Origin of the sequence: Mycolicibacterium septicum DSM 44393 (assembly GCF_000455325.1) — a bacterium.
GTDB lineage: Bacteria > Actinomycetota > Actinomycetes > Mycobacteriales > Mycobacteriaceae > Mycobacterium > Mycobacterium septicum.
Genome location: NZ_HG322951.1, coordinates 1,963,695 through 2,021,365, shown reverse-complemented (window position 1 = coordinate 2,021,365; position 57,671 = coordinate 1,963,695). Strand labels below are relative to the sequence as shown.

The window sequence follows — 57,671 nt, the reverse complement described above, 5'->3', positions numbered from 1 at the left end:
CCAGGTCGGTGTCGAGGTCGAGCGCGTCGAGTTCTCCCAGCAGATCGACACCGGGATGGTCGAGCAAGCGGTACATGTCCACGTGCACCATCGACGGCCGGCCGGCCTGGCGGGCGCGATGCACGCGAGCCAGCACGTACGCCGGCGAGACCACCGGTCCGTCCACATCCATGGCCTGGGCGATGCCCTTGGCCATCACCGTCTTGCCCGCCCCCAACGGGCCCGACAACACCACCACGTCACCGGCCTTGAGCCCTGCACCCAGCGTCGCCCCCAGGGCAATGGTGTCCTCGGTGGTGGCCAACTGGGCCGTGCCCGCGCTGCGTTCAGCCACGGAACCGGACCCGGTCGCGGACCCGGCGGGTCAGGCTGACCAGTTTGGAGGGGGTGGCCCGCTCCACCAGACGGACCAGTGCGTCGTCGATCACCACGGGCTCCTCAAGCTGGACCAGATGACCCGCTCCCCCGACGATCACCAGTTCGGAGCGGGGTAGCTGTGCGGCCATGGCCTTTGAGTATTCCATTGGGGTGAGCAGGTCACGGTCACCGCAGGCGATCAGTGTCGGCACTTTCGCCAGCACCCGCAGGGCCCCGGCCTCGTCGTGGACCTCGAGGGCATGCAGGAATTCGGCCAGCGTGGTGATCGAGGTGCCGTGCATCATCCGCTGGGAGAACTCGACCACGCTGGGGCTGACCGCCTCGTCGCCGTAGGACGCCGCACGCAGGACCGGCCCGATCACCGATCGGGCCGCACCGCGGGTGCGATGCACCGCGCCGGGGGCATAGCGGGCCAGGAACCGCGCCGCCTCCAGCGCCGGGTTACGCAGAATCTCGCCCAGCGGCGAACGGGCCACACCCTCGACTGCCGAGGAGATCACCGCGGCACCGACGATCTGTTTCGGATAGCGGTGCGGGAACTGCCGCGCATGCGAGAGCACCGTCATACCGCCCATCGAATGGCCGACCAGTACCGCCGGCCCACGCGGAACCGTCACAGCCAGAACGGCTTCCAGGTCGCGTCCGAGTTGCTCGACGGTGTAGGTGTCCGGCGACGCGGCCCCGGACTGACCGTGGCCCCGCTGGTCGTAGAACACCATCCGCACCTGCGGACCCCACTGTTCGGCCAGCCGGGTGCGCTGAAAGTAGAAGGCTCCCATGCGCAGACAGAAACCGTGCGCGAACACCACCGTCAGCGGTGCGTCGTTGGGGCCGACCTCTCGAACCGCCAGCGGCACCCCGTCCTCGGTCGTCACCACGGAACTGCGGTCGGCATCGAGGCGCTCGAAATCCTCACCCAGGTAAGGATCCTCACCGGCCCTGCGGCGGGTCAGCGACCGCGCCACCGACCGGCCCGCCACCGTGCCCACAGCGGTGAGCCCGGCGGCACCGGCCAGCCACTGAGCATTGCGACTCAACGCCCGCGACCTGCCTGCAGATAGGTGCGGGTGATCCGCCCGCGCGGACTGGTGACCACCTCGTAGTTGATGGTGCCGAGCAGTTCGGCCCAGTCCTGGGCGGTCTGTTCGCCCTGGGAGCCGGGGCCGAAAAGGATCGCTTCATCACCTTCGGTGACGTCGGTGCCGCCCGGCCCGAGGTCGACGACGAACTGGTCCATACAGATCCGTCCGACGGCCGGGCGGCGCCTGCCGTTGATCAGCACCTCGATCTTGCCGCTCAACGAGCGGAAGATGCCGTCGGCGTAGCCCACCGGAAGCAGTGCCAGGGTGGTGTCCCGGTCGGCGATCCACCGGTGGCCGTAGGACACCCCGTCGCCGGCGTGCACCGAACGCACCAGCGCGACAGGGCATTTCAGCGTCATAGCCGGAATCAGCCCCATGTCGCCACGCTCGGGGATGGGGCTAAGGCCGTAGACCGCGATGCCGGGCCGCACCATGTCGAAGGCCAGATCCGGACGGGTCATCGCCGCAGGCGAATTGGACAGGTGGGCCAGCTCGAACACCACGCCCTGGGCGGCGGCCTGCTCGCGCATCGTGGTGAGCCGCTTGCCCTGCAGGTCGTTGAACGGGTTGTCCGGCTCGTCGCCGTGCACCAGGTGGCTCATGATGCCGCGCACCTGGACGGCACCGTCGGCCTGGGCGCGGCCCAACGCGGCGATCACATCGGGGAAATCGGCGGGGCTGACGCCGTTGCGGCTCAGCCCGGTGTCGACCTTCACGGTCACGGTCGCGGTGCGACCGGTCTGCTGCGCGGCCGCCACGACATCGCCGAGCTGGCGCACCGAGGACACCGCGACCTGCACATCGGCCTCGAGCGCCGGGGCGAAGTCGGTGCCCGGTGGGTGCAGCCAGCACAGCACGGGAGCGGTGATCCCGCCGGCCCGCAGCGCCACCGCCTCGGCGATGGTCACCACCCCGAGTTCGGCCGCACCGGCGGCCAGGGCGGCCCGGCCCACCTGGACGGCGCCGTGCCCGTAGCCGTCGGCCTTGACCACGGCCATCACCCGGGCGCCGCCGGCATGTTCGCGCAGCAGGCGGACGTTGTGGTCGATCGCGCCGAGATCCACCATCGCCTGTGGCGATGCGTGCGGGTTCAGCGATGTCTCGAGTTCGGTCGTCTGCATGTCATATCACCGCCGACCATTGTCCCAGAGCCAGGTATCGGGGCAGATCAGCGGACCGGTAGCCCCTTTTTTAGTGCGCAAACGGCTGCAGGTCGTCGAACGCTCCGCTCGGTTTCAGCTTGTCGAGACGCCCGAGCACGGTGATCGTGTCCTCCTTGAGCGCGCGGGCCAGATCGGCCGAGAACCCCTCGCGCACGACGACCCGCAGCACCACGACGTCGGTGGCGCCCTCGGGCATGGTGTAGGCCGGCACCTGCCAGCCGAAGGAGCGCAACCCCTCCGATACGTCGAACTCGGTGTAGCCCGGCTTGCCCTTGAGCCGGAAGCTGACGACGGGGATGGCCGAACCATCGGTGATCAGCTCGAAGTGCTCACTGTCGCGCAGCTCGTCCCCCAGCCAGCGCGCGGTCTGCGACAGGCACTGCATCACCTGGGTGTATCCGGCCCGGCCCAGCCGAAGGAAGTTGTAGTACTGGCCCACGACCTGGTTGCCGGGCCGCGAGAAGTTGAGGGTGAACGTCGGCATGTCCCCGCCGAGGTAGTTGACCCGGAACACCAGGTCTTCGGGCAGGTATTCCTTGCTGCGCCACACCACGAACCCGATGCCCGGGTAGGTCAGCCCGTACTTGTGGCCGCTGACGTTGATCGACACCACGCGGGGCAACCGGAAATCCCACTCCAGGTCGGGGTGCAGGAACGGGACGACGAATCCGCCGCTGGCGGCGTCGACGTGGACGGGGATGTCCAGGTTTTTGTCCTGCGCGAGCTGATCCAGCGCCGCGCAGATCTCCGCGATCGGCTCCAGCTCCCCGGTGTAGGTGGTGCCCAGGATCGCGACGACGCCGATGGTGTCCTCGTCGACCGCGTCGAGCACCTGCTCGGGGGTGATGACGTAGCGCCCCTCCTCCATCGGGAGGTAGCGCGGCTCGACATCGAAGTAGCGGCAGAACTTCTCCCACACCACCTGGACGTTGGAGCCCATCACGAGGTTGGGGGTCCGCCCCTTCCAGTCCTTACCGACCTTCTCCCGCCACCGCCATTTCATGGCCAGGCCGCCCAGCATCACTGCCTCGCTGGAGCCGATGGTCGAGACTCCGCAGGCCGCCGATGAATCCTCGTCGCTCAGGTCCTCGGCGTGGAACAGGTCGGCGACCATGCTGACGCAGCGCGCTTCGATCGCGGCGGTGGCCGGGTACTCGTCCTTGTCGATCATGTTCTTGTCGAACGTCTCGGCCATGAGCTTCTCGGCCTCGGGGTCCATCCACGTCGTGACGAACGTGGCGAGGTTCAACCGCGAGCTGCCGTCGAGCATCAACTCGTCGTGGATGAAGCGGTACGCCGCATCGGGATCCATCGACTTGTCAGGCAGGCGCAGCGACGGAACCGGGGACATCGCCAACCTGCCGGTGTAGGCCGGCGAGATGTGCGGGGTGCGAGGGTGCTTGTGCGGCATGGGGATCCTTTTCGTTACAGCGCGGCGATCGCGGCGCGGACATGGGCGAGGATGCGTGACGCCGAGGTCGGCGCCGGGTTGGGACCGGGATCGGCGGCTGACAGGTTGGCGGCGCGGGCATGGACGAAGGCTGCCGCCGCGGCGGCTTCCCCGGCGGGCAGTCCGGCCGCCAGCAGGGCACCGATGATCCCGGACAGCACATCGCCGGATCCGGCTGTGGCAGACCAGGATTGGCCGGCCGGGTTGAGATACGTGGTTCCGCCAGCGGAGGCGATGACGGTGACGTTGCCTTTGAGCAGCACGGTGGCGCCGAGTCGCTCGGCCAGGCCGCGGGTGGCGGCGACGCGGTCGGTACCTGGTGGATCACCGGCCAGCCGTTGGTATTCGCCAGCATGCGGGGTGAGCACGGTCGGTGCGTTGCGTCCACTGAGCAGCCCGGGGTCGGCGGCCAGCAGTGTGAGGGCGTCGGCGTCGACGATCACCGGCAGATCGGATTCGAGCGCGAACCGCAGTGCGGCCTTCGACGTCTCGTCGGTGCCCAGTCCGGGCCCGACCACCCAGGCCTGGACCCGGCCGGCCTCCTGCGGGCTCGGCGCGGCGATCACCTCGGGCCAGTGTGAAAGCACCTGCGGTCCAGCACTTCCCGCATACCGGACCATGCCGGAGGTGGCGGCCACCGCGGCTCCGGTGCTCAACACGGCCGCACCGGGATAGGTCGCCGAACCGGACAGCACACCCGTCACGCCCTGGGTGTACTTGTCGTCGTGCGGGCCCGGGATCGGCCAGCGGGCCCGGGCATCGGCCACCTCGAACCCAGCCAGGTCGCTGGGCGCCAGGTCCAGGCCGATGTCGATGAGTTCGACGCGACCGCATTCGCCCAGTGCGTGTACGGGTTTCAGACCGCCGAACGTGACAGTCAGGGCCGCACGCACATGCGGGCCGTCGGCGGCCCCGGTCTGCACGTCGAGGCCGCTGGGGATGTCGACGGCGACGACGGGTGCGGTGTTGGCCTCGAAAACCGCCGCGGCGTTGGGACGCAGCGGGCCGCGCCCGGAGATACCGACGACTCCGTCGATCACCAGATCGGTTGCTGCGGCGATACCGGACACCACGCGGCCCCCGGCGCGGCGGAAGGCGGCCAGGCCCTTGGCGTGAGTCTTGTCCGGATTGAGCAGGACGGCGTCGGCGGCCGCTCCGCGGCGGCGCAGGAACGTCGCTGCCCACAGGGCGTCCCCGCCGTTGTCACCGGAACCCACCACCGCACAGATGCGCCGCCCTGCAACACCACCGGTACGCAGCTTCAGTTCGATGGCGATCGCCGTCGCCAGCCCATACGCGGCGCGGCTCATCAGCACACCGTCGGGCAGCGATGCCAGCAGTGGGGCCTCGGCGGCACGGATCGCATCGGCCGAGTAGTAGTACCGCATCAGCTCCCGTTCCACTCGAGATGTGTTCGACTTTGCCGCGCGCCAACAGGTTACGTGTGTTTGCTCGGGACGTCACCGAAAGTGACGCTATGGCTGCTACCGACGCGCGGGAACGACCACTGCGTCACTTTCGCGCGATCCGCGCGATGGTGGCTGCGGCTTCGCGCAACCGGTCGGGTGGGTGCGACGCGTACCCGAGGACCAGGCCGGGTGGTCCGGGTAGCCGCCGGTGCCACGACACGGGATGCACGAGGACGCCGGCGGCTCGCAGATCGTCGGCCAACGCGGCATCGTCGATTTCGTCGGGCAGCGTGACGAGCAGGTGCAGACCGGCGGCAACACCGCTCACCTTCGCCGCGGGCATCGCGACCGACAACACGTCCAGCAGCGCGTCGCGCCGGGCCCGGTGCCGGGTGCGCATCAGCCGGACATGCCGGTCGTACTCGCCCGACTCCAGCAACCGGGCGAGCACCAGCTGCGGCAGGGTCGGGCTGCCGAGGTCGGTGGCGTGCTTGGCTGCCACCAGGTCCGGGCGGCGCCGCGGCGGCGCGATCACCCAACCCAGGCGCAGCGCGGGCGCCAGGCTTTTCGAGGTGCTGCCGGCGTACGCGATCCGATCGGGCGCCGACGGGTGCAGGGCCGGGACGGGTGCCCGGTCATAGCGATATTCGGCGTCGTAGTCGTCTTCGATGATCAGCTCCCCGTCCCACTCGAGTAGCTCCCGGCGCCGGTGCGGACCGAGCACCACGCCCGTCGGGAACTGATGCGCCGGGGTCAGGAAGACCGTGGGTGCGCCGGTGGCGGCCAGCTCCGTGATGCGGATGCCGTCGTCGTCGACGGAGACCGGCACCGGGCGCAGACCCCAGTATTCGAGTTCGTCGACCGCCCCGCGCGAGCCGGGATCCTCGACGGCGATCGCGTCGAGGCCTTCGCCGCAGAGCTGCCGGGCGAGAAGGGCGACGGCCTGGGCGACGCCCGCGACCACCAGGATCTCGTCGGGTTCGATCCGCAGGCCGCGGGCCCGGGCCAGCCATGGCGCGAGTGCCGCCCGTAGCCGCGGATGACCGCGGGGGTCTCCGTAGCCGAGGTCTTCCGGCGAGGTCTCGGCCAGCACCGCGCGCTCGGCGCGCAGCCAGGTGCTGCGCGGGAACGCCGACAGATCGGGCACACCTGGCGAGAGATCGATTCCTTCACCGGCGGGCAGGCGGGGCCGCGGCAGACGCGACACCGTCGATGGCGGCGGCGTGGGTTCTGCCCGGGGCCGCCGGACCGGCTGCGCGAGAACGTGGGTGCCCCCTCCCGAGTGCCCGCTGACCAGACCCTCGTCGGCCAGGCGCCGATAGGCCTCGACGACCACACCGCGGGATACGGCGAGTTCGCCGGCCAGCGCCCGGGTCGGCGGAAAGCGGGTGCCCGGGGTGAGCCTCCCGTCGGCGATCGCGGTGCGCAGCGCATCCGCGAGCCAGTCGGTGAGTCCGCGCGCCGGGGCGGTCGCCGGGTCGAGCTGCAGAAAATCTGCACCCACAATTTGGTCCATGACAGTTGTCCAAACTTGGATCTACTTGTTGGACCATATTGGCGCCAGCCTGGGAGCATGTCCAGCCCCACCCGCGCCGGCCTGTCCGGCGCACTCGGCATGATGTTCGTCGGCGGCAGCGTGGCCGTCTCGGGTGTGCTCGCCGACGCGCCACTGCACACCGCCCAGGCCCTGCGCTACGCCATTGCGTGCGTGCTGCTGCTCGCGTGGGTCCGGCTGACCGGCCGGCACCTGCGTCGCCCGCAGGGCACGGAGTGGCTCTGGCTGCTGGGCGTCACCGTCACCGGCCTGGTGTTGTTCAACGTGGCCCTCGTGCACGGATCGCGCCACGCCGAGCCCGCGGTCCTGGCGGTCGCGGTGGCGTGCGTGCCGTTGGCACTGGCCGCCCTCGGCCCCCTACTCGAAGGGCACCGCGCCCGGACCCGGGTGCTGACCGCCGCTGTGGTCGTCAGCGTCGGGGCGGTCATCGTCGAGGGCCTGGGCCGCGCCGATGCCATCGGACTGCTCTGGGCAGTGGTCGTTTTCGGCTGCGAGGCCGGCTTCACGCTGCTGGCCGTGCCGGTGCTGTCCTCGCAGGGTCCGGCGGGTGTATCGGTGCACACCACCTGGATGGCCGCCGCGATGTTCGGCGTGCTCGCGCTGAGCACCGAGGGATGGAGGGCGGCAAGCTATTTTAACGCCGGCGAGATCCTGGCGATCGGCTATCTGGCGGTGTGCGTCACCGCCGTCGCGTTCGTCCTCTGGTACACGTGCGTGCGCACGCTGGGCGCCGGGCGGGCCGGGCTGCTCACGGGAGTGGCGCCGGTAGCCGCCGCCGTGATCGGCATACCCGTCACCGGCGCACTGCCCGCGGGAGCGGTGTGGGCGGGTATCGGATTGATTGCCGCAGGGCTCGCATGGGGCCTGGGCGACGGACCGCGCCGTCAGACCGACGCTGTGGCTGCGGCAGGCTCGACCGTCACCTTGATGGCCTCACCGTTCTGCACGATCGAGAACGCGTCGAGCACGTCGTCGAGCGGGATATGGCGCGTGATGAGGTCCTTCACCGGCACCTGACCGGTCGAGATGTACTGCAACGCACGCTTGTTGTGCTCCGGCGCGGAGCCGTTGGCCCCGTGGATGTGTAACTGCCGGTAGTGCACCACATTCGAATCGCACGTGATGGTCGGGTTGGTCTTGGGCAGTCCGCCGAAGAACGAGATGCGCCCGTTTCGGGCCGCCATGGCGATGGCCTGTTCCTGGGTGACGTTGGCCGCGGTGGCGGTGATGACGACGTCGGCGCCGCGGCCGCCGGTCAGTTCCATCACCTTCTCGACGACGTCGACCTCGGCGGCGTTGATCACCTCATCGGGATGCACCGCGTCGGCAGAGATCTTGAGCCGGCCGGCGTTCACGTCGACGAGATAGACCGGGCCGCAGTTGTGTACACCGCGCGCGATGCGGATGTGCATGCAGCCGATGGGGCCGGCGCCGAACACCACGACGGTGTCGCCCTCTTCGATACCGAGCAGATCCTGCGCGTTGATCGCGCACGCGAACGGTTCTGCCGCCGACGCCTCGTCGTAGCCGACATTGTCCGGAATCCGGTTCAGCCCGTCGACTTTGAGCACCTGACGCGGAACGATCATGTACTCGGCGAACCCGCCGTCGTACTGGTAGCCCATCGATGTCTGGTTCTGACACACGGCCATCCAGCCCTTGCGGCACTCGTGACATTCTCCGCAGGGGACCGCGGCGATCACCTGAACTCGGTCGCCCTCGGCCCAATCGGTGCCATAGGAGGAATTCACGTCGGCCCCCACCTCGACGATGTCACCGGCGATCTCGTGGCCGATGGTGCGCGGCGGCGTCAGGTTCTGGTGCCCGTTGTGCAGGATCTTGACGTCGGTGCCGCAGGTGGAACAGTTGCGCACCCGGATCTTCACCTCGTCGGGGCCGCACTGCGGCTCTGGCACATCCTCCAGGCGGACGTCCTCTGGGGCGTAGTAGCGCAGGGCTTTCATGGCGGTCCTCTCGACTCACAGGGACTAGGTCACCGGGTTGGTATCAGCACCCTAACGCCAATCCGGTCACAAAACCACATTTTCTGGCGCCCATTTAAGCCCGATTGCTTGCACTAGTGCCCACTTGTGCGGTGTACTGGGTGTACATGTGACCGGCGTCACCCAGCAGCCGGCAAGATCGGAGGTCGTCAGATGTCCACTGTCGAAGCGCCACGCACCGGGGTCCGGGTGCACGTGCAGAAGCTGGGCACCTCGCTGTCGAACATGGTGATGCCGAACATCGGCGCCTTCATCGCCTGGGGCCTGATCACGGCCCTGTTCATCGAGCAGGGCTGGCTGCAGGCCATCTTCTCCGGACTCAGGGACCCCGACGGCTGGGTGGCCAGGATCGGCGGCTGGGGCAGCTATGACGGCGCAGGCATCGTCGGCCCGATGATCACCTACCTGCTGCCCGTCCTGATCGGATACACCGGTGGCCGGATGATCCACGGCAACCGCGGCGCCGTCGTCGGCGCGATCGCCACCATGGGGGTGGTCGCCGGCGCCGACGTCCCGATGTTCATGGGCGCGATGATCATGGGGCCGCTGGGCGGCTGGGCGATGAAGAAGGCAGACGCGCTGTGGGAGGGCAAGATCCGGCCCGGTTTCGAGATGCTCGTCGACAACTTCTCCGCCGGCATCCTGGGCATGCTGCTGGCCATCTTCGGCTTCTTCGGTATCGGACCGATCGTGTCCTCGTTCACCCGTGCCGCCGGACACGCGGTGGACTTCCTGGTCAACAATGACCTGCTGCCCCTGACCTCGGTGCTCATCGAACCGGCGAAGGTGCTGTTCCTCAACAACGCCATCAACCACGGCGTGCTGACCCCGCTGGGCACCACCCAGGCACTGGACACCGGCAAGTCGATTCTGTTCCTGCTTGAGACCAATCCCGGTCCGGGCCTGGGAGTCCTGTTGGCGTTCATGGTGTTCGGCCGGGGCGCCGCCCGCGCCTCGGCACCGGGCGCCGCGATCATCCAGTTCTTCGGCGGCATCCACGAGATCTACTTCCCGTACGTGCTGATGAAGCCCAAGCTGATCGCCGCCACCATCCTCGGCGGCATGACCGGCGTCTTCGTCAACGTGCTGTTCGGTTCCGGTTTGCGCGCCCCGGCCGCACCCGGCTCGATCATCGCGATCTACGCGCAGACTGCCAGCGGCAGCTTCCTCGGCGTGACGTTGTCGGTGCTCGCGGCCACCGCCGTCTCGTTCGCCGTCGCCTCACTGCTGCTCAAGACCGATCGTGCCGACAGCGAAACCGATCTCGCCGCGGCGACCGCCGAGATGGAGGCGCTCAAGGGCAAGAAGTCCAGCGTGGCTTCCGCCCTGGTCGGTACGCCCCGCGGTCCGGTGCGCAACATCGTGTTCGCCTGTGACGCCGGCATGGGATCCTCGGCGATGGGAGCGTCCGTGCTGCGCAAGAAGATCCGGTCCGCGGGATTCGGCGACATCACCGTGACCAACCAGTCGATCGCCAATCTCACCGACACCTATGACCTGGTGGTCACCCACCGCGACCTGACCGACCGGGCCCGCCTGAAAACCGGTTCGGCCGTCCACGTCTCGGTGGAGGACTTCATGAGTTCACCCCGCTACGACGAGATCGTCGAGATGCTCGGTGACACGAACTCTGCCAGTGGTGCAGCGCCACCCGAGGAACCCGTGGACAAAGCAGACGACCTGCTGCCCCTCGATTCGATCGTGCTGGCCGGCACCGCCACCTCGGCGGACGCCGCCATCGACGAGGCGGGTGCCCTGTTGGTCGCTGCCGACGCCGTCGAGCCGGCCTACGTGGATGCCATGCACGAGCGGGAGAAGTCGGTGTCGACCTACATGGGCAACGGTCTGGCCATCCCGCACGGCACCAACGAGGCCAAGACCGCGATCCGCCGCACCGGGATCTCGTTCGTTCGCTACCCCGAACCGATCGACTGGAACGGCAAGCCCGCCGAGTTCGTCGTCGGCATTGCCGGACTGGGCAACGACCACATGGCACTGCTGACCAAGATCGCGCACGTGTTCCTCGACAAGGACGAGGTGGCCCGGCTGCGGGCGGCGACCAGCGCCGACGACGTGCGCGCGGTGCTTTCCGACAGCAAATAGCCGACGCCGCACCCGGGTGCCCCAGAATGGCAAGCGTGGATTCAGATACCCGCCAGAGTCGCATCGTCGAGTTCGCGCGCAGCCGGGGCCGCGTCGACGTGCTGACGCTGGCCGAGGAACTCGACGTCGCGGCCGAGACCATCCGCCGCGACCTCAAGGCACTGGCCGGGAGACGGCTGCTCAAACGTGTACACGGCGGAGCGATCCCACTGGAGACCGCGGCGTTCGAATCCACCGTCGAATACCGCAGCCAGGTAGACCTGGCCCAGAAGCACCGCATCGCTGCCGCGGCGGCACACCTGTTGCACGGCGCCGAAACCGTCTACCTGGACGAGGGTTTCACGCCACGGCTGATCGCCGAACAGCTCGCCGACGAGGAACTGACGGTGGTGACATCATCGCTGCTGGCCGCCGAGGCGCTGGCACACAGCGAGACCGTCACCGTCCTGATGATCGGTGGCCGCATGCGAGGACGCACCCTGGCCACCGTCGACCAGTGGGCGGTGGAGCGACTGAACAGCCTGGTGATCGACATCGCCTTTCTCGGCACCAACGGGATCACGGTCGAACACGGCCTCACCACACCGGATCCCGCAGTGGCAGCGGTGAAGCAGACAGCGGTCAAGGTTACGCAACGGTGTGTACTGGTGGCGGCGCATTCCAAGTTCGGGGAAACGAGTTTCTGCCGGTTCGCAGACGTCTCCGATTTCGAGTCGGTCGTCACCGGCACCGAGTTGCCCGCGGAGGAAGCACAGCGCTATGAAGCGCTGGGGCCATCGGTGATCCGCACCTGAAGACCGTCCCAGAACCGGCCCGCCCGTTGCGCAATCTCATCCGGGTATTCGCCGTTGATGGCGTGAGAAGCGTCGGACCAGAGCTCGATCTCACCACGCGCCAACATCTCTCGCGCCCGTGCGACGGCGCGTGTCGGGTTGAGCATGACGCTGCGGCCCGCGATCAACGCCAGCACCGGCACGTCGATCCCCCGCAATTGCTCATCGCTGAACAGCTTCGGCATCGGCGTGCGCAGCGTGAAATCCGTTGAACCCGCGGAGATCAGTGCGGCCACCACCTCGGCGGCATCCACATCGGCACCCCCGGCAATCCAGCTCTGCACGCGCCTGCGCCAACGCTCGGGCACGCCCGGCGCGAACAATGCCACCGAGGCCAGTATCGCCTTGACCGGAACACCGGAGAAGGTGAACACCGGGTCCAACAAGGTGAGCGACGCGATCCGGCCGGATCCGTGTACACCACCATTCACGGCCGTCCAGCCGCCCATCGACACCCCGAGCAGATGGGCCTTGTCCAGCCCGAGGCCGGCCAGCGCCTCATCCAGCCACTGTGCCTGGTCCCGGGCATCACGAATCGGCTTGTGCTGCACCGACAGACCGGCCTCACCGAGCAGATCGATGCCGTACACGGTGCGGCGTTCCAGCAACGGCCCGAGGTTGGTTTCATACATCGGCGTCGACGCGTTACGGCCCGGCAGCAGGACGACCGGGGTGCCATCCCCCGGCCCGGCGAAGCGGTAGGCCCGCACGGTCCCGAATGAGGTTGGCACGTCGAACAGTTCGAACGGCGGCAAGGCCGCCATCCCGGCCCGGTAGGCGCCCAGGAAATGCTCGAACGCGGCGTCGGAGACGAACGCTCCCAGCCCACTGCGGTCCCACCGCCCGGCGATGTTGACCGTGGGAACCCGCAGATCCATCAGACCTCCGCGTCGAGTGGCAGAACTACTCGACGGTGACGGACTTGGCCAGGTTGCGCGGCTTGTCGACGTCGTACCCGCGCGCCCGGGCCACCCCGGCCGCGAACACCTGCAGCGGGATGGTGGACAGCAACGGCTGGAAAAGCGTTGACACCGCCGGGATCTCGATCAGGTGATCGGCGTACGGCCGCACCGTGTCGTCACCCTCCTCGGCGATCACGATGGTCACCGCGCCGCGGGCCTGGATCTCTCGGATGTTGGACAGCAGCTTGGCGTGCAGCATCTGCGCGTTCTTGGGCGACGGCATCACCACGATGACCGGCAGGTCCTCGTCGATCAGGGCGATCGGACCGTGCTTGAGCTCACCGGCGGCGAAGCCCTCGGCGTGCATGTAGGCCAGCTCCTTGAGCTTGAGCGCGCCTTCCAGCGCCACCGGGTAGCCGACGTGCCGCCCCAGGAACAGGATCGTGGGCGACGTCGCGAACCGCTGCGCCAACTGCCCCACCGGCTCGATGCCGGCCAGGACCCGGCTGACCATGTCCGGCATGGCCTCCAGCTCGTGGTACTCGCGCTCGACCTCGTCGGGGTACTTGGTTCCGCGGGCCTGTGCCAGCGCCAGCCCGACCAGGTAGTTCGCGGCGATCTGCGCCAGGAACGTCTTGGTGGCGGCCACACCGATCTCCGGCCCGGCCCGGGTGTAGAGCACCGCGTCGGCCTCGCGCGGGATCTGGCTGCCGTTGGTGTTGCAGATCGCCAGCACCTTGGCCTTCTGGGTCTTGGCGTGCCGCACCGCTTCCAGCGTGTCGGCGGTCTCGCCCGACTGCGAGATGGCGATCACCAAGGTGCTGCGGTCCAGAACCGGGTCGCGGTACCGGAACTCGCTGGCGAGTTCGACCTCGACCGGCAGCCGGGTCCAGTGCTCGATGGCGTACTTGGCCAGCAGGCCCGAGTGGTAGGCGGTGCCGCAGGCGACGATGAACACCTTGTCGATCTCGCGCAGTTCCTGATCGGACAGGCGCTGCTCGTCGAGCACGATGCGGCCGTCGACGAAATGCCCCAGCAGGGTGTCGGCGACCGCGGCGGGCTGCTCGGCGATCTCCTTGAGCATGAAGTAGTCGTAGCCACCCTTTTCGGCAGCGTCGAGGTCCCAGTCGATATGGAATTCCCGGTAGTCCCGGCCGGCCTGCAGGTCGTCGCGGCCGAAGAAGTCGGTGATCCGGTAGCCGTCGGCGGTCAGCACCACCGCCTGGTCCTGGCCGAGCTCCACGGCGTGCCGGGTGTGCTCGATGAACGCCGCCACGTCGGACCCGACGAACATCTCGTTCTCACCGATGCCGACGACGAGCGGGGTGGACCGGCGAGCCGCCACGATCGTGCCCGGATCGTCGGCGCTGGCGAACACCAGGGTGAAGTGGCCTTCCAGGCGCTGCAGTACGGCCAGGACGGACGCCGGAAAGTCGCCGGCGGTGTCGCCGTTGGCGTACTGACGGGCCACAAGGTGGACAGCCACCTCGGAGTCGGTGTCGCTGGCGAACTCGACTCCGTCGGCTTCCAGCTCCGCGCGCAGGACGGCGAAGTTCTCGATGATGCCGTTGTGGACGACGGCGATCTTGCCCGCGGCGTCGCGGTGCGGGTGTGCGTTGCGGTCGGTGGGCCGGCCGTGGGTGGCCCACCGGGTGTGGCCGAGGCCGGTCGTGCCGGTCAGCACGCCGTCGTCGGTCTCGGCGAGGGCGGTCTCCAGGTTGGCCAGGCGTCCGGCGCGGCGACGTACCGTCAACCCGCCGTTGTCGTCGATCAGCGCGATTCCCGCGGAGTCGTAACCCCGGTATTCCATCCGGCGCAGCGCGTCGACGACGATGCCGCGGGCCGGGCGCGCCCCGACGTAGCCGACGATTCCACACATAGGGTCCCAGGGTAGTGCAGTCGGAGCCCTGGCCCGATTCTGCGCGACGGCGTTTGACACATATCACCGCGAAAGCACCCAGGCGCAGATTCGGCCCGCTGCGCTACGGTCAACGCGTGGCCAGCACAAAGAAGCTCTTCGCAGGGTTGACCCGCCGCGGACCGCATCGCGTTCTGCGTGGTGACCTGGCGTTCGCCGGCATGCCGGGAGTGGTGTACACGCCGGAGTCCGGCCTGAACCTGCCCGGCGTGGTGTTCGGCCACGAGTGGATGACGCAGGCGGACAACTACACGCACACGCTGGAGCACCTGGCCTCCTGGGGCATCGTGGCGGCCGCCCCCAACACCGAGACGAGCCTGGCGCCGTCGGTGCTCAATTTCGCCTTCGACCTGGGCGCGGCCCTCGAGATCATCACCGGGGTGCGGCTGGGGACCGGCAAGATCAGCGTGCACCCGGGCAAGCGAGGTGTGGTCGGACACGGTTTCGGCGGGTCCGCCGCCGTGTTCGCCGCCGCGGGCATGGGCGGCGACGCGCACCGCCCCAAAGCCGTGGTGTCGCTGTTCCCGACGGTGACCAAGCCACCGGCCGAACAACCGGCGTCGACGCTGAAGGTGCCCGGGCTGGTGCTGACCGCCCCCGGCGACCCGATGACGCTGCGCTCGAATGCCGTGGAGCTGGCCCGGGCCTGGGAGGGCGCGACGCTGCGGACGGTGAGCAAGGCGCAGGCCGGTGGGCTGGTCGAGGGCCGTCGGCTGGCCCGATTCATCGGCTTGCCCGGCGCCGACCGGGACACCCAGAAGATCGTTCGCGGCCTGCTCACCGGGTATCTGCTGGCCACGCTGGCCGGCGACAAGACCTACCGCGATTTCGCCGACCCCGAGGGCGACCTGCCGCACACCGAGCCGGCCGACCCGAACGCCGATCCGGTCGCGCTCGAGGACAAGGTCGTCGCGCTTCTCAAGCCGTGATGCAGTCCGTGTGACACGGCCTGAGTCCGCCCGCCGGTCGATATGATCAACTGATCATTAATTCGGCACTTTCTGCGCGACCCTGACCTGTCACATAGATCGGAGACGGACGCCGATGAGAAGTCGAGCCGCCATCGTCTACGAATACGGCGGCCCATGGCAGGTGGAAGAGTTCGAACTCGACCCACCGCGGGCCGGCGAGGTACTGGTGCAGCTCGCCGCCGCCGGGCTGTGCCACTCCGACGACCACATCCGCCGGGGCATCATGGTTCCCCCGCAGAACGGCGGCCTCCGCCCACCGATGACCCCCAGCATTGGCGGCCACGAGGGCGCAGGCGTGGTCGTCGAGGTCGGCGACGGCGTCACCCGGTTCGCCCCGGGCGACCACGTGGTGACGTCGTTTGTCGCCGTTTGCGGCGAATGCCGATGGTGCACAACCGGCATGGAATACATCTGCGATGCCGGGGCCGGAACGCTGATGCCCGGCATGCCCACGGACGGGACCTTTCGGCACCACACCCTCGACGGCGGCAACCTCGCCCATGTGTCCAAGATCGGGGCTTTCGCCGAACACACAGTGGTTTCGGCGGCCTCCCTGGTCAAGATCGAGCCACACCTCCCCCTGGTCCCGGGTGCACTGCTCGCCTGTGCGGTGCCGACCGGTTACGGCTCGGCCGCCTATCGGGGCGGAGTGCGCGGCGGCGACACCGTCGTGGTGATCGGCGTCGGCGGGATCGGCACCGCGGCCGTACAGGCCGCCCGCATCAACGGTGCCGCGTCGATCGTCGCCGTCGATCCCGTTGAGTTCAAACGGAAGTCGGCCCTGACCTTCGGTGCCACCCACGTGGCGGCCGCCGCCGACGAGGCATTCGACCTGGTCCGCGAACTCACCCGTGGGGTGATGGCGGACAGCGTCGTCGTGTCCCCTTCGGAGATCGGCGAATCCGATGTCGTCGACGCGTTGAGTCTCACCCGCAAGGGCGGGACGTGCGTGCTCACCGCCATGTCGGCACCGGGCACCCGACCGTTGGACTTCAATCTTCAGGACGTCGTCCTGATGAACAAGAACCTGTGCGGCACCGTCTTCGGCTCCTGCAATCCGAAGGCGGACATCCCACGTCTGGCGGGTCTGTACGATTCCGGGCTGCTGCAGCTGGACGAGATGATCACCAGGCGTTATCGCCTCGACGACATCAACGACGCCTACGCCGACCTCGCCCAGGGTGAATTGATCAGGGGCGTCATCGATTTCGGGATCGCATAGCCGCACCGGCTATGTCGAGGCCATCCAGGTTTCCGTCAGTACGCCACGCAGCCAGGATGTCCGCGTATTCCATCGGACTGCCGAAGAAGAAACTGCCCTGACGCAATCGCACGTCGGCCTGGCCCTCGCGGTTGTAGTACCCCGGCGTGCACGACTCACGTCGGCCGGCGATGACATCGGAACGCTCCACCACGGTGTCGACCCATGCCGATTCGGCGTCGGCGGTCGCTTCGATCACGGCGGCGTCGTGCTGTAACGCCCAGGCGATCGTCCAGGCGATGTGACGGGACTGGGTGTCGATGAGGTAGGGAAAGTTCACCGTGAAGCCCGATTGGGCGATGCTCTCGATGAAACAGTTCGGGAAGCCGTTGACCTGTAAGCCGTGGAACGTGCGCACACCGTCGGCCCACTTCTCGGTGAGCGTCAGGCCGTCACGGCCGATGATCTCGAACCCGGTGCGGCGTGCGTACTCGGTGCCCACCTCGAAACCCGTCGCGAAAATCAAACAGTCCAAGGGATATTCGACGTCATCGACGACTACGCCGCGCTCGCCGATCTGCTGGACACCGCTGCCGCGGGTGTCGACGAGGCTGACGTTCTCGCGATTGAACGCCTGGAGGTACTCATCGTGGAAGCAGGGGCGTTTACAGAAGTAGCCGTACCACGGCTTGAGCGCCTGCGCGGTAGCCGAATCGGTCACGACGGCATCGATCCGGGCCCGGATCTCTTCCATCTTGGCGAAGTCCGCGAGCTCGGCGGTACTCGGGCCACCGTCCGCGTTGTGCCGCACAATCGGCAGCTTCTTGGTGAGGCTCGTCCACGCGTCGTCGACGAGGTCCTCGTCGGCTTGTCCACCGGCGGTGAGCATCTGAAAGTTCTCGATGCGGCGCCGTTGCCAACCGGGCTCCAGCGAGGCCGCCCACTCCGGATCGGTGGCCCGGTTGGCACGGACGTCGACCGTCGAGGGGGTGCGCTGGAAGACGTACAACTGCCCCACCGCGGCGGCCAGCCGCGGGACGCACTGGATCGCGGTCGCGCCCGTACCGACGATGCCGACCCGCTTGTCGGCCAGGTTCTCCAGATGCGCGCCGGTGTACCCGTAGTCCCACCGGCTGGTGTGGAATGTGTGCCCGCGGAACGACCCCATTCCCGGAATACCCGGCAGCTTGGGCTTCTGCAGGTAGCCGTTGGCCATCGCCACGAACCTGGCCCTGATCGCATCGCCATGGTTCGTGGTGATGAGCCACCGTGATTGCTCAGGCATCCAGCGGATTTCGCGCACCTCGGTCTGCAGGCACGCATTGCGGTACAGGTCGTAGTGCCGGGCGATGCGCTGGCAGTGCGCGAAGATCTCCGCGCCCTTCGAATACTTCTCGGTGGGAACGTAGCCGAGCTCCTCCAGCAGCGGCATGTACACGTACGACTCGACGTCGCAGGCGATACCCGGATACCGGTTCCAGTACCAGGTGCCGCCCACGTCGGCCGCCTTGTCGATCAGTCGCACGTTCTCGACTCCGAGCTCGCGCAGCCGCGCTCCGATCAACAGCCCACCGAATCCGGCGCCGATGATCGCCACGTCCACGTCGTCGGCGAGCGGTTCCCGACTGAAGTGCGGGTCTGCCCACGGGTCTTCACCGAAGCCGGCGAATCTGCCGGCTATCTCCACGTATTGGGCGATGCCATCGGGCCTCAGCCGTCGCTGGCGCTCGGCCGCGTACTTCCGGCGCAACTCATCGACGTCAATGTTCGAGCCGTCAACGTCGGTCACCGTGGCACCTTCTTCCAGACTGGTCACGCCCGCACGACTATATAATCAACCAATTGATCACATCAATGGTCGAGACGGCATTCCCGCAGGCTGCACGTGGGTCAGCGTTTTACGAACAGGGTTCCGCGGATCATCTGCTTGGCAGAGTTCAGTGCCCGCTGGTACGTCTGCGGCGACTGCGTCGCGGCCAGTTCCGTGAGGCCGTAGACCAGGGCATAGATCGCCTCGACCGTCGCATCGCCTTGCGCTCCCCCGGGGCTGTCCCGACAGGCATCGTTGACGATGCCTTTGACGATGCCACGCAAAGCCTGGAAACCACCGCCACCGGTGCCGTCCGGATAGACGGCGACGGCATTCTGACCGCGAACGGCCCACTCGAACGCAGCGAGCTCGGGATACTCCCGCATCAACCGACCGGACTCGTCGAGCACGGCATCGATCCGGTCGATGGCATCGCCAGGTGCTTGCGCTGCGCCCCGCAGCCGTGGAAGCGCGATGTCGGCCCGAGCCGCGATCGCGGCCTCCATCAACTCCGACTTGGTCGAAAAGTAGTTGTACAGGTTCGCACTCGTGATTCCCGCGCTGCGGGCGATCTCCCGAATCGTCGCCCTGGCGTAGCCGACCTCGGCCACGCAGTGCATGGTCGCAGCGATGATCCGCCGGCGCGTCTCTTCACCGTTCGCGCCGACTGGGCGACCCAATTGGGGTGTCGCCATCGCCGGCTCCCTCCGGTCTGGGCCCTGCGCACGCAGGCCCGATCGTCCTTCGGATGGTAGCGCGCAAACAGCACCGGAGCGGCGGTCGAACGGCCCGTCGGCTCGACAGCCGACATATGCTGGGCCCATGACGGCGCCTTCTCCGCAGCTCGGCCGCCCGGTGGGCGCCAGCGGCGAAGCGACCCGGGAGCGAATCATTGCCGCCGCCATGCGATGTGTCGCCGAGGTCGGCTACTCAAAGGCCACGATTCGCGAGATCGCGCGCACCGCAGAGATGACCAGCGGCAGTCTGTACCACTATTTTTCGAACAAGTCGGACTTGCTGGACGCCACGGTGACCAGAATCCAGGAGATCACCCTGCCCCGGTTGCGGGCCGCCGCCCAGAGCCGCACCGACGTCATCGATCGGCTCGATGCGGTCCTCGACGCATCCGAGGAATTGTCGCGTGAGTATCCCCACCTCGCCGCATTCGAGCAGGAAATGCGAGCGGAAGGTTCAGCGCTGCCCCGAGGTGACGCTCGTGCCGACGCCGGATTCGAGGCACTACACAACATCTTTCGCGAGATCATCGGCGACGCGCAGCGGGAGGGCGTGTTGGCCGACGACGCCGACGCTGCCGGGGCGACCGACGCGCTCTACGCACTCAGTCGCGGCTTGACCGCGCAGGCAGCCAATCTCTCACCTAGCGCCTACCGCGCCACCACCGATGCGGCCCGGCAACTGATCCGTGGGACGGTACTGCCCGCGCGCGGCGATTGAGACGCCGGCAGTCAATTCACCGCCTCGGCAACCGCTTTGGTCTCCAGGTACTCCTCGAAGCCGGCCAGGCCCATCTCACGGCCGATGCCCGACTGTTTGTAGCCCCCGAACGGCACATCGGGCGAATACCACTGGCCGCCATTGACATTGATCGTCCCGGTCCGCAGCCGCGCTACGACCCAGGCCACCCGCTCCGGGTCCGCACCGAAGACGGTGCCGGACAGCCCGTAGGGTGAATCGTTGGCGATGCGCACCGCGTCGGCGTCGCCGTCGTGGGCCAGCACCACCAGGACCGGTCCGAAGATCTCTTCCTGGGCCACCCGTGCATCGTTGGTCAACCCGCTGATCACGGTCGGCTCGATGAAGAAGCCTGCGCCGGAGGGCCGGCCGCCACCGCAGGCGAGCGTGCCGCCTTCTTCGAGCGCCAAGTCCAGATACCCTTGCACCCGGTCTCGCTGCCTGGCTGAAATAAGTGGTCCACAAAGGACATTCGGGTCCCGTGGATCCCCCACTGGAATCTGCGCCATCGCCTCAGTGGCGGCGGTGACCGCTTCGTCGTACCGGCTCCGGGGCACCACGAGGCGAGTGGTCAGCGCGCAACCTTGTCCGGCATGGGTCGTCACGGCGAAAGCGGCCCTCGTGCAGGCCGCAACCAGGTCGGCATCATCGAGTACGACGAACGCCGACTTGCCGCCGAGTTCGAGAAAGACCTTCTTGATGGTTTGCGAGGCCGCCGCCATCACCGAGCGGCCCGTCGCGGTGGATCCGGTGAACGAAACGACGTCGACACGCGGATCCTCGGCGAGCATGGCGCCCAGGCGATGATCCGACGACGTCACGATGTTGACGACACCCGGCGGAAAGTCGGTCTTGTCCGCGATGATCCGGCCGACCTCCGCCGCACACCACGGCGTATCGGGCGCCGGCTTGAGCACCACCGTGTTTCCGGCCGCGAGCGCCGGGCCGAGCTTGGCGAAGGTCACCTGATGCGGAAAGTTCCACGGCGTGATCGCCCCGACGACACCGAACGCCTCGCGCACGAGCGTGCGTCGCGTCGGCACTCCAAGCGGCTCCGCCACACCGAGATCGACGCGCCACGGGTAACTTTCGGCAGTGTCGGCGGGGAACGCCAGGTCGTTGATCGGGCCCTGCAGATGTCCGCTCTGGGTCAGCCGCAGCGGCGCGCCGGCCTCCGCGACGGTGATGTCGCGCAGCCTCTCGATGTCGGCGTTGAGCGCGTCGCGCAACTGCCGCAGGCAATGCACCCGCAGCGCGACGTCGCGTGACCAGTCCGTCTCGTCGAATGCGGCCCGCGCCGCATCGATGGCACGGTCCATGTCGGCGGCGTCGCCGTCAGCAGCCGTGCCGAGCAGCTCCTCGGTTGCCGGGTTGATGGTCGGGAACGCGCCGCCACCACCGGGCGCCAACCGGCCATCGATCAGTAGCTGGGTCACCGCGCCGGCGGTCACTGTCATGGCAGCAGCGTAGTGACGGGCCGCTCGGGTAATCAAGCAATTGATCACATAGTGCCGTCCGCCGCGCCTCCGTAAACTGAATTCGCGTGACCGACCCCGAGATCGAGATCACCGCAGATCTGGTCCGCGACCTGCTGCAGGACCAACATCCAGACCTCGCAGGGCTGACCATCCGCGAGGTGGCGGGCGGCTGGGGCAACCAAATGTGGCGCCTCGGCGATGAGTTGGCCGTGCGCATGCAGCGCATGGACCGAACCCCGGAACTCCAGCTCAAGGAGCGACGATGGCTACCCGTGTTGGCCCCGCGCCTGCCGCTCCCGGTGCCGACTCCGGTGCGGTTCGGTGAACCGTCCGTCCGCTTCCCCAAGCACTGGACCGTGATGACGTGGGTTCCTGGGGAGCCGCTGGACCACGGCGTGATCAGCCGCGGCGACCATGCGGCCGACACGCTGGCGGGCTTCCTGCGGGCGCTCCATGTGGAGGCACCCGCCGAGGCACCGATCGCCGCAGACCGCGGAGCCCATCCCAGGAACTGCGCGGACGGCTTCGAGAACTTCTTCCAGGCCGTTGTTCCCGACGACATCGCTGCCGACGTCCGGAACGTCTGGGATGAGGCCGTTGCGGCCCAGGCATGGGAGGGCCCGCCGGTGTGGGTGCACGGCGACCTCCATCCCGCGAACGCCATCGTCTCGGACGGAACGCTCTCGGGCATCGTCGATTTCGGCGACATGTTTTCCGGCGATCCCGCGTGGGATCTCGCGGCGGCATGGGTACTACTACCCGCGGGCACAGCCTCACGGTTCTTCGACCGGTACGCGCAAGCAGATGAGGCGGCGATCCGGCGCGCCCGCGGGCTGGCCGCCATGAAGTGCCTTTTCCTGATGCTCATGGGGCAGAACGGAGACCGGGGCGTCCCCGGTGGGAAGCCGAACTGGGGCCCGGTAGGCCGGGCCGCACTTGAGCGTGTTCTGACGGGCATTTGATACGCGCTGCTTCGAAGGGCCTGTGTCGGGCCCGGCGGCTACGTATCGTGACCACGATGGACACGCAGTCCAGCCGTGGACCAGGGACGCGGCTCGATGCACTGAGTCGTCGGCGGCTGATGCAGATCGGTGGCAGCCTCGGGTTGGCCGCGACGCTTGGTGCTTGCGCCGGTGAAATCGAACCGGCATCCGCGCCGACCGCCTCGTCAACCAACGCCACGCCGGCCCCGCCCCCGCAACCGGCTGCCGTGACTCCGCTGCCACTGGAGCCGGTCCCAGCCACCACGATGTCCAGTGAACAGCCCATGGCCCAGATCTGCCGGCAGGCGTGGGGTGCGGCACCCGCCCGGGCTGGTGGACGTCCGCACACCATCACGCGAATGACATTGCACCACAGCGCTGTTGTTCTCGGCGAGAATCGACTTGCCCCGAGCCGGCTACGTCAGCACCAGCGCTACCACCAGAATGACCATGGATGGATCGACATCGCCTACCACGTCGGCGTCGATCGGAACGGCAACATCTACGAACTACGCACCCCGGAACTCGCCGGCGACACCGCGACCAACTACGACCCGGCCGGGCACTTCCTCGTCCTATGCGAGGGCGACTTCGACCAAGAACCCGTCAGCGTCGCCCAACTCGCCGGTGTAGCAACGGCATTCGCCTGGGCCGTCCAACAATTCCATGTGGCCAGCGGCACCCTGGGCGGACACCGGGACTTCGCCGATACCTCCTGCCCCGGCGCCAACCTCTACGCCCATCTCACCTCCGGCGATCTGCACACGCGCATCGATGCGCTCCTCGCCGCCGGACCTGTCGACCTGCAACGTCTCTGCGGACAAGAGGCAGCCACCAAGGTGGCAGAGATCGAGGCCGGTCAGTGAGGTATTTCGCGAGAGTTCAGCGGTAGTCCGAGAGCTCGATTGCACGCATTCGCTACGGGCGCCACACAAGTAGGGTCGTAGCACGCCAACGACTTCACCCCACAGCGCGACTGAAGATCTCCACGACGCTGTGCGGCGCGTCGTCTCCGAAGAACAATTCGAGGTTGCGCGCACTTTCCCGGGCGAATTCCACGCTGCGCGAGAACAGGTCGCGTTCGTACGAGTCGAGCGCACCTTCGATGTCCCCGGCCTGGGCCGCGATCGCTTGGCCGAGTTCGGCCGCGTCGTACATGGCCAGGTTGGCACCTTGTCCCGCGAAAGGCGACATCAGATGGGCCGCGTCACCCAACAAAGTCAATCCCGGCAACCGGTTCCACCTGTGTTCGACCGGAAGCACGTAGATGGGACGCAGCACCGGCTCGGCGCGACTCACCTCAAGAAAGCCGGTCAGTCGAGGCGACCAACCGTCGAACTCCGTTGCCAAGTAGCGAGACAAATTCGTCGTGTCGCTGAAATCGATCGAAGTGAGCCGGTCCAGTGCCGTATTCACGACCGCGTAGCCGGTCAGCGTGCCATCGCGGTTGTGATGCACCAGGATGCCTCGCCCTGATGCGACCGCAATCAGAGTGCCGCGACCGACGATCTCGGCGCACGCGGCATGCTGCGGTCCGCCGTCGATGCGCAGCTCGATGAAGCACGTGCCCGTGTACGTGGGCTCTGCACCGGAAAGACGTCGCCGCACTACCGACCAGGCGCCGTCAGCCCCCACGATCAGATCAGCGCATAGCGAGGGCCCATCGCCGAACGTGATGATCTGCCGCCCATCATCATTCGGCGTCACGGCAACGGCCTTGTGGTTCCAACGGACGGTACCGGCCGGTAACGAGTCGAGCAGCATTCTTCGGAGTTCACCGCGGTCCACTTCGGGTCGGGTCCCTCGATCCGTACCGGGGCGGTCCAACAGGACGTTGGCGTCACGGTCGACGATGCGTTTGGCATCCTCACCGGGGCGAACCAGATGCAGGAAAGGGTCGAACAGACCCGCGGTCGCGAGAGCGACCTGCCCGGTGTCGAGATGCATGTCCAAGAGACCGCCCTGCCCCCTGGCGTCGGGGCCGGCCTCGGCTTCATAGACCGTCGCAGCCACACCATGGGTGTGTAGCACCCGGGCGAGCGTAAGCCCTCCCAGTCCGGCGCCGATGATCGCGATTGAATTCGTCACTCCTGCGCTCCTGTAAACAGCCTCACCGGTGGTGAGGACATACGTAGACCCGGGATGTAGTCGGGTCCGTATTCGGAGACGCTGGACATCCTTCAATCAAGCAGGAATGCCGTGCATGCGACCGCGCTGCCAATTCGATGTCAACAGGTCGTTTTTCGCGACGACCGCGAGAATAATTGCGGTTGCCGACTTTCGCAACGATGGTGCCGGCGCTGAACAGGTTCACCCAGTCGATGTCCGTGAACCAACCTCTCCGCCAATAGCGTTGCCCACATTGATATCTCGCGTGCGACGACGATCCCACGTAAGTCAGTCAACGAGCGGTCCGACCACCGCCGCTCGTCTTGTCACGAAAGTCCCATCCCAGAGCTGCAGTTGTGGGCTACTCGCCTCGTCGCTGAATGCGTACGGTTTGGTGACGGGTTGGGTGCCTGGTGACAGGGATTTGAACTTCATGCGGGTGTTCGACGCGGTGATGGACACCGGGGGTGTGTCGGACGTACAGCCACCCGAACCGGCCCACCTGCCTGCCACTCTCCCAACCAACTAGTTGGGTTGCTACACTCCTGCGATGCGCACTGGCATCTTCCTGAGTTATGCCGGCGGCTTCAAAGAGGCTGCCGACCAAGTCGTCGAACTGGAGAAGGTGGGCATCGACATCGCCCTGGTCGCCGAGGCGTACTCCTACGATGCGATCAGCCAGCTCGGCTACCTGGCCGCCAAGACCTCCACCATGGAGCTAGGCACCGGTGTGGTCCCGATCTACACCCGCACGCCGGCCCTGATGGCCATGAGCGCGGCCGGCGTCGACTACGTGTCCGACGGACGGTTCCGCCTTGGCATCGGCACCTCCGGCCCGCAGGTGATGGAGGGCTTCCACGGCGTGCCGTTCGACGCGCCGCTGGGCCGCACCCGCGAGGTCGTCGAGATCTGCCGCAAGGTGTGGCGCCGCGAGAACCTGGACTACGACGGCAAGTACTACCAGCTGCCGCTGCCCGCCGACCGCGGCACCGGCCTGGGTAAGTCACTGCACCTGATCAATCACCCTGTCCGTGAGCGCATTCCGATCACCATCGCCGCACTGGGACCGAAGAACGTCGAGCTGACCGCCGAGATCGCCGAGGGCTGGCAGCCGGTGTTCTACCTCCCGGAGAAGGCCGACGACGTGTGGGGCGACGCCCTGCGGGCCGGGGCCGCCAAGCGTGATCCGGAGCTGGGACCGCTGGACGTCATGGTCAGCGCCAGCCTGGCCATCGGCGACGACGTCGATGACCGGCTCGCCTGGGCGAAACCCCAACTGGCGCTGTACATCGGCGGCATGGGCGCACGCGGGCAGAACTTCTACCACAAGCTGGCCACCCGGTACGGCTACGGCGAGGTCGCCGACCACATCCAGGACCTGTTCCTGGCGGGCAAGAAGGCCGAGGCCATCGCGGCCGTCCCCGACGACCTGGTGCGCAACGTATCGCTCGTCGGACCGAAGGGGTTCGTCAAAGAGCGGCTCGCCGCCTACGCCGAAGCCGGCGTGACCACGATGCTGGTGCACCCGTTGGCCACCGATACCGCCGAGACGGTCAAGTTCTGCGAGGAGCTCGTCTCGCTCACCCAGTAGCACCCGTCAAAAATTTGACGGTTCGTACAATTGCAGTACCCGACTACTCACATCATCTCCCTTGGGACACGTGACCATCAACGGGTCACACCGCCCCAAGGGAGATGAGAGATGGTTCGTTCGTACCTCGGCACCAGTGGTGCTGTCGCAGGCGCAGGCATCCTCGCGTTGGGCCTGGTGGTCGCAACCCCGCCGGAAGCCCACGCCGCGAGCATCGACATGCGGGCCGTGCGCGTGGCGTCCGTCGCCTTTTCCTCGACGCCTCCCCCGGGTCTACAGGTGGTCACGATCCGCGCCGCCAACGAGACGGCCGCACCGACTGACCCGGTCACGTTCCTCACCGAGAACGCCCAGATCCTTGCTGACGGCATCGGGCAGTCGGCCAATCGCGCCACGGTGGCCGTGGTCGGTGAGGCAGTGCTTCCGTTCGTGACCGCGTTCTTGTCCGTGGCGTCTCCCGCCCGGATTCCCACGATTCTCCTTCTGGCACAGGAGTCCTCGGAATCCATCTGGACCGGGGCGCTGAACACCAAATTCGGGCTCGGTTACGACGAATTCGTCCCCGGCTTCTACATTCCGGCCGACGTGGAGCCCACCGGCAACCCCGGCGACGCCCATGACTACGCATTGCGCCGGATCGTCGACGGCGCCGTCCTGCCCGCGACGGTCGTAGCCGTCAACCAGGTGGTCGCCAACCTCACCGAGGCGGGCGCCCCCGAGGTCGTCGAGCAACTGCTGCTTTCGTCGGAAAGGCTTGGTGCCACGGCTTTTCAGGTAGGGGCATATGTCCGCGCCTCGGCGGTATCCGCCATCCAGGAACCCATCCTCGCGGCCACCGAGGGCGGTGACGTCGGTGCCGCCCTCCAGGAAGGGGCCACACAGGTTCAGAAGGCCGTGTTCGGCGACCCGGACGCCGCCGACGCCCACGTCGACCCGTACGACGCGACGAGTCCCACTCCGCCGTCGCTGGCGAAGCTGGGTGCGATCGGCTCGGTGACCACCGTCGCGCGGCAGGAAACCGAGAAGATCGCCGGTGCGCTCGTCCCCTCAAGCAATGTGCGTACTGCGGCCGACAATCAGGCGAGTTTCGGCAACGGACGCACCATCGTCCGATCCGCGGACACCGACGGTTCCACGACCAAGAGCACCGCGAACCCGACCAGGAAGAAGCCAGTACGCGATGCAATCACCAAGGTGCGCAAGGACATCAGCCACGCCGCCGCCCAGGTTCGCGACAATCTCAAGAAGGCGGTGGGCCAGTAGGGTCGCTGCCGTCAGCCAGGCCTGTTGGGAACCGCGCGCTTGCCGAGTGTCGCGTCGAGCACCAACGATTCGAAAAGCTGGTTCACGCCGGCCATCTCCCCCGGTTCGGTGACAGCCGCGGCGTGCGCGAAACCGTCGACAATCGCACCGATCACCCGCGCCACCTGGACCGGGTCATACTCTGCGGAGATCCGCCCGGCCCGCTGACCCGCGATGACAGAGCGGGCCAGCGCGTCGGTCATCCGAGCACCCTGCTTCGAGTAACCCGCGACCAGCTCCTGATGCCGACGGGCGTCGATCGGTGCAGTCGCGACGAAGCCGGCAAGTTCGGGAAACTCGCGGTTGATCCGCATCGATTCGGTCAATGCCGCGCGCAGCAGTTCGTCCATCGAGTGCGGCCCGGCCATGGCCGGTGCGGCACTGGCCAGGATCTTGCCGTAGACGTCATCGCAGACCGCCTCGAACAACTTGTTCTTCGTCCCGAAGTGGTAGTAGACCGAGCCCGCCGTCACACCGGCCATCTCAGCGATCAGATTGTTGGTCGCGGGTCCGTAGCCGAATTGCGCAAAGCATCGACACGCTGCATCGATGACCCGTTGCCGGGTGTCGCCGCTGTCGATACCGGCGGGCCGTCCCGGTCCGGTTCTGGCGGTCTTGGGCGCACTCATCGGACCATCTTGACGCAGAGATACGGGCTCCGGGGTGACCACGTCAGTTGTCAACAGCGCTGCCGACCAACCGTCGCGGCTACTGCCCGATCCATTCCCGGGCCCGCGCGAGGGTGCGCGCCCGATCAAACGTGTCGGCCTCCCACGTGGTCGACCGGACGTCGCCGCGGTCCCCGTAGCGGCGCATGATGTCGACGTGGTGCGGCAGCCCGATAAACCGCTGCAGTGCTTCGGCATCCGTCCAGACCGAGATCGACCCACTGAGGCCCGACGCGGGCAGGCTCCACAACCAGAGGCCGACCGCGCCCGGCATGGCATACCAGCCTTCCCGCATCCGCATCCCGTTGTAGGCGACGCCCGGCAGGTGCCGCAGAGAATGCGCGGCGTATTCGGTCACGCTGACGACGACTGGCCGCTCCCCGGCGGAGGCGGGCCCGGGCATCCAGGAGACGATCAGCGGTCGGACGACGGCTGAGGCGAGGTTGTTGATCGAAGACATGCCATCACGATCGCTCCTAGTATTGGTCTATGTCAGGGTCCAATCATGGAGGCAATCAGCAGACCAATTCTGCCGATGCCGGGTTTCCCCCGGATCTTCTGGTCGCCCTGGACCGGACGTCGCGCGACGGGCTGGCGATGCAGCTGCAACATCAACTCCGCGTGGGGATACAGCAGGGCCGGCTCGCGGCGGGTTCACTCCTACCGCCGTCCCGCGCGCTGGCAGCACAGCTCGGCGTGGCCCGCAGCGTCGTCGTCGCCGCCTACGAACATCTGGTCGCCGATGGCTACCTGACCGGACGCCAAGGTTCCGGAACCAGGGTCAAACAGGTTGCCCCACAACCCTCTCCGCGCGTACGTCGAGCGCGGGATCCGGCCGCGCCGTTGGGCGGCGGCCTGCCGGACGCCGCCTTGTTTCCGCGTACCGAATGGTTGCGGCACTACCGCAACGCTCTCACCGAGGTGCCCAACGCCCAGCTCGGCTACCCCGGCCCGCTCGGAACGCGCCCGCTGCGCGAAGCCCTCTCCGATTACCTGGCCCGGGTACGCGGAGTAGCGACCACACCCGACCGGATGATCGTCACATCGGGTCTCACACAGGGGATCGTGCTGCTGGCCCGGTCACTGCGGGCGCGGGGATGCCGCACCCTCGCCGTCGAGGACCCCTGTTTCGGATTTCACCGCGACGCCATCGCACGCGCCGGGCTTCGGGTGGTGCCGGTACCGGTCGACGAGAACGGGCTCGAGGTTGCGCGATTGGCCGAACTCGACGTCGACGGCGTGCTGGTGACTCCCGCCCACTCGTATCCGACCGGTGTCGTCCTCGCCGCGGACCGCAGGGCAGCGCTGATCGAATGGTCCCGCGACCGGAACACGCTGATCATCGAAGATGACTACGACGCCGAATTCCGTTATGACAGAAGCCCTGTCGGCGCCTTGCAAGGACTCGATCCAGATCGCGTAGCCTATGCGGGCTGCGTGAGCAAAACGCTGACTCCCGCCCTGCGACTCGGTTGGATGGCACTGCCGCCCTGGCTGGTGGACTCCGTCGCGGCCGAAAAACTGTACGACGACATGGGCAACTCCGCGCTCGAGCAACTGGCCCTGTCCCGGTTCATCGGCACCGGAGGGCTCACTCGCCACCTGCGGCGGGTGCGCCCGATGTATCGCCGGCGACGCGACGCCATGCTCGCGGCGATCAGCGCGTCGATGCCTCAGACACAGCCGACGGGAATCGATGCCGGCCTGCACGTCTACCTTCGGCTGCCGGGCAACTCGGACGAGGACACCGTCGTCGCCACCGCCCGGGACCAGGGACTGCGTCTGGACGGTGCCCGCTGGAATTGGGCCGACCCAGGTTCAGCGCCGCCGGCCCTGGTGATCGGATACGGCGCACTGGGCGAGGCCGCGATCCGCGACAGCATCAGCCGGCTCGCGTCGATCCTCGCCTGATCGACGGGGCGTCGGGCCTGCTATCAGCGTCGGCCAAGGGCAGCACGCCGTCGATGGTGGCCGCCACGACCGAGGCAGCCATCGCATCGCAGCCGAGGAACAGTCCGCGGCTGCCGTGACCGGCCAGCGCGTCGGCGTCGCGACGCTGAGGACACTGCCCGGAGGCTGCGGCATTCCATTGCACGCTGGTCTGCTGCCAACTGCTCTTGCGGGCCAATACAACTGCGCCGCAGCTTCGGCACGACACCGGCATCATCGGCAATTCTTCGAGACGAGGGTCGAGGCGGACGGTCATGGTACGGGTTGGGCGGTGGCGCGGGCAGCGATGTTGTCTTCGATCTCCTGCGCCCACGCGTGCCGAGCGCTCGTGGTGTCGACCTCGTATTCGAACCGGTCGACCATGTCGGCGGCCACATCGTCAGCGTCGACGTAGAACTGTTCGTACCAACGGCGCAGCTGGTACACCGGTCCGTCTTCCTCGCACAGCAACGGGTTGTCGATGCGTGCCTTGGTTTTCCAGATCGCCACATCTTGTTCGAAGCCGATCTTGACCCAGTCGCCCAGTGCCACGGCGTTCTGCATGGCCAGCTCGGCGGACAGCCCCTCGGCCTTCTTGACGATGATGCCGTATTGCAGGACAAACGAATTCGCGTCGATCGGATAGTGGCAGTTGATCAGCACGCTGTAGTGGTCGGCGTCGGGATAGTGGTAGGTCAGGTCGTCGATCATGAAGGCCGGTCCGTAGTACGACGCCACCGATGTGGTGCCCAGCATCGTGGAGCCGCCCACATCGTCACGGTCGGCACGGGTATCGGCGTTCATGTACTGGGTGGCGATGTGGCCCTCGAAGATGTTCTTGAAGTAGGTGGGCATCGATCCGTGCACGTAGAAGAAGTGCGCCATGTCCACCACGTTGTCCACCAACTCACGGCAGTTGGCGTTGACGACCGTTGTGTACCAATGCCAATCGGTCCACTCGTCGCTGGAGGCACCTTCGATGCGCGGAATCGTCGCATCGGCGGGCGGGGGTTTGCCCTCGGGATCGTTCCAGACGAACAGCATCCCGTCCTGCTCAAGGGTCGTCCAGGTGGCGGTCCGGGCCAGGCGTGGGGCGCGCTTGCCGTACGGCACGTTCTTGCAGCGCCCGTCGCCGCCCCACCGCCAGTCGTGGAAGGGGCATGCGATCTCATTGCCCTTGACCTGGCCTTGGGACAGGTCACCACCCATGTGCCGGCAGTATCCGTCCAGCACGTTGATCTTGCCGTCGCCGCTGCGGAACACGACGAGCTTCTGACCGAAGACGTTGATCGAGTGCGGTTCCCCGTCACCGAGGTCGCGAGTCAGTCCGAGACAGTGCCAGCCGCGGGCGAAACGCATCGGCGGCGCTTCGGCTTCGATCTCGCGCACCTCGCACTCGGATTCCATTGCCATCGAGAACCACCTCCGAAATCTCGCGGTGACTGTGCTTCACGTCACAACAAGGTCTAACACTCGGGTGTCCACTCCGAGGCCGAAAGTCCCACTGGCAGGGATCGAAATCCGATTCGGCGCGGATGTCTAGCCGCCGACCTGCGGTAGCTCGTCGGCAGCGATCTCACACGGTGTCTTGTCGGCAGGTGCCACCAACGGCGCGGCCGGCGGGGTCGGGGCGACCGGCGGCGGGACGACGGGCTGCGGTTCGACGGCGGCGGACGGGTCAACGGGCGCGGGCTCGTCGGGCAAATTCTCCTCGACCGTTTGGTCGCCGGCAGCCGTGTCGGTGTCCGCTTCGGTGGCAGCGTCTTCGGCTGTGGGCGCCTCGTCGTCCGACTCGCGGTCGTCCTCCTCGTCGTCCGGATCGTCGAGATTGTCGGCGTCATCCACGTCGTCGACCGTGTCAGATGTCGCCGGTGTGTCGAGTTGCCCAGGCAGCGCAGTGTCGGTGTCCGGACCCAGCGATCCGTCCGAGGCCGATCCGATCAACCCGCCGAACAAGTCTGCGAGTTGTTGACCGATCCCGGACAACCCGGATCCCGCGCCCGACAACCCGGCCCCGGACAGTCCACTGCCGAGCGGCGAACCCCATCCCGATGCGGGATCGGACGCGGCAGGATTGGTGGCCGGTGGAGCAGACGGCGGGATCGGATCGGCGGCCGCCGACGCGAAAGGCGGTGCTGCAGCGGCAGTCTGCGGGACCATCTGCGGCATGCCCGCCGAGGCGGCGGGGCCCGGCACCGGCGCCGCGCCGGAGGCGACGGGCGCTATGAATCCGGCGGGAACCGTTCTGGCACTGCTCACCGGCGGGTCCGCAGAAACCGCCGCACCGATACGGGGCGTCCACGACGGTCCGAGATCACCGGGGATCTCGAACACCGGAACCGGGCGATCCGTCAGCGCCATGATCGCGGCACGGTAGGCGTCGTCCACCGCGGTGGTCGCCGAACGCATCGCCGCCACCCAGTCCGCACCGATGTCGTTGTCGACGAACGGTTTCACCTGCGCATCGATCAGTTCGCTGGCGGCGGCGCGATCTCCGAGGCCGGTCCGCACGGTGCGGGCCGCGGCCAGCCAGGTATCGCGTTGTGCCGCACAGCGCGTCGCGATGCGTTCGGTGGCCGCGACCTTGGTGTCGACGGCCCGGTACAGCTGATCACGCAACGCGGCCATGGTGTCGGCCGCTCTCCGAACGGCGGCCGCGGCCTGCTGCGCCGCCCCACCGTGACGCAGCAGAAACTCACGCGCTGCCTGCGCGCCGCCTCCCTGCCAGGCCTGGGTGAGAGCCGTCAGCTGATCGTCCTGCAGTCGCAGCGCCTGCTCGGCCGAGCCCGCGGCCGCCGCCAGGGCCGCACAGTCGCTGTCCAACGTCGCGAGGTCCAGGCCGTCTTCGGTGGCGTACCAGTCATGCACCTGGCCGACATGTGTGGTCAGGTCCGGATGCTGGTAACCCAGCAGCCCACAGGCCCACACGAATTCGGCAAATGTCTCGACCGTGGGCTGCCCCTGATCCAAACGTGCTGCGACATCGACGGTTTGGGGCATGCGTCAACCCGCCCGGGCAGCCGCGTCGGCATCCGCGGCGATGTACCGGTCGGTGGTGCTCCGCAGCACCGCGGCGACCTCACCCGCAGCGCGGGCCCATTGCCGCAGGGGCGCGGTGCACTCGTCGAGCGCGGCCCGCACCGACTCACCCGAGGCGGTATGCGCCCGCCCGGCCGTCGCGCCGTCGAATCGCAGGCGCATTCGGATGCCGGAATCGACGATCCCGGCGACGGCATCGTACTGTCGTGCCGCCTGCTGCAACGCCGCAGCGTCGACGCGCGCGGTAGTTACCTCTCCCATGCCCGGTTTAGACGCAGCCGGGCGCGGTCCGGTTCCCTCAGGCTGACTGGCCGCTGACCGAATCGGCCACGCGTACCGCGACCAGTCGGGCCGTGTTCTCGTCGGCGGCCTCGACCATCACCCGGACCACCTGTTCGGTACCCGAGGGCCGCAACAGGATTCGCCCGGTGTCGCCGAGTTCAGCCTCGGCCTCGGCCACGGCGGACTGCACGGACGGCGCGGTGGCCACCGCGGCCTTGTCGTGGACCGCAACGTTGATCAGCACCTGCGGCAACGTGCGCATCGGCTCGGCAAGCGCAGCCAAGGTACTGCGGGTCTGGGCCATCCGCGACATCAGGCGCAGGCCGGTGACGATGCCGTCACCGGTGGTGCCGAGACCGGGCAACACGATGTGACCCGACTGCTCACCACCGAGCGAGAACTCGCCGGCCCGCAGTTCCTCCAGCACGTAGCGGTCCCCGACACCTGTGGTGCGGACCTCGATACCGGCCGCCCGCATCGCCAGGTGCAAACCGAGATTGCTCATCACGGTGGCCACCAACGTGTCGGAGGCCAACTCGCCGGCCTCCTGCATGGCCAGCGCCAGCACCACCATGATCGCGTCGCCGTCGATGAGCCGGCCCGCGGCGTCCACCGCCAGGCACCGGTCGGCATCGCCGTCGTGGGCGAGGCCCAGATCGGCGCCGTGCTCCAGAACCGCGGCCTGCAGGACATCCATGTGGGTGGATCCGCAGCCGTCGTTGATGTTGAGGCCGTTGGGCGCGGCGTTGATCGCGATGACGTTGGCTCCGGCGGCCCGGTAGGCCCGCGGAGCGGCCGCCCATGCCGCGCCGTGCGCGCAGTCGACGACGACCGTGAGGCCTTCGAGGCGGGTGGTGACGGCCTTGGAGGCGTGGCGCAGGTAGCGGTCCAACGCGTCCTCGGCGTCGAGAACCCGGCCGATGCCGGCACCGGTGGGCCTGCTCCCGGGACCCGCCTGCACGAGGTCCTCGATGCGGTCCTCGGCGGCGTCGTCCAGCTTGTGCCCGCCGGGACCGAAGATCTTGATGCCATTGTCGGGCATCGGGTTGTGCGACGCGGAGATCATCACTCCGAAGTTCGCGTCATAAGCGCTGGTCAGATACGCCACCGCAGGCGTCGGCAGGACACCGACGCGCAGGACGTCGACGCCCTCACTGGTGATACCGGCGATCACCGCGGCTTCCAGCATCTCGCCGCTGGCGCGCGGATCACGGCCCACCACGGCGACCCGCCGGCCAGGTCCCACGGAGTTGCCGAGACGCCGGGCGGCCGCCGAACCGAGTGCTACTGCCAGTTCAGCAGTCAGATCGCGATTGGCGACCCCGCGCACCCCATCGGTGCCGAACAGTCGACCCATGCCCTTAAACTTCTCATAATTGGCTGCCGGAAACACAACCGACGAGGTCAGCGACCATCCCGGGGCCAGATCGATACTCGTTCGTGATCCTCGGATGCACGATCACCGGATCCCTGCCCGCGGCTGATCCGCGGGCAGGGTCGGCGACGAGTCGCTAGCTGCCTTCGCTATCGGACGGGGAGTGGGCTGCTCCAGGCGCCTGAGGCGTCGTCGGCGCTGTCGGCGCGACGCTACGCGGCGCCATCCCCTCTGCGGCGTTGCCGGGCCGCTCGGTGGTGCCGTTCTGGCTGAAGGAGATGGTCCCCAGGTTGTTGGTGCACACGACGTGGTCGGCGCCGTTCGTGTCGACACCCTGCACAGCGGTGGTCAGCGACGACGTGTCGGTGTTATCGCACACCCCCGCCGCGATCTGTGCCGCCGCGGCGGTGTCGACGTTCTCCAGGACCGAGACGTTACCGAGGGTGAGATTCACCTTGCCGTCGCCGAGCGTGTCAGGCGCGGCGTTGGCGATCCCCAGGCCGACCGTAAACAGCAGCGATCCGCCGAGCATCGCGCCCGCGGTCGCAGTCTTCACGAAGTTCCCCACAATTGCTCCTTCCGATGGGAAAGCGGCCCCGGTCCCCCGACGTCGGTACGACGTTTCACCGGTGGCAGGAAGGTCCTGCGGTGCACAACCCTGCGGACACAAAGCGGCCCCCTGCTCTCCGCCAGAGGGCTTCCCGCCACACCGCCGCTCAAACCTGGAATCAGCAGAAAACTGCCCAGCCTGATCGTCTGCCGAGGTCAGCCCCCTGAAATTCGTCTGGAGGCGGACATAAAACAAACCCGCCGGGTGTGTACGTGACACACCCGGCGGGTTCGTTCGGCCGTAAAGGCGACAGATCAGCGCTTGCTGTACTGAGGCGCCTTGCGGGCCTTCTTGAGGCCGTACTTCTTGCGCTCGATGGCACGCGGGTCACGCGTCAGGAACCCGGCCTTCTTCAGTGCCGGCCGGTCCTCCGGCTGCACCAGGATCAGCGCACGGGCGATCGCCAGGCGCAGGGCGCCGGCCTGACCCGAGGGGCCGCCACCATCGAGGTGGGCGTAGATGTCGAAGTGCTCGACCCGGTCGACGGTGACCAGCGGGGCCTTGATCAGCTGCTGGTGCACCTTGTTCGGGAAGTAGTTCTCCAGGGTGCGGCCGTCCAGGTTGAACTTGCCGGTGCCGGGCACCAGGCGAACGCGCACCACGGCCTCCTTGCGGCGGCCGACGGTCTGGATCGGGCGGTCGATGATGACCGGCTCGCGGTGCTCCTGCTCCACCTCGACGCTCTCGGTCACGGCTTCGACGACGTCGCCGTTCTCAATCGTTTCGGTCACTGGGCCACCTGCTTGATCTCGTACGGAACCGGCTGCTGCGCGGCGTGCGGATGATCCGGACCGGCGTAGACCTTGAGCTTCTTCTGAATCTGACGACCGAGCTTGGTGTGGGGCAGCATGCCGATGATCGCGTTCTCGACGACGCGGGTCGGGTGCTTCTCCAGCAGCTGGCCGATGGTGCGCTTGCGCAGACCGCCCGGGTAACCCGAGTGGCTGTAAGCGAACTTCTTGGTGAGCTTGTCGCCGCTGACGGCGATCTTCTCGGCGTTGATGACGATGACGAAATCGCCACCATCGACATTCGGCGTGAATGTCGGCTTGTGCTTGCCGCGGAGCAGCTTGGCTGCTTCGACGGCGAGCCGGCCGAGCACCACGTCCTGGGCGTCGATGACGTACCACTGACGCGTGGTGTCACCCGCCTTCGGCGTGTACGTAGGCACAGCGCATACCTCTTTTATCTCGGGTTGGACCCCGGAGCTGATCCGGGTGCCGGTCGCGGCGCATGTACTCGGTTTTCCCGGCGACCGACATTGACCCAGGACCCGCTCGCCCCAAAGGGCAGCACACACCAACGGAGCAGCTTACCGGGCGGCGTCGCGGCAGGTCAAAACGCCCTTGAGGGCTGGGCGAACAGCCTGGGCCGCAAAGCCCCGTCCCACGTCACCCGGCGCGCGTGCCGCCTCCTAGAGAACTCACACCGCGGACACATCGCAACTCCCAGATTCCGGGCGTGAACTGGGGTGACCGAAGGCTCAACGTCATCCAACCGCAGGATCGAGGGCCCACCACCGTGACTGCCGAAAAGAACCTCAGGATCCGACGGATTGCCGCGATCGCCGGCGCAGGCGCCGTGGCGGCGCTCACCTGGTTGAGCGTGACACCGGCCGGCGAAAGCGGGTCGGTGGCTCTCCATGCACCCCCGCCTCCCCCGACCGTGGCCTCGCCGGCCATGACGCTGGGTGCCACAACGACCACGGGCGTTCGGGCACCGCTGGCCATGGCGACGCCGAAGGCACATCCGAACATCACCGGCCCGGCGGCACTGCCGTCAGAGGAGGCCGCCCTGCCGTGACGGACGACCGTTGCCGAGACGGGGTCTAGTGCTTCTTCTCGGCCTGCGCCTGGTCCTGCGCGGCCTGCTGTTGGGCAGCCTGAATCGCCGCGCGGCCCTCCGGGCTGGCCGCGGAGTTGCCGGGTCCGGTCGCCGATGCCACCGACTTGTCGCAGTTGAGGGACACCAGCGTCTGATTGGTGGCCGAGCCCGTGGTGTTGGGCGGCGGTTGCACGGTGCGGTCCTGTTGACGGGTGACGACGCAGTCCGACCAGGATTCGCGGTCACCGACGGTGGTCTCCACCACGGGTGAGTACCCGGCTCCGCTGAGAGTGCCCGACGCGTCGCTGTACTTCTGGCCGACGACATCGGGCGAGGATGCGTGTGCGACCCCGCTCATGACCAGAGCCGCCAGCGGAGCCGCGAAGGCCGCCGCCACTCCGAGAATGCGCGTTGACATGCGTTCCACCACAGCCTATTTCGCAACCGGTGGGGTGGTATCGGTGACCGTGCCGCCGAGTTTCATCGGGCCGACCACCGGCTGGGTGAAAACCGTGTTCGTCGGGGCATCGCCGGATCCGGCGAGCGGTTTGCCCTGCCCCGCAGGCAATTCCTCGGGATGCCCCAAAGCGAACACCGTCATCGCCGAGATGGCAGCGACACCAAGTAACATGCCTGTTACCTGTATCCGACTGTGCCCCTTGAGCTTCAGCTGCCGCTCATGTGTACTCATGGCGCATATGTGACGCCCGAATTCTGTAGGGCACCCCGCCACCGGGCTGTGGAATTGCTGAGCCAGGAAACTCCGAGCGTTACGCCAGCATTCTCACGGAGTCAGGACACCCCGTCCTGCTGGTCGGGCACCACGCTTCCGTCCGGACGGTGCAGCGGGGCTTCCTTACCGCTGGGCTCGATGTAGCCCTCCGTCGCGCATTCGTATGCGTCGCCCTGCTTCTTCTTCGGCTCGATGAACATCGGATTGACGACCCAGCGACCGTCGGCGTTGTCGTAGGCCGAGCACATCAACTCGGTCTTGTTGCGGTTGAGCACGAGGCGCAGGGCGGTGGCATCGGTGAGGAACGTGACGTCGGTGTCGGAATCCCCGGCGCCGAAGGCCGCGCGCTTGGGCTCGGCCTGCTGCTCGAACGCGGCGGGCCCCTTGACCCCGAAGACGTCCTCGTTGACCCGGCACCGCTTGCCCTCGATGTACGGGATGGCCGTCTCGCCGCCGCACGACACCAACTTCGACGTCAGGACATCACCGTCACGCTCGGTCCGCACCCCCATCACCTTGTCGGGCGTGAAACCGAGGTCGGCCGCCCACACCCGCACCACCGGCTCCGCCGACGCGGAGATGATGCGGACGTCGAAACCGTTGGCGCGCAGGGTTTCCACCAGATCCCGCATCTGCGGGTAGTACCGCACCCAGCCGGTCTCGTCACCGCTGCCGACCTTCTGCTCGGTGCCCTCGGGCGCGTCGAGGTTCTGCTTGCGAGCGGCCTCGGCGAAACCGGTCAGCTCGGATTCGTGCCAGCCGGCCAGCATCTGCGCCGCCCAGGCATACGACGGTTCGAATCGGCGGGCGTTGAACCCGGCGAATGCCGGCTCGTCCGCCCGCGTCTCTCCGTCGGTGTAGACCGACAGCAGTTCGTCGGCGCACCCGAGGTCGGTGTTGGTGGGCATCGGCTGGCCCGGCGTGGCCGCGGCGCACGCCTTGGCCAGGGCCGCCGCGGCCTGCGGAGTGAGGTAGGGGCTCGTGGTCGACCAATCGCCACCGGCGGGCGCCCGCAGCTTGCCGTTGCGCACCATCCAGAAGAACGTCGCATCGCCGATGTCGTTCTTGACCACGGTGTTGTCCCAATCGAACAGCGCGAGCGGTGCGCCGTCGGCCACCGAGCCGTTGGCCCCGCAGGTCCCCAACTCCGCGAGCATCGCGTCGATCCGGTCCCGGTTGTCGCCGTACCAACCGGGGTTCTCGGCCAGCGTGCGACAGCCGGCGGCGGGAGTCTCGGCCGACGAGCCCGACGACTGCGCCGACTCGGTGCCGGAGCCGCACCCGGCGACGGTCAGCACCGCGGTCACCGCGGCAACGAGGAGGGACAGCGGTGCGCGTGAGGTCATCAAGGGGTTCCTGTCTGGTCAGTTCAGGTGAGTTCGACTAGGTCAGTTCGGCGAGGCCCGGGGCGCCGAGCGCCGAGGTCCGTGAGGCGTCCTTCAGGTCGACGCCGGAGCGGCCCAGGGCCAGCGCACCGTCGACCAATCCGGCTGCCACCCGCGCGGCTTCGGCGTATCCCAGGCCGTCGGGCGGGTGGATGTTGGAGATGCAGTTGCGGTCGGCGTCGGTGCGACCGGGCATCGGCAGGTGGGTGAGGTAGATGCCGAGGCTGTCGGCCACGCTCAGCCCGGGCCGCTCCCCGATCACCACGATCACCGTCCGCATGTGGGCCTGCGCTGCGACGTGGTCGCCGAGCGCGACGCGGGCCTGCGTCGCGATCACCGGCGGGGCCAGGGTGTAGCGATCCTGCAGTTCGGCCACCAACGCCGCGAGCAGCGTCGCGCCGTGACGATCCAGTGCGGTCGGCGACAACCCGTCGGCCAGCACGAAGCCGATGTCGGCCGGGGTGTCGGGCACCTGCATGCCCTCGGCGGGTTCGCGCCCCAGATCGGGCCGACGCAGATACTCGTCGCGGGAGGTGGCCTTGCTGGTCACCATTGTCGGCTCACCGATGCCCACCGCCCGGACCTCGGCGGCGAGTTTGTCGACGTCCAACGGCACGTGCACGGCATCGCGGGCCGCGGCATGGGCCGCGGCCAGTTCCAGCACCCGGCGGGTGGGCAGTGCGTTGCCGGCCCGGCCGAGCCCGATCCTGGCCTGCGTGGTCTTGCGCAGCTCATCCCAGAACTCCTGAACCGCAATCTCATTGGTACTCATGATGTCTCCGCGGAAGTCAGGGACCGCAGCACCGAACGCTCCAGGTCGAACGGCGTCAGCTTGCCGGAGTCGTCGACCATGCCCACGCTGCGCAGCCATGCCTCGAACTCGGCGGCCGGCCGCAGCCCCAGGGTGCGCCGGGTGGTCAGCACGTCGTGGAACGACAAGCTCTGGTAGCCCAGCATCACGTCGTCGGCACCCGGCACGGTGATGACGAAGGCCACTCCGGCCGCGGCCAACAGCGTCAGCAGGTTGTCCATGTCGTTCTGGTCGGCCTCGGCGTGGTTGGTGTAGCAGACGTCCACCCCCATCGGCAGGCCGAGCAGCTTGCCGCAGAAGTGGTCTTCCAGGCCCGCCCGGATGATCTGCTTGCCGTCGTAGAGGTACTCCGGCCCGATGAACCCGACGACCGTGTTCACCAGCAGCGGCTGCAGGTCGCGGGCCACCGCGTAGGCACGCGCCTCCAGGGTCTGCTGGTCCACCGGCTTGCCGCCGACGCCCAGGTGCGCACCGGAACTGAGCACCGAACCCTGCCCGGTCTCGAGGTACATGACGTTGTCGCCGACGGTGCCGCGGCGCAGGCTGCGCGCCGCCTCGTTACCCTCCCGCAGCAGCTGCAGGTTCACCCCGAACGCGGAGTTGGCCCCCTCGGTGCCGGCGACGGACTGGAACATCAGGTCCACCGGCGCACCGGCCTCCACCAACCCGATCGTGGTGGTGACATGCGACAGCACGCAGGACTGGGCGGGGATGTCGTAACGCGTGCGGATCGAATCGAGCAGATACAACAGGTCCGCGGTGGCCTGCGGCGAGTCGGTGGCCGGGTTGATCCCGATCACCGCGTCGCCGCAGCCCAGCAGCAGCCCGTCGAGCACGGCCGCGGCGATCCCGCGCGGGTCGTCGGTGGGATGGTTGGGCTGCAGCCGGGTGGCCAGGGTGCCGCGGGCGCCGACGGTGGTCCGGAACGCCGCGGTCACCTCCGCGGCGGCCGACACCGCGATCAGATCCTGGTTGCGCATGATCTTGCTGACCGCCGCAACCATTTCCGGGGTCAGTCCCGGTGCGACGGCGGCCAGCCGCTCGGCGCTGTGGTCATGGGCCGCGGTGTCCATCAGCCAGTCCCGCAGCCCGCCGACGGTCAGGTGCGAGATCTCCGAAAAGGCTTGCCGGTCATGGCTGTCCATGATCAGCCGGGTGACCTCGTCGGTCTCGTAGGGCACCAGTTCCTCGTTGAGGAAGGTGTCCAGCGGCAGGTCGGCGAGCACCCAGGCGGCCGCGGCGCGTTCACCGTCGTGCTCGGCCGCGCAGCCGGCGAGTTGATCGCCGGAGCGCAGCGGGGTGGCCTTGGCCATCACCTCGACCAGACCGTCGAAGCTGTAGGTCACCCCCGAAACCTGCTGGTGGTACTTCATTTCAGGGCACTCTCCGCTTCCGCGAGCATCGCGAACTCCTCGTCGGGCGAGTTGGCCACCAGGCGGTGGCGGCTGTAGAGCGCGAAGTAGAGCATGAACGCGCAGAACACGGCCAGGCACAGGCCCGCGGCCACCGGGCTGACCACGAAGGTCGCAATGAGCGCGACGACCGCGACGACGAGGGCGAAGCCGGTGCTGACGATGCCGCCCGGAGTGCGGTACGGCCGCTTCATCTCCGGCTCGCGGACCCGCAGCACGATGTGGCTGATCATCATCAGCACGTAGCTCAGCGCGGCGCCGAAGACCGCCATGTTCAGGATCAGGTCACCGTGACCGGTCAGCGACAGCAGGAAGCCGATGATGCCCGGGACGATCAGCGCGAGCGTCGGGGCCTTGCGCTTGTTGGTCACCGACAGCGAGGTGGGCAGGTAACCGGCCCGCGACAGCGCGAAGGTCTGCCGCGAATAGGCGTAGATGATCGAGAAGAAGCTCGCGACCAGCCCGGCCAGGCCGATGTAGTTGACCAGCTTGGCCGCCGTGCCGGTACCGCCGAGCGCCTGCACCAGCGGATCGTCCACGGTGGACATCGCGTCGGCGCCGCCGGCGCCGGCCGTCAGGAACAGCACCGTCACGCAGGTGACGATCAGCACCGTCATCGCGGCGATGATGCCGCGCGGCACGTTGCGCTCCGGGTTCGCGGTCTCTTCGGCCGCCAGCGGGACGCCTTCGACGGCCAGGAAGAACCAGATCGCGAACGGGATGGCGGCCCAGATGCCCAGGTAGCCGTGCGGCAGGAAGCTCGACGCACCGAGCGCGGCGGTGTCGGGGGCGATGTCGGTCAGGTTGGCGACGTCGAAGTGGCCGATGGCGCTCACGGCGAAGATGACCAGGCCCAGCAGCGCGATCGCGGTGATGACGAACATCAGGCGCAGCGCCTCACCGACACCCGCGAGGTGGATACCGATGAAGATGACGAAGGCGGCCAGGTAGACCCACCAGCCCTTGTGAATGCCGAACAGGCCAAGGGATTCGACGTAGCCGCCGATGAACGTGGCGATCGCCGCCGGGGCGATCGAGTATTCGATCAGGATCGCGGTGCCGGTGGCGAAGCCGCCCCACGGGCCAAGGGCGCGGCGGGCGAAGGTGTAACCACCGCCTGCCGCGGGCAGCGCCGAGGACAGTTCGGCCAGGCCCAGCACCATGCAGAAGTACATGGCGGCGATGACCACCACGGCGATCAGCAGTCCACCGAAGCCGCCCTGCTCGAGGCCGAAGTTCCAGCCCGAGAAATCGCCGGAGATCACATAGCTGACGCCGAGGCCGGCCAACAGCAGCCACCCGGCGCTTCCGGATTTGAGCTGACGTTTGTTCAGATAGTCAGCGCTCTCCAGGTGTTCTTCCACACCCGCCATTTCAAACTCCTTTATTTGCAACGCATTTATCTTCGGTGATGCCGGCCTCCAGTACCGGGCGAATCACGTTAAAGGTCTGTAAACCAACCTTTGAGTAAGAAGTATCACCCTGCGGGCCGAATTTGTCCAGCGTCACAGTCGTACCGAATCATGTTGTCCACCAACGTTATTAACGAATACGTCGACACGACGAGGCCACGAGGGGCCCCGGGGGCCCCTCGCGACACCATCGACGTGCCATCGACTACCGGTAGTCGATGACGATCCGGCCGTCGATCTGTCCGCGTTCCATCCGCTCGAACACCTCGTTGATCTGATCGAGTGACGTCGTCTCGACGATCGGGTGGATCAGGCCGCGGTGGTAGAAATCGAGGGCTTCCACCATGTCCTGGCGCGAACCCACGATCGAGCCGCGGATCGTCAGCCCCTTGAGCACGATGTCGAAGATCGGCGCCGGGAAGTCTCCCGGTGGCAGACCGACGAACACGATCGTGCCGCCGCGCCGGGCCAGCCCGATGGCCTGGCCGAACGCCTGCGGATGCACCGCCGTCACCAGCACGCCGTGCACGCCACCGGTGGCCTTCTGCACCTCGGCCACGACGTCGGACGTCGTGGCGTTCACCGTCACCTCGGCACCGAGCCGGCCGGCCAGTTCCAGCTTGGCGTCGTCGATGTCGATCGCGACCACCCGCAGGCCCATCGCACGGGCGTACTGCACCGCGACGTGCCCCAGTCCCCCGACCCCGGAGATCGCCACCCACTGGCCGGGCCGGGTGTCGGTCACCTTGAGGCCCTTGTAGACCGTCACCCCGGCACACAGGACGGGCGCCACCTCGACCGGGTCGGCGCCGTCGGGGATCCGTGCGGCGTAGGCGGCGTTGACCAACATGTAGGCGCCGAAGCTGCCGTCGACGCTGTAGCCACCGTTGCGCTGCTGCTCACACAGGGTCTCCCAGCCGGTGCGGCAGTACTCGCACGTGCCGCAGGCCGACCACAGCCAGGCGTTGCCGACCTTGTCGCCGACCTTCAGGTCGGTCACACCGGGTCCCAGCGCCACCACGGTGCCGTAGCCCTCGTGCCCCGGCACGAACGGCGGGCTCGGCTTCACCGGCCAATCGCCATGTGCGGCATGGAGGTCGGTGTGACACACGCCGGAGGTCTCGAGCTTGACCAATGCCTCACCCAGTCCGGGCGTCGGCAGGTCGAGCTCGGAAATCTGCAGCGGCGCACCGAACTCGGTGACCACCGCCGCACGCATCCGGCCAGTGCTGTTGGCGCCGACGCTGTCGTCGAGAGTCTGGGTCATGAGTCGTTCCCATCCTTGAAAGGTGTTGCTGGCAGCCGATTTTTGTTGTTATTCGGTTATGCGATTCCGCTGGCAGCACCGGCACGCACCGGTGCTGCCCGCGCGGCAGCATGACGACCTTTCCGGGCCTGACTCGTCGACCTCGACGGTCTAGAAGAAGCCCTGGGCCTTGTTGGCGTAACTCACCAGCAGGTTCTTGGTCTGCTGGTAGTGATCGAGCATCATCTTGTGGTTCTCGCGGCCGATGCCGGACTGCTTGTAGCCGCCGAACGCCGCATGCGCGGGGTAGGCGTGGTAGCAGTTGGTCCACACCCGGCCGGCCTTGATGTCCCGGCCTGCGCGGTATGCGGTGTTGCCGTTGCGGCTCCACACACCGGCACCCAGGCCGTAGAGGGTGTCGTTGGCGATCGAGATGGCGTCGTCGTAATCCTTGAACGACGTCACGGCGACGACCGGGCCGAAGATCTCCTCCTGGAACAGCCGCATCTTGTTGTGCCCGGTGAAGATCGTCGGCGCCACGTAGAAGCCGCCGTTGAGGTCACCACCCAGATCGGCCCGCTCGCCACCGGTGATCAGTTGGGCGCCTTCGGTTTTCCCGATCTCGATGTAGGACAGGATCTTCTCCAGCTGATCGTTGGAGGCCTGTGCACCGATCATGGTCTCGGTGTCCAGCGGGTCACCCTGCCGCACCGCCTTGGTGCGGATGGCGGCCAATTCCAGGAACTCGTCGTAGATGTCGGCCTGGATCAGCGACCGCGACGGGCAGGTGCACACCTCACCCTGGTTCAGGGCGAACATGGTGAACCCTTCCAGGGCCTTGTCCTGGAAATCGTCGGCGGCGGCCAGCACGTCGGAGAAGAAGATGTTCGGGCTCTTGCCGCCCAGCTCCAGCGTCACCGGGATCAGGTTCTGGCTGGCGTACTGCATGATCAGCCGGCCCGTGGTGGTCTCACCGGTGAAGGCGATCTTGGCGATCCGGTTGCTCGAGGCCAGCGGCTTGCCGCACTCGACACCGAACCCGTTGACCACGTTGACCACACCGGCGGGCAGCAGGTCCCCGATCACCGACATCAGGTAGAGCACCGAAACCGGGGTCTGCTCAGCGGGTTTGAGCACCACCGCGTTGCCGGCGGCCAGCGCCGGGGCCAGCTTCCACACGGCCATGAGGATCGGGAAGTTCCAGGGGATGATCTGGCCGACCACGCCGAGCGGCTCGTGGAAGTGGTAGGCGACGGTGTCCTCGTCGATCTGCGAGAGCGAGCCTTCCTGGGCGCGCAGCACACCGGCGAAGTACCGGAAGTGGTCGACCGCCAGCGGGATGTCGGCGTTCAGCGTCTCGCGGATCGGCTTGCCGTTGTCCCACGACTCGGCCAGCGCGATGGATTCGAGGTTCTCCTCGATCCGGTCGGCGATCTTGTTGAGGACGACGGCCCGCTCGGCCGGCGAGGTCTTGCCCCAGGCCCGCGCGGCGGCGTGGGCGGCGTCCAGCGCCTTCTCGACGTCGGCCTCGGTGGAGCGGGCCACCTCGCAGAAGACCTGACCGGTGACCGGGGTCGGGTTCTCGAAGTAGCGGCCCTCGGCGGGCGCGACCCACTCTCCACCGATGTAGTTGTCGTAGCGGGCCTCGAACGACATCAGGGCGCCTTCGGCACCCGGACGTGCATAAACAGTCATGGCAATCTCCTGCATCGGACACCAGATGTGTCGGTCATCACTAAAGGTAGTCAGCAGTAGGTTGCAGCACAGTTGCACTGATCAAAAGCAACGTTGCACGCGTCGGCGGGCCGACAATTCGGCACGTCCGTGGACCGGATCAGGCCAGCTCGGAGTCGATTCCCGCCAGGTGGCCGCGGGCCTGCGCCCGCGCCAGCGGGTCCGCCTCGGCGTGGTCGTGCAGCACCCGCCAGCCCTGCCGGTCGTCACGGCCGTCGGGCAGCGCCAGCCAGCGCCGCAGCAGGCTCAGGCTGCCCCCGGCCAGCACCGCTTCGCGCAGGCTCGCGCTCAGCTCGGTGCGCAGCCGCGCGACGGCCGGGGACACCGATTGCGGCAACAACGCCCCCGTGTAGGCGTCCAGGGCGGCCGAGACGTTGCCGGCCTGCAACGCGTCGAACACATCGCCCATATCGCTGGCCACCGGCGCCAGCAACCGGTACGGCCGCGACTCGATGTAGCTGCTGCCGATGACCCGGCGCAGCCGGGACACCTCGGCCCGCACGGTGACCACGTCGAGGTCCTTGTCGTCGAGCAGCATGGCCAGGTGATCGGCACTCAACCCCTCGGGGTGCCGGATCAGCAGGACCAGGATGTCGGCGTGCCGCCCGGTCAGCCCGCTGGATTCGGGCCGGCCCGCGGCGTCGGTCACCTGCCAGCGCGGGCGGTCGGCGCCCAGCACTGTCAACCGTGCCCCCTCGGGGGCGGCCGGTGCGATGGGCCCGGTGAGACGCAGCAGGGCCAGCTGGTTCTCGACCGCGACCGCGGTGGCCCTGACCAGCGCCAATGTCTGTGGCGTCGCGACCGCGGACCCGCCGGTCAGGTCGATGGCGCCCAGCAGCACCCCGGTGGCCGGGTCGTGGACGGGCACCGCGGTGCAACTCCAGGAGTGCACGGTGCGGGAGAAGTGTTCGGACCCGAGGATCTGCAGTTCGCGGTCCAGCGCCAGCGCGGTGCCCGGCGCATTGGTTCCGGCCGCCCGCTCGCTCCAGTCCGAGCCGGGCACGAAGTTCATCGCCTCGGCCTTGCGGCGCACGCCCGGGTCTCCCTCGACCCACAGTAGGGTGCCGTCGGCCGCGGTGATCGCCACCACCACCCCCGCGCCGACGGCGTCGTCGACCAGCAGGCGACGGATCAGCGGCAGGGTGGGCGCGAGCGGATGGGTGTTGCGCAATTCGGTCAGCGCCGCCGCGGCGGCGGCCGCCCGGGTGCCCAGATCGGGGTCGACGCCGGTGGCCAGGCTGCGTTGCCAGCTCTCCATGATGACGCGGCGCACCGGGGTGGAATCCAGGGAATCGGCGTCGACCTGGCCCTCGATGAACAGGTCATGGATAGCGCGCACCTTCGCGGGCAGTGCCCGGGCAGACATCCGGCCTCCCGCGTTGCTCGATGCGGCCACGGCGATCATCTCTCCCGGCGTCGGGCCATTCGGTATGGCATTCACGCGTAACCGCCAGGATAGTTGACCAGCCCGACCTGTGATGGATACCACCGGCAGGTCAACCAGCAGAAATCGGGGAATCCACCCCGCTACCCGTATAGTTGGGGCACGGCGGCTTGTCTGTTCTGCCTTTGCCGCCTTCTCGATCGTCACACCGAGCGCCGCGAGATCTCACTCGCGCCGGGCAGGACGACCGCCCTCTATTTTTTTCGGAGCTTTCATTTTGTCTGTCCAAGAAACCCCTGGCACCGCTGTGCCCACATTCGCTGAACTCGGCCTGCCCGCCGAGATCGTCGCGACCCTGGCCTCGAACGGAGTCCAGAACCCGTTCCCGATCCAGGCCGCGACCCTGCCTGATTCACTCAAGGGCCGCGACGTCCTCGGCCGTGGCCGCACCGGCTCCGGCAAGACCTACGCGTTCCTGTTGCCCCTGGTGGCGCGGTTGGCGACCAGCGGCACCCGGCGGGCACCGAACCGGCCGCGCGCGCTGATCCTGGCGCCGACCCGCGAACTGGTCACCCAGATCGAAGCCTCGCTGGCCCCGTTGGCCGCGGCAACCGGCCTGCGGTCGGTCAACATCTTCGGTGGCGTGGGCGCCAACCCGCAGATCTCCGCGCTGCGCGGCGGCGTGGACATCGTGATCGCCTGCCCGGGCCGGCTCGAAGACCACATGCGGTCGGGCCACGCCGACCTGTCCGCAGTCGAGGTCACCGTGCTCGACGAGGCCGACCACATGGCCGACCTCGGCTTCCTGCCCGGCGTGAAGCGACTGCTGGACCGGACCCCGAAAGACTGCCAGCGCCTGCTGTTCTCGGCCACCCTTGATGCCGGCGTCGATGTGCTGGTCAAGCGCTACCTGCACGACCCGGTGGTGCACAGCGTCGATTCGGCGCAGTCCCCGGTGACCGCGATGGTGCACCACGTGCTGCACGTGGACAACGCCGCACGGGTCAACGTGGTGGCCGACCTGGCCGCCGCCCCGGGCCGCACCATCGTGTTCGCCCGCACCAAGCACGGCGCGAAAAAACCTGACCCGTCAGCTCAATTCGCGTGGCGTGTCGGCAGTTGAGCTGCACGGCAACCTGTCTCAGAATGCCCGCACCCGCAACCTGACCGCGTTCTCCGACGGATCGGCGGCAGTGCTGGTGGCCACCGACATCGCCGCCCGCGGTATCCACGTCGACGACGTCAGCCTCGTCGTGCACGCCGACCCGCCGGTCGAGCACAAGGCCTACCTGCACCGGTCCGGGCGCACCGCCCGCGCCGGGAACGAGGGCACCGTGGTGACCCTCATGCACGACGCGCAGGTTTCCGATGTCCGCACCCTGACCAAGAAGGCCGGGGTCAAGCCCACGATCACCCGGGTGAACGGGACCGATCATCCGGTGCTTCGCGAGATCGCCCCCGGTGAGCGCGTTTTCGGTGATCCGATTCGTCCCGAGCCGGTCGCCCAGGCCGCTCCGGCGCCGCGGCGCCAGGGCAACAGGTCCGGGCAGCCGGGCAAGTCGGGTCAGCAGCAGGGTCGCAACCGTCCGAACGGGTCCTCCCGCAACGGCGGCGGACCGTCGGCCCGTTCCGGGGCCGGCGCAGGCGCAGGCGGACAACAGCGCGGTGGTGGACACCGCCGTCCCCGCCGCGACTCCGGCTCGGGCCGCTAGCCCCAACTAGACACAAAGTGTGCGGTCCCGTTCGGTCCTCTCCACCGAACGGGACCGCACATGTCTTCGGGGCTGACCGGCCTCAGGCTCCCCACGCGTTGGCGGCACTGCGGTCGGTGGCGGCCACCTCGTCGGCACCGTCACGCACCGCATTGCCCAGGGAGAACAGGATGTCGTTGAGTGCCGCCGCGGCCTGGTTCCATCGGGCCTGCTCGACGGCATAGGCCTGCGCCGCTTCACGAGTCCAGACCTGCTGCAGAGGCGCGATCTGCGAACGCAATTCGTCGAGGGCGGCGTTGAACCGGCGCGAGGTGGTGTGGATCTCCTGACGGACCGAGTACTCGATCTCGCCGAAGTCGTAGGACAGAACGTGATCCATCGCCGGCTCCGATCAGATTCCGTCGCCGACGGCGCCGAGTCGCTGCGCGTGCGTGTCGGCAGCGGCGCGCAGGGTGCGCTCGTTGATCCGGATGGTCTCGGCGATCCGGACCAGCGTGGTGTGCAGGGTCAGCGATTCCCCGTTCCAGCGGTCGACCACGTCACGGAACCGCACCGCAGCCGCACCGCCCCATACTGACGGCGGCACACTGCTCATCTTCCCGATGAACGTCTGCAGCATGGCCCGGACGTCGTCGTTGAGGACGTCGATCCGGCCGGCCACGCGCGTCATCACATCGAGGTCGGTGCCCAACGGCCCCGTCAGTCCTGGTGACATGTCCTCTGACCCCCTTTGGTCTTGTCTTGCGGGATATATCAATTCGACGCAGCGCGACCCACTTTGGTTCCACCCGATTTCAGAACGCCGCGTGCGCTGAGCGGGTGGCGGCCTCACACGCCACCCGCACCGCCTCCGCTTGCCCCGGGGCACTCTGGCACCCGACCGCGATGCGCACCGCGCCATCGACGAACACCGCCCAACGAATTTCCCTCCCGGCGCGGACCTCCCGGTAGCTGACCACCGGACGCGCAGCGACGACCGCGGACGGGTCGAAGTCGACGAACACCCCCGCGGGCTGTTCCCGCAGAGCCCGCTGCAGGGTGTCCGCCACCGCGCCCTGCGCGACCCCGGATTGAGTCAGATGAATCATCATCTGCGGGTCGGACGGCGAAACCACCTGAACCCGAGCCGATCCCGGTCCGTCGGTGATCCGCCGGACGGACCACTCCGCCGGGATCTGCATGCCGACCCGGCCCTCGACCAGGATCGTCATCGCCACGGCGTCCGCCGGGTCGCCGCGAGTGGCGAAGGCGACGACGCCCAGCACCACTGCCAGGGCCGCTGCGGCACCGACCGCCACCCGGCCCGCCCGCGTACCGGCCTGCCCGGCGCCGGCAGGAACATCAGGGGTGTGCGGGGTGCTCGGTTCAGCGCGCCACGTCTGGGGCCCGGCCAAGGTGACCGTTGCGCCCCGGCCGCGCAATCCGGCCATCACCGCGTTACCCAACGTGGCTGCTCCGGCCACCTCCGGCGGCGCATCAACGGCTACTTCGGCCGATACCCCGGCAATGGCTGTCACCGTGCGTATCACCGCCTCCGGGTCCAGATCGTCCTCAGCGTGGCGGGCCAGAGTGACGCTTCGGGCATCGGCGCCCGACACCATGACGACCTCGTCGGCGATCTCCACCACGGCCCAGGATGCACACGACAACGCCGCACTCAGGGCCTGAACCCGCTGTATCACAACCACTTCAGCACCTGAGCGCATCGCGGCGGCCTGCACCCGATCACGCCGATCGGCGGTCCACCAGGTCGGGCATACCAGGACGAGATCCCGAGCCCCGGCACGCGCCGCGGAGAGCACGTCGACCCACAGCTCCGATACCGCAACGGGTTCGTCATCGACCAGGGTGATCTCGTCGTCGATACTCGCCACTGCGACCGCGGCGAGGTCCGAGACCGCGCCGGGTCCGCGCACGGTCACCGGGCCCACCTCGACGACGGCCGGCCTCACCCCGGATCGACCCCGTCGGGCAGCGTGACCTGGACCAACTGATCGGGCGCCGAGCGGGTGATCAGTGTGCCGCGTCCCGGCGGAAGCCGAACCGGCCGTGCCGATCCCAGCAGGACACCGTCGTCGGGGCTCGCGCTCATCATCAGGCCCATGCAACCGAGGTCCTTCACCCCGGCCAGGACCGGGTCGAACATCGCCCGCGCCGCACCTCCGGAGCGGCGGGCCAGCACCAGGTGCAGTCCGAGGTCACGGGCATGCGGCAGGTAGTGCAACAGCGGCGAGAGCGGACTCGTCCCGCCGCCGGTCACCAAGTCGTAATCGTCGACCACGACATAGAGTTCCGGTCCGGTCCACCACGAGCGGTCGCGGAGCTGCCGCTGGGCCACCTCGGGCCCGGGCATCCGGTTCCGCAGTGTCTCAAGCACTCTCGGCAGCGCTATATCCAGTGCCCCGGCAGAGGACGCATATCCGGCAAGATGCTCCGATTCGACCGCTCCCAGCAGGGCGCGGCGGAAGTCCACGATGAGCAGTTGCACATTCGACGGATCGTTAACGGCCACCAAGTCGCGGCACAAGGCGCGCAGCGCGGTGGACTTGCCGCAACCGGTGTCACCGAGGATCATCAGATCGGGCTGGGCGGCGAAATCGACCAACACCGGGGCGAGTTCGCGTTCACCGACACCGAGCAGCACTTCGGTGGCGGGCCGGGCCCGCGGCGTCGGGCCCAGCTCGGGCCGGCGCACCCGCGTCGGCAACAACCGGACAGCGGGCGCTCGGGCGTCACCGTACTGGGCGCGCAGGGTGTCTCCGACCCGCGTCAGTGACGTACCGATGCCGGCATCGCTCGGAGTGCCGTCCAACCGGGGCAGCGCGATCAGCAGCTCGCGGCCCTCACGGGTCAGGCCCCGCCCCGGCGCACTCTGGACGAGCAGCCGGGCGCGTTTGCGGTCCATCTCGGATTCGGCCGGATCACCGAGCCGCAGTTCGATGCGGGTTCCCAACTGGTCCTTGAGCGCCGGACGGAACTCCGCCCACCGGGAAGCCGTCACCACGACATGGACTCCGAGCGAAAGCCCCTGCACGGTGAGTGCGGTGATCGATGGCTCCAGGGAGTCGAGTTCTGCGCGGAACGTCGACCAACCGTCGATGATCAGGAACACATCGCCGAACGGATCATCGATGTCCCCGCCACCACGCCGTATCCGGTATTCAGCCATGGACCCGATGCCGAGGGCGGTGAACCGCGCTTCACGGGCGCTCACCAGCGCATGCAGCTCGGCAACGGTGCGCCGGACCAGATCGGTGTCGGCACGCCCGGCCACCGCACCCACGTGTGGCAGCGCCCGCAGTGCATTCAATGCTCCCCCACCGAAGTCCAGACAATAGATCGCGAGGTCACGGGGATGGTGAGTGGCGGCCAGCGCGACCGCCAATGTCTTGACAGCCGTGGACTTTCCGGACTGGGGACCACCGACGATCGCCACGTTGCCCTCGGCGCCGCCCAGCTCCAGCATCAGTCGGTCCCGGCGCTGCTCGAAAGGACGGTCGATCAGGCCGATCGCTACCTCCAGCGGCTCCGAATCGGACAACAGCACGTCGCTGAGCGGGACGGCACGCGGCAGCGGGGGCAGCCACACCTGATGCGCCGGTGTCCCATGCCCGGCCAGCCGGTCGACAACCTGCTGCAGCACTGTGGTCGTCGCCGGTACGGCGGGCCGAGGATCGGCCCCCGCCCAGGACCCGGTGAATCGCCGCGGCCGCAACGGCGCCTGCGGTATTTGCGACAGCGATTCGGGTACTGTGCTCGGGGCCGAGACGAACGCGGTCTGGAACCTGATGATCTCGCCGGACGGTGTCTTGAGATAGGCCGCTCCCGGGGTGTTGGGCAACTCGTACGCGTCCGCGACACCGAGCACCGATCGGGATTCGTTGGGCGAGAAGGTCTTGAGGCACACCCGGTATGACAGGTGGCTGTCCAGCCCGCGAAGCCTGCCCTCGTCGAGTCGCTGGCTGGCCAACAGCAGGTGTATGCCCAGTGAGCGCCCGAGCCGGCCGATCGCCACGAACAACTCGGCGAAATCCGGGTGCTGCTGGAGAAGTTCGGAGAATTCGTCCACCACGATCAGCAGCGCGGGCAATGCGGGCAGATCCGTCCGGCGCCGGTACTCGGCGATGTTGGACAGGTTTCCGGCCGCCCGAAGCAACTCCTGGCGACGGGTCATCTCCCCGGCGAGCGCATCGGCCATCCGGGTCACCAGCAACTCCTCCTCGGCCAGATTGGTGATCAGCGCGCTGATGTGGCGCGCCCGCTGCAGGCCGAGAAACGTTGCACCGCCTTTGAAATCCACGAGGATCAGGTTCAGCTCCTCGGGTGAATGCGTGGTGATCAGCCCCAGCACCAACGTCCGCAGGAACTCCGATTTCCCCGACCCGGTGGCTCCGACACAGAGCCCGTGCGGGCCCATGCCGTCATGCGCGGCTTCCTTGAGGTCGAGGTGCAGCGGAGCGCCATCCGCACATCGGCCGACCGGAACGCGAAGGAACCGCTGGGGATCCGATGTCGACCAGTTGTTCGGCGGTTCGATGGCGGCCGGATCGCCGATACCGATCAGCGCCGGCCAACCGGAGTCGTCGGGTACCGGCGCGCACCGGTACCGTGCGAGCCTCCGCGCACACGTGATGGCCTGCTCCTGGCTCATCTGATCGGGCTGTAGCGGAGCGACTTCGCATCGCACCACGTCGGCGCCCAGGTCCAGATGCAGATCGGAGCGGGCGATTGCGGCAGCGTCGGCCGGGCCGACGACGCTCACCAGCGTGACACCCGCACCGGGCACCGGTGTCGCCGCCGACGCGGTGGCGGAGTCGACGATGACGACAGTGTGCACCGGGGGCGCCGCGGCAGGTAGGTCGGCAAGGGTGCTCAGCCGCAGCGCAGTGGCCGCAGCGCGACCGTCGGGATACCAATGATGGGCAAGCCATTTCAACCACTCCCAGTCCGCCGTCGTCGATCCGTCGACCACGGCGGCGATGCGGACGTGTCGCGGGCTGTGGGCCACGGCCAGTTGGCAGACCACGGCCCGCAGTAGGGCCCGGGCCGATGCGCGCGGCCCGCTCACGGTCACGTGACCGAGCCTGCACAGGTTCACCGTCACCGGGGCGTCAGCGACCAACGACCGACGCCGGATCAGTTGTGCCAGAGCCGATGCCGTCACCGGATCTGAATCGCGCCCGAGATCGGTACCCCCGGCGACCAGCCGCGTGGACAGCGGCCGGTCCCCCACTCCGATCCGCACCTCGCAGAATTTAGGGTCACCGGGCCGGCGCTTCCACATCCGCGCGCCCCCCGCCAACGTCCACAACCGTCCCGGTGTGGGGTGTTCCGCAGTCAGGGCCAGCCACTGAGAAAGGGCGGTTTCTCCGGTCGCGGCGTCGATCCCGTCCAGGTACCGGAGATACTCGCAGCGGTCCCGGTGGAGCTGTGATGCGCGGCCGTTGCCCCGGAAGCTGTAGGCGACCGTGCCGATCGCCGACACCGCCATCATGATCGGGAACATCATGGACGCCGGACCCCGCGAGGCAAACGCGCCCGAGGTTGCGTACACCGCGATCATGCCCGCCACCGCCACCACGAGCACCAGCGGCAACAGCCTGGTCAACGGGCTGACCGGAGTGTGGCGAGGCAGCGCGGGCGGCGCATCGATCACCACCTCCCCAGTCTGTTCGGCTGCCGGGAGCGCGCGGGTAGTGGTTGGTGTGCGGATGGGTTCCATCGACGTTTGGACGCGCGCCGGGCCGGTCGGGTTCCCCTTTCGCGCCGAAATTTTGGTGCGCAGGGGTGCATGCCGGGTCAGTTAGCGTGACATGCATCGGCGTCTACCGGGGGGTGATGCGATGCCGGATTCGTTGCGCCACGTATCGGTTCATTGCGGGTCTTCGGCCGAAGCCGGAAACGCTGCCACGGTTGACCTGGCCCTGCCCGCCGCGATGACTGTCGGCGAACTGCTGCCATGGATCGTCGATGCACTCGGCGCAGGGGACGGCACACCACGCCAATGGCAGCTGGCACACCTCGGCGGCCGCCACCTGGATGACTCAGCCACCCTGGTGCAGAACGATATTCAAGACGGCGATCTGCTGGTGCTGGCCGGCTACTGCGAACAGCCCTCACCCGAGTGGCCACCGATCGGCGCGCCGACCTTCACCTCGACCGATGACCGCCTCCCCGTCGGACTGCGAATCGCCGCCTGCTTGTCGGCCTGCACACTGGGACTCCTGGCATTGATGTTGGCCGGGCTCGGCAGCGAGGGACCGGATCGTCTCGCCGCCATCGCGGTGGTGACTGTCGCGGTGATGGCCATCGCCGTGTCCGCACCTCGCCTGGGTCTGAGTTCGGCCGTGATTGCGACGCTCGACGTCGCGGCTGTGGCGTCCGTTGCGGTTCTGGGATTTCTCATAGTTCCGGGCGGGCCCGCGCCGGCGAATCTCTTTCTCGCCACGACGGCCGCGGGATCGGCGGGCGCGGTGCTGATCCGGGTATCCGGTGACAGTCGGCAGATCCTGCTCGCGGTCGTGACGGTCGCCGGGTTGCTTGCCCTGCCCGCGGGTTTCGCAGTGCTGTGGCCGCCGGCCACAACGGTGTGGGGTGCGGTGGTGGGCGCGCTCGGGCTGGGCCTGCTGCCATTTGCCCCGCGATTGTCCATCGCTCTCGCCGGCCTGACGCCTCCGGTGCCCGGGTACCCCGTTGCGGAGGATGAAGTGGCGGCTGACGAAGAATCGGACGCCGAAGCACGTGCCCTCCACGGGCACCGGAACCTCGTGAGCCTGGTAGCCGGCTGTTCGGTCGCCGCCGCACTGGGCACCACGATCCTCGCGCTCGCCGGTGCTCGACGGGTCAGCGCCGTCGAGGTGGTGTTCGCCGCGACCGTGGGCGTGGCCCTGCTGCTGCGCTCACGTACCTACGCGTCCGGGCACTGCCGCACAGCTCCGACGATCTGCGGATTTCTCTCGCTCACTGCGGCTTTCGCCCTCATGGTGGCATGGGATCCCACGCGGGGCAGTTGGGCGGGCATCCTCGCTGTGAGTGCCGGTGTGGCCGTGCTCTGGCCGGTCACGGTCCAGAGTCCCGTGGCAGCGCGGCTCGCCGATGCCGTCGAATACGGAGCACTGGCCGCGGTGGTGCCGTTGGCGTGTTGGCTCGCCGGTGCCTTCGACCTCGTCCGCGACCTGGGATTGCGGTGAAACGTTCGGGCCGGTTGATCGTGGCGTTGGTCGCCGGGCTTCCGCTGCTGTCCGTGGCGCCGGCCGCTGCGGTCGTACCACCCGCGGTCGATGCTACCCTGCTGCCGCGACCCGCTCCGCCGGCGCCCGTCATACCCACCGAGCAGCGCCAGCCTTGCTACCAATCCGCGGTCGGCCTCACCGGCGCGGCGGGCAGCCCAGTGAATCTGGACGCGGTGTGGCCGCTTTCTCGTGGCGAGGGCCAGAAGATCGCGGTGATCGATACCGGGGTCGCCCGGCATCGATTGCTGCCGCGCCTGATCGGCGGCGGCGATTATGTGTCCCACGGTGACGGCACCGCGGATTGCGATGGTCACGGCACGATCGTCGCCGGAATCGCCGCCGCCGCACCGAGCGCCGGTTTCAGCGGGGTTGCCCCCGATGCCGCCATCCTGTCAATCCGGCAGTCGAGCAACAAGTTCGCCGCAGACGGTGGGGCCACCGGTGTCGGAGACCTCGAAACCCTCGCCATGGCGGTCCGTACCGCGGCCGATCTCGGCGCGACCGTCATCAACATCTCGTCTCCTGCGTGCGTACCCGCCACCGAAGCACCCGACGACCGCGCCCTCGGCGCTGCGCTGAGCTACGCCGTCGACGTGCGCAACGTCGTGGTGGTCGTCGCGGCGGGCAACGTCGGCGCGGGCTGCACCCAACAGGACGGTCCGGTCGGGCCGCCCGGCGAACCCGACTGGAACAGCGTGCGCTCGGTGTCCAGCCCCGCCTGGTACGACGACCTGGTGTTGTGCGTCGGATCGGTCGGGTCCAGCGGCGCCGCATCGGTTTTCAGCCTGGCCGGTCCGTGGGTGGATGTGGCCGCCCCCGGCGAAAACCTCGTGTCGCTGCATCCCGACGGCGAGCAGTTGATCCGCACCGTCGGACGCGAAGCCCCGATTTCGGGGACCAGCTACGCCGCGCCAGTCGTCGCCGGGATCGCCGCACTGGTGCGCTCCCGATTTCCTCAGTTGAGCGCACGAGAGGTGATGCGCCGCATCGAGGACACCGCACGCCCGCCGGCCGACCGCTGGAATCCGTACGTGGGGCACGGCGTCGTCGACGCCCTGGCCGCGGTCAGTGACAGCACAACGCCGCCCGCATCCGCGCCGACCGCTCCGGTTTCGGTGGCACCGACTGTCCCGGTACCCATCGATCCCCTGCCGCGGCGCATCGCCTTC

Annotated in this window: 50 protein-coding genes and 2 pseudogenes (1 of these 52 only partly in view); 15 read left to right on the top strand and 37 right to left on the bottom strand. The window is 68.0% G+C overall.

All coding sequences use genetic code 11. From position 1 onward, the window contains the following. From tsaE to pdxR (TX88_RS09480), 6 genes are all read right to left on the bottom strand, one after another. Positions 1-334, bottom strand: the 5' portion of a protein-coding gene (gene tsaE / locus TX88_RS09505; RefSeq protein WP_044516333.1) for a tRNA (adenosine(37)-N6)-threonylcarbamoyltransferase complex ATPase subunit type 1 TsaE. 134 nt of this gene lie to the left of the window's left edge; the window shows 334 of its 468 coding nt (coding positions 1-334); the start codon lies at positions 332-334; the stop codon falls past the left edge of the window. After that, positions 327-1,415: an alpha/beta fold hydrolase gene (locus tag TX88_RS09500; protein ID WP_044516331.1), complete on the bottom strand. Its 1,089-nt coding sequence runs from the start codon at positions 1,413-1,415 to the stop codon at positions 327-329. The genes tsaE and TX88_RS09500 overlap by 8 nt, the downstream gene beginning before the upstream one ends. After that, positions 1,412-2,581, bottom strand: a complete 1,170-nt coding sequence (gene alr, locus TX88_RS09495) for an alanine racemase (RefSeq protein ID WP_044516329.1) — start codon at positions 2,579-2,581, stop codon at positions 1,412-1,414. Before alr ends, TX88_RS09500 begins: the two co-directional genes overlap by 4 nt. A 70-nt stretch (positions 2,582-2,651) precedes the next feature. After that, complete coding sequence (locus TX88_RS09490; protein ID WP_044516327.1) at positions 2,652-4,034, bottom strand: glutamate decarboxylase; 1,383 nt, start codon at positions 4,032-4,034, stop codon at positions 2,652-2,654. Positions 4,035-4,048: 14 nt separating this feature from the next. Then, the gene (locus tag TX88_RS09485) at positions 4,049-5,461 is read right to left on the bottom strand and encodes an NAD(P)H-hydrate dehydratase (protein ID WP_044519250.1); all 1,413 of its coding nucleotides are present in this window, start codon (positions 5,459-5,461) and stop codon (positions 4,049-4,051) included. A 124-nt stretch (positions 5,462-5,585) separates the two neighbouring features. Beyond that, positions 5,586-6,986, bottom strand: a complete 1,401-nt coding sequence (gene pdxR / locus TX88_RS09480; RefSeq protein ID WP_244438395.1) for a MocR-like pyridoxine biosynthesis transcription factor PdxR — start codon at positions 6,984-6,986, stop codon at positions 5,586-5,588. 69 nt (positions 6,987-7,055) lie between these two features. Here pdxR (TX88_RS09480) and TX88_RS35035 point away from each other — a divergent pair. Continuing rightward, positions 7,056-7,883 (top strand): annotated as a pseudogene (locus tag TX88_RS35035) (DMT family transporter); the annotation flags it as partial. 38 nt (positions 7,884-7,921) lie between these two features. Here the strand turns inward: TX88_RS35035 and TX88_RS09470 are convergent. Next, positions 7,922-9,001: a zinc-dependent dehydrogenase gene (locus TX88_RS09470; protein ID WP_044516322.1), complete on the bottom strand. Its 1,080-nt coding sequence runs from the start codon at positions 8,999-9,001 to the stop codon at positions 7,922-7,924. 192 nt (positions 9,002-9,193) lie between these two features. Between TX88_RS09470 and TX88_RS09465 the strand changes: the two genes are divergently transcribed. After that, positions 9,194-11,143, top strand: a complete 1,950-nt coding sequence (locus TX88_RS09465) for a PTS mannitol transporter subunit IICBA (protein WP_044516320.1) — start codon at positions 9,194-9,196, stop codon at positions 11,141-11,143. 35 nt (positions 11,144-11,178) lie between these two features. After that, positions 11,179-11,937, top strand: coding sequence for a DeoR/GlpR family DNA-binding transcription regulator (locus TX88_RS09460; RefSeq protein WP_044516318.1), 759 nt, complete (start codon positions 11,179-11,181; stop codon positions 11,935-11,937). Here the strand turns inward: TX88_RS09460 and TX88_RS09455 are convergent. Then, on the bottom strand, positions 11,901-12,854 hold the full coding sequence (locus TX88_RS09455) for an alpha/beta fold hydrolase (protein WP_044516316.1): 954 nt from the start codon (positions 12,852-12,854) through the stop codon (positions 11,901-11,903). The two genes, TX88_RS09460 and TX88_RS09455, sit on opposite strands and share 37 nt — an antisense overlap. 25 nt (positions 12,855-12,879) lie before the next feature. Beyond that, complete coding sequence (gene glmS, locus TX88_RS09450) at positions 12,880-14,757, bottom strand: glutamine--fructose-6-phosphate transaminase (isomerizing) (protein WP_044516315.1); 1,878 nt, start codon at positions 14,755-14,757, stop codon at positions 12,880-12,882. A 116-nt stretch (positions 14,758-14,873) separates the two neighbouring features. Between glmS and TX88_RS09445 the strand changes: the two genes are divergently transcribed. Next, positions 14,874-15,725 (top strand): dienelactone hydrolase family protein, encoded by an 852-nt coding sequence (locus TX88_RS09445; protein ID WP_044516313.1) that lies wholly within the window; start codon positions 14,874-14,876, stop codon positions 15,723-15,725. 115 nt (positions 15,726-15,840) lie between these two features. After that, a complete protein-coding gene (locus TX88_RS09440; RefSeq protein WP_044516311.1) occupies positions 15,841-16,989 on the top strand; it encodes an NDMA-dependent alcohol dehydrogenase in 1,149 nt (382 codons plus the stop codon). Here TX88_RS09440 and TX88_RS09435 read toward each other — a convergent pair. After that, the gene (locus TX88_RS09435; RefSeq protein WP_044519248.1) at positions 16,967-18,757 is read right to left on the bottom strand and encodes a flavin-containing monooxygenase; all 1,791 of its coding nucleotides are present in this window, start codon (positions 18,755-18,757) and stop codon (positions 16,967-16,969) included. The genes TX88_RS09440 and TX88_RS09435 overlap by 23 nt on opposite strands. Before the next feature lie 101 nt (positions 18,758-18,858). Beyond that, complete coding sequence (locus TX88_RS09430; protein WP_044516309.1) at positions 18,859-19,473, bottom strand: TetR/AcrR family transcriptional regulator; 615 nt, start codon at positions 19,471-19,473, stop codon at positions 18,859-18,861. Positions 19,474-19,600: 127 nt separating this feature from the next. Between TX88_RS09430 and TX88_RS09425 the strand changes: the two genes are divergently transcribed. Beyond that, positions 19,601-20,233 (top strand): TetR/AcrR family transcriptional regulator, encoded by a 633-nt coding sequence (locus tag TX88_RS09425; RefSeq protein ID WP_044516308.1) that lies wholly within the window; start codon positions 19,601-19,603, stop codon positions 20,231-20,233. A gap of 11 nt (positions 20,234-20,244) precedes the next feature. Here the strand turns inward: TX88_RS09425 and TX88_RS09420 are convergent, their stop codons facing one another. After that, a complete protein-coding gene (locus TX88_RS09420; protein ID WP_044516306.1) occupies positions 20,245-21,708 on the bottom strand; it encodes an aldehyde dehydrogenase in 1,464 nt (487 codons plus the stop codon). An 86-nt stretch (positions 21,709-21,794) separates the two neighbouring features. On the opposite strand from TX88_RS09420, the gene TX88_RS09415 reads away from it, so the two are divergent. Further along, positions 21,795-22,691, top strand: coding sequence for an aminoglycoside phosphotransferase family protein (locus TX88_RS09415; protein ID WP_044516304.1), 897 nt, complete (start codon positions 21,795-21,797; stop codon positions 22,689-22,691). Between the two features lie 287 nt (positions 22,692-22,978). Next, a complete protein-coding gene (locus tag TX88_RS35030; protein ID WP_409365881.1) occupies positions 22,979-23,578 on the top strand; it encodes a peptidoglycan recognition protein family protein in 600 nt (199 codons plus the stop codon). A 94-nt stretch (positions 23,579-23,672) separates the two neighbouring features. On the opposite strand, the gene TX88_RS09405 is transcribed toward TX88_RS35030, so the two are convergent. After that, positions 23,673-24,800 (bottom strand): FAD-dependent oxidoreductase, encoded by a 1,128-nt coding sequence (locus TX88_RS09405; protein ID WP_044516303.1) that lies wholly within the window; start codon positions 24,798-24,800, stop codon positions 23,673-23,675. A gap of 571 nt (positions 24,801-25,371) precedes the next feature. On the opposite strand from TX88_RS09405, the gene TX88_RS09400 reads away from it, so the two are divergent. Next, entirely contained in the window at positions 25,372-26,412 is a 1,041-nt protein-coding gene (locus tag TX88_RS09400; protein WP_044516301.1) for an LLM class F420-dependent oxidoreductase, read from the top strand. 111 nt (positions 26,413-26,523) lie between these two features. Beyond that, positions 26,524-27,675 (top strand): hypothetical protein, encoded by a 1,152-nt coding sequence (locus TX88_RS09395; RefSeq protein WP_044516299.1) that lies wholly within the window; start codon positions 26,524-26,526, stop codon positions 27,673-27,675. A gap of 11 nt (positions 27,676-27,686) precedes the next feature. Here the strand turns inward: TX88_RS09395 and TX88_RS09390 are convergent, their stop codons facing one another. Both TX88_RS09390 and TX88_RS09385 read right to left on the bottom strand, forming a co-directional pair. Continuing rightward, positions 27,687-28,343 carry a TetR/AcrR family transcriptional regulator gene (locus tag TX88_RS09390; protein WP_044516297.1) on the bottom strand — a complete coding sequence of 219 codons (657 nt, stop codon included), beginning with the start codon at positions 28,341-28,343 and terminating at the stop codon, positions 27,687-27,689. A gap of 79 nt (positions 28,344-28,422) precedes the next feature. Further along, positions 28,423-28,842, bottom strand: coding sequence for a hypothetical protein (locus tag TX88_RS09385; RefSeq protein WP_049924885.1), 420 nt, complete (start codon positions 28,840-28,842; stop codon positions 28,423-28,425). 29 nt (positions 28,843-28,871) lie between these two features. Here TX88_RS09385 and pdxR (TX88_RS09380) point away from each other — a divergent pair, with 29 nt between their 5' ends. Continuing rightward, entirely contained in the window at positions 28,872-30,293 is a 1,422-nt protein-coding gene (gene pdxR / locus TX88_RS09380) for a MocR-like pyridoxine biosynthesis transcription factor PdxR (RefSeq protein WP_044516295.1), read from the top strand. Here the strand turns inward: pdxR (TX88_RS09380) and TX88_RS09375 are convergent. The 8 genes from TX88_RS09375 to rplM form a co-directional block, all read right to left on the bottom strand. After that, entirely contained in the window at positions 30,265-30,588 is a 324-nt protein-coding gene (locus TX88_RS09375) for a hypothetical protein (protein ID WP_044516294.1), read from the bottom strand. The two genes, pdxR (TX88_RS09380) and TX88_RS09375, sit on opposite strands and share 29 nt — an antisense overlap. Further along, the gene (locus tag TX88_RS09370; RefSeq protein WP_209446966.1) at positions 30,585-31,724 is read right to left on the bottom strand and encodes a 3-ketosteroid-9-alpha-monooxygenase, oxygenase component; all 1,140 of its coding nucleotides are present in this window, start codon (positions 31,722-31,724) and stop codon (positions 30,585-30,587) included. Before TX88_RS09370 ends, TX88_RS09375 begins: the two co-directional genes overlap by 4 nt. Positions 31,725-31,850: 126 nt before the next feature. Then, a complete protein-coding gene (locus TX88_RS09365) occupies positions 31,851-33,311 on the bottom strand; it encodes a hypothetical protein (protein WP_044516291.1) in 1,461 nt (486 codons plus the stop codon). A 3-nt stretch (positions 33,312-33,314) separates the two neighbouring features. Then, positions 33,315-33,611 carry a type VII secretion target gene (locus TX88_RS09360; protein ID WP_044516289.1) on the bottom strand — a complete coding sequence of 99 codons (297 nt, stop codon included), beginning with the start codon at positions 33,609-33,611 and terminating at the stop codon, positions 33,315-33,317. A gap of 37 nt (positions 33,612-33,648) precedes the next feature. Further along, positions 33,649-34,989 (bottom strand): phosphoglucosamine mutase, encoded by a 1,341-nt coding sequence (glmM, locus tag TX88_RS09355; protein WP_044519245.1) that lies wholly within the window; start codon positions 34,987-34,989, stop codon positions 33,649-33,651. A 154-nt stretch (positions 34,990-35,143) separates the two neighbouring features. After that, positions 35,144-35,575, bottom strand: a complete 432-nt coding sequence (locus TX88_RS09350) for a hypothetical protein (RefSeq protein WP_049924884.1) — start codon at positions 35,573-35,575, stop codon at positions 35,144-35,146. A gap of 296 nt (positions 35,576-35,871) precedes the next feature. Further along, positions 35,872-36,336: a 30S ribosomal protein S9 gene (gene rpsI, locus TX88_RS09345; RefSeq protein ID WP_407939438.1), complete on the bottom strand. Its 465-nt coding sequence runs from the start codon at positions 36,334-36,336 to the stop codon at positions 35,872-35,874. Between the two features lie 8 nt (positions 36,337-36,344). Next, a complete protein-coding gene (rplM, locus tag TX88_RS09340) occupies positions 36,345-36,788 on the bottom strand; it encodes a 50S ribosomal protein L13 (RefSeq protein WP_044516286.1) in 444 nt (147 codons plus the stop codon). Positions 36,789-37,078: 290 nt separating this feature from the next. Here rplM and TX88_RS09335 point away from each other — a divergent pair, with 290 nt between their 5' ends. Next, the gene (locus tag TX88_RS09335; RefSeq protein ID WP_044516284.1) at positions 37,079-37,420 is read left to right on the top strand and encodes a hypothetical protein; all 342 of its coding nucleotides are present in this window, start codon (positions 37,079-37,081) and stop codon (positions 37,418-37,420) included. Between the two features lie 25 nt (positions 37,421-37,445). Here the strand turns inward: TX88_RS09335 and TX88_RS09330 are convergent, their stop codons facing one another. From TX88_RS09330 to TX88_RS09290, 10 genes are all read right to left on the bottom strand, one after another. Then, positions 37,446-37,859 (bottom strand): hypothetical protein, encoded by a 414-nt coding sequence (locus tag TX88_RS09330; protein ID WP_044519243.1) that lies wholly within the window; start codon positions 37,857-37,859, stop codon positions 37,446-37,448. A 15-nt stretch (positions 37,860-37,874) separates the two neighbouring features. After that, positions 37,875-38,072, bottom strand: a complete 198-nt coding sequence (locus TX88_RS09325) for a hypothetical protein (protein ID WP_049924883.1) — start codon at positions 38,070-38,072, stop codon at positions 37,875-37,877. 161 nt (positions 38,073-38,233) lie between these two features. After that, positions 38,234-39,520, bottom strand: coding sequence for an HAD family hydrolase (locus tag TX88_RS09320; RefSeq protein WP_044516281.1), 1,287 nt, complete (start codon positions 39,518-39,520; stop codon positions 38,234-38,236). A gap of 37 nt (positions 39,521-39,557) precedes the next feature. Then, entirely contained in the window at positions 39,558-40,331 is a 774-nt protein-coding gene (eutC, locus tag TX88_RS09315) for an ethanolamine ammonia-lyase subunit EutC (protein ID WP_044516279.1), read from the bottom strand. Continuing rightward, complete coding sequence (locus TX88_RS09310) at positions 40,328-41,743, bottom strand: ethanolamine ammonia-lyase subunit EutB (RefSeq protein ID WP_044516278.1); 1,416 nt, start codon at positions 41,741-41,743, stop codon at positions 40,328-40,330. The genes eutC and TX88_RS09310 overlap by 4 nt, the downstream gene beginning before the upstream one ends. Further along, positions 41,740-43,155 (bottom strand): ethanolamine permease, encoded by a 1,416-nt coding sequence (gene eat, locus TX88_RS09305; protein WP_044516276.1) that lies wholly within the window; start codon positions 43,153-43,155, stop codon positions 41,740-41,742. The genes TX88_RS09310 and eat overlap by 4 nt, the downstream gene beginning before the upstream one ends. 1 nt (position 43,156) lies before the next feature. Then, entirely contained in the window at positions 43,157-43,291 is a 135-nt protein-coding gene (locus TX88_RS35550; RefSeq protein ID WP_280113221.1) for a hypothetical protein, read from the bottom strand. Positions 43,292-43,399: 108 nt separating this feature from the next. Further along, positions 43,400-44,461: an alcohol dehydrogenase AdhP gene (gene adhP, locus TX88_RS09300; RefSeq protein ID WP_044516275.1), complete on the bottom strand. Its 1,062-nt coding sequence runs from the start codon at positions 44,459-44,461 to the stop codon at positions 43,400-43,402. A 150-nt stretch (positions 44,462-44,611) separates the two neighbouring features. After that, entirely contained in the window at positions 44,612-46,135 is a 1,524-nt protein-coding gene (gene adh, locus TX88_RS09295) for an aldehyde dehydrogenase (RefSeq protein WP_044519242.1), read from the bottom strand. Between the two features lie 139 nt (positions 46,136-46,274). Beyond that, positions 46,275-47,579: a helix-turn-helix domain-containing protein gene (locus TX88_RS09290; RefSeq protein ID WP_209447045.1), complete on the bottom strand. Its 1,305-nt coding sequence runs from the start codon at positions 47,577-47,579 to the stop codon at positions 46,275-46,277. Positions 47,580-47,865: 286 nt separating this feature from the next. On the opposite strand from TX88_RS09290, the pseudogene TX88_RS09285 reads away from it, so the two are divergent. After that, positions 47,866-49,270 (top strand): annotated as a pseudogene (locus tag TX88_RS09285) (DEAD/DEAH box helicase). 82 nt (positions 49,271-49,352) lie between these two features. Here TX88_RS09285 and TX88_RS09280 read toward each other — a convergent pair. The 4 genes from TX88_RS09280 to TX88_RS09265 form a co-directional block, all read right to left on the bottom strand. Beyond that, positions 49,353-49,649, bottom strand: coding sequence for a WXG100 family type VII secretion target (locus tag TX88_RS09280; RefSeq protein WP_044516273.1), 297 nt, complete (start codon positions 49,647-49,649; stop codon positions 49,353-49,355). A 12-nt stretch (positions 49,650-49,661) separates the two neighbouring features. After that, a complete protein-coding gene (locus TX88_RS09275) occupies positions 49,662-49,985 on the bottom strand; it encodes a WXG100 family type VII secretion target (RefSeq protein WP_044516272.1) in 324 nt (107 codons plus the stop codon). A 79-nt stretch (positions 49,986-50,064) separates the two neighbouring features. After that, positions 50,065-51,192 (bottom strand): type VII secretion-associated protein, encoded by a 1,128-nt coding sequence (locus TX88_RS09270; RefSeq protein ID WP_244438393.1) that lies wholly within the window; start codon positions 51,190-51,192, stop codon positions 50,065-50,067. Positions 51,193-51,218: 26 nt separating this feature from the next. Further along, entirely contained in the window at positions 51,219-54,992 is a 3,774-nt protein-coding gene (locus tag TX88_RS09265; protein WP_044516269.1) for a type VII secretion protein EccC, read from the bottom strand. Between the two features lie 121 nt (positions 54,993-55,113). Between TX88_RS09265 and eccD the strand changes: the two genes are divergently transcribed. Next, the gene (gene eccD, locus TX88_RS09260) at positions 55,114-56,460 is read left to right on the top strand and encodes a type VII secretion integral membrane protein EccD (RefSeq protein WP_044516267.1); all 1,347 of its coding nucleotides are present in this window, start codon (positions 55,114-55,116) and stop codon (positions 56,458-56,460) included. Then, the coding region (gene mycP / locus TX88_RS09255) for a type VII secretion-associated serine protease mycosin (protein ID WP_044516266.1) at positions 56,457-57,671 on the top strand (1,215 nt) is incomplete at its 3' end. The genes eccD and mycP, both read left to right, overlap by 4 nt.

What these genes read in the sequence shown, in the direction of transcription:
- TX88_RS09455 (WP_044516316.1), bottom strand. Translation starts at nt 12,854, where the DNA reads ATGGATCTGCGGGTTCCCACGGTCAACATCGCCGGGCGGTGGGACCGC.
- TX88_RS09385 (WP_049924885.1), bottom strand. Translation starts at nt 28,842, where the DNA reads ATGTCTTCGATCAACAACCTCGCCTCAGCCGTCGTCCGACCGCTGATC.
- TX88_RS09360 (WP_044516289.1), bottom strand. Translation starts at nt 33,611, where the DNA reads ATGGGAGAGGTAACTACCGCGCGCGTCGACGCTGCGGCGTTGCAGCAG.
- TX88_RS09330 (WP_044519243.1), bottom strand. Translation starts at nt 37,859, where the DNA reads ATGTCAACGCGCATTCTCGGAGTGGCGGCGGCCTTCGCGGCTCCGCTG.
- alr (WP_044516329.1), bottom strand. Translation starts at nt 2,581, where the DNA reads ATGCAGACGACCGAACTCGAGACATCGCTGAACCCGCACGCATCGCCA.
- TX88_RS09325 (WP_049924883.1), bottom strand. Translation starts at nt 38,072, where the DNA reads ATGTTACTTGGTGTCGCTGCCATCTCGGCGATGACGGTGTTCGCTTTG.
- adh (WP_044519242.1), bottom strand. Translation starts at nt 46,135, where the DNA reads ATGACTGTTTATGCACGTCCGGGTGCCGAAGGCGCCCTGATGTCGTTC.
- TX88_RS09425 (WP_044516308.1), top strand. Translation starts at nt 19,601, where the DNA reads ATGACGGCGCCTTCTCCGCAGCTCGGCCGCCCGGTGGGCGCCAGCGGC.
- TX88_RS09320 (WP_044516281.1), bottom strand. Translation starts at nt 39,520, where the DNA reads ATGACCTCACGCGCACCGCTGTCCCTCCTCGTTGCCGCGGTGACCGCG.
- TX88_RS09310 (WP_044516278.1), bottom strand. Translation starts at nt 41,743, where the DNA reads ATGAAGTACCACCAGCAGGTTTCGGGGGTGACCTACAGCTTCGACGGT.
- TX88_RS09375 (WP_044516294.1), bottom strand. Translation starts at nt 30,588, where the DNA reads ATGACCGTCCGCCTCGACCCTCGTCTCGAAGAATTGCCGATGATGCCG.
- TX88_RS09275 (WP_044516272.1), bottom strand. Translation starts at nt 49,985, where the DNA reads ATGTCACCAGGACTGACGGGGCCGTTGGGCACCGACCTCGATGTGATG.
- eat (WP_044516276.1), bottom strand. Translation starts at nt 43,155, where the DNA reads ATGGCGGGTGTGGAAGAACACCTGGAGAGCGCTGACTATCTGAACAAA.
- TX88_RS09490 (WP_044516327.1), bottom strand. Translation starts at nt 4,034, where the DNA reads ATGCCGCACAAGCACCCTCGCACCCCGCACATCTCGCCGGCCTACACC.
- TX88_RS09280 (WP_044516273.1), bottom strand. Translation starts at nt 49,649, where the DNA reads ATGGATCACGTTCTGTCCTACGACTTCGGCGAGATCGAGTACTCGGTC.
- TX88_RS09370 (WP_209446966.1), bottom strand. Translation starts at nt 31,724, where the DNA reads ATGGCAATGGAATCCGAGTGCGAGGTGCGCGAGATCGAAGCCGAAGCG.
- eccD (WP_044516267.1), top strand. Translation starts at nt 55,114, where the DNA reads ATGCCGGATTCGTTGCGCCACGTATCGGTTCATTGCGGGTCTTCGGCC.
- TX88_RS09440 (WP_044516311.1), top strand. Translation starts at nt 15,841, where the DNA reads ATGAGAAGTCGAGCCGCCATCGTCTACGAATACGGCGGCCCATGGCAG.
- TX88_RS09265 (WP_044516269.1), bottom strand. Translation starts at nt 54,992, where the DNA reads ATGGAACCCATCCGCACACCAACCACTACCCGCGCGCTCCCGGCAGCC.
- pdxR (WP_044516295.1), top strand. Translation starts at nt 28,872, where the DNA reads ATGTCAGGGTCCAATCATGGAGGCAATCAGCAGACCAATTCTGCCGAT.
- adhP (WP_044516275.1), bottom strand. Translation starts at nt 44,461, where the DNA reads ATGACCCAGACTCTCGACGACAGCGTCGGCGCCAACAGCACTGGCCGG.
- TX88_RS09485 (WP_044519250.1), bottom strand. Translation starts at nt 5,461, where the DNA reads ATGCGGTACTACTACTCGGCCGATGCGATCCGTGCCGCCGAGGCCCCA.
- TX88_RS09390 (WP_044516297.1), bottom strand. Translation starts at nt 28,343, where the DNA reads ATGAGTGCGCCCAAGACCGCCAGAACCGGACCGGGACGGCCCGCCGGT.
- TX88_RS09290 (WP_209447045.1), bottom strand. Translation starts at nt 47,579, where the DNA reads ATGATCGCCGTGGCCGCATCGAGCAACGCGGGAGGCCGGATGTCTGCC.
- glmM (WP_044519245.1), bottom strand. Translation starts at nt 34,989, where the DNA reads ATGGGTCGACTGTTCGGCACCGATGGGGTGCGCGGGGTCGCCAATCGC.
- TX88_RS09430 (WP_044516309.1), bottom strand. Translation starts at nt 19,473, where the DNA reads ATGGCGACACCCCAATTGGGTCGCCCAGTCGGCGCGAACGGTGAAGAG.
- TX88_RS09420 (WP_044516306.1), bottom strand. Translation starts at nt 21,708, where the DNA reads ATGACAGTGACCGCCGGCGCGGTGACCCAGCTACTGATCGATGGCCGG.
- TX88_RS09400 (WP_044516301.1), top strand. Translation starts at nt 25,372, where the DNA reads ATGCGCACTGGCATCTTCCTGAGTTATGCCGGCGGCTTCAAAGAGGCT.
- TX88_RS09365 (WP_044516291.1), bottom strand. Translation starts at nt 33,311, where the DNA reads ATGCCCCAAACCGTCGATGTCGCAGCACGTTTGGATCAGGGGCAGCCC.
- TX88_RS09465 (WP_044516320.1), top strand. Translation starts at nt 9,194, where the DNA reads ATGTCCACTGTCGAAGCGCCACGCACCGGGGTCCGGGTGCACGTGCAG.
- eutC (WP_044516279.1), bottom strand. Translation starts at nt 40,331, where the DNA reads ATGAGTACCAATGAGATTGCGGTTCAGGAGTTCTGGGATGAGCTGCGC.
- TX88_RS09395 (WP_044516299.1), top strand. Translation starts at nt 26,524, where the DNA reads ATGGTTCGTTCGTACCTCGGCACCAGTGGTGCTGTCGCAGGCGCAGGC.
- glmS (WP_044516315.1), bottom strand. Translation starts at nt 14,757, where the DNA reads ATGTGTGGAATCGTCGGCTACGTCGGGGCGCGCCCGGCCCGCGGCATC.
- TX88_RS35030 (WP_409365881.1), top strand. Translation starts at nt 22,979, where the DNA reads ATGTCCAGTGAACAGCCCATGGCCCAGATCTGCCGGCAGGCGTGGGGT.
- TX88_RS09470 (WP_044516322.1), bottom strand. Translation starts at nt 9,001, where the DNA reads ATGAAAGCCCTGCGCTACTACGCCCCAGAGGACGTCCGCCTGGAGGAT.